This window comes from Halostella sp. PRR32 (assembly GCF_034808085.1).
Lineage (GTDB): Archaea > Halobacteriota > Halobacteria > Halobacteriales > Natronoarchaeaceae > Halostella > Halostella pelagica.
Window position 1 is genome coordinate 111894 of sequence record NZ_JAXHGL010000006.1, and the last position, 57671, is coordinate 169564.

Sequence of the window (57671 nt, forward strand, 5' to 3'; positions counted from 1 at the left end):
GTTCGTTCGCGAAGCACGTCGCGGTCGACCTCATCGCCGAGGTACAGCACGCGATCTGGCGTGCTCCCGACCACGACGCCGTACTCCTTGCCGCCGTCTTTACCGGACATAGCTTGCTTCGTCGCGGCGAGGAGTTCGTCGTTGAGGATCGGCTGTTCAACCTGTGTCAACTCGAGGAGGTGGACTTCGCTGTCATCGAGTTTCTTGCGGAGTTTGGCGAACCCACCCTTGATACCGTCTCGGAGGGCAACTGACGCGACTTGATCGCCAATCTGACAGTACCGATCGAGGCCGGCGAATTCTGTCTCCGTTCCGCGGGTTTCACGGCTGTCCTCGTTCACCTCCGTCCGCTGGACGAGGTAGTGGAGGTCGTCGCGGTAGCCCTCGCCGAGGAATTCCTCAATGCCGAAGTCGTCGCCGTTCTCGAAGTAGGCGTCGAACGCCTCTCTCGTGTTTCCGTCCGCCTCGACCCCGTACGCCTCGCGGACGTACTTGTTCGTGTCGTGGAGCGCGAGCGCCGCCGTGAGCACCGAGAGTTCCTCTTCGAGTTCCATGATGTCGCGACCGCCGTCGACGGCGTTGTACACGAAGGTGTTCACTCCGACCGTCATCGCGTTGATGATGTGGGCCGCGAGTGACGTCGTCTCCTCCGGATCCGTCTTCGCGTCGTACTCGCCCGCGTGCTTGAGGACGTTTCCGACGAGCGGCGTGTCTACGATATACTTGTGTGCGTACCGGGCTGCGGAAGCGGGTGTGTCGTAGGTTTCGGTACTCACGCTTCCACCTCCACAGACACTGTCCCACAGCCGCGCGAGACGAATGCGCCGACGCCGGCGTACTCGCTGAAGAGCGCGAGCGCCGTCACCGCGGTCCGGATGGCTTCGCTCGCGTCCTTGAACTTGTACGTGCAGTCGGCGGTGAAGCCCTGGCGGAGGATCGGACCGCCGTCCTCGCCGCGGTTGACGAGGATGCTGTCCGTCTCGTAGGTATCCGCGTCGGGTTTCTCGATGAGGTTCGTCCCGAAGTCTTCGCGGGTCATCGCGATCTCGAACTCGTCCGCCCGCTCGTCCGGGATCGTCGCGTTCCACTTGCGCAATATAGAGGCAAATACATGTTGCCTTGCTGGAAACATGTTTGTTATATCGCTATTCTCCTTGACGCACGTCAGCGTCTCGAAGCGAACTTCGATCTCGAAGGTGTCGTGGCTCCGGGCGACGATCTCTGAGGCTTCGGTGAGGAGGTCCTCGTGGGTCGTATTCGTACTCGCGAAGTCACGTACGCGGAAGTCGCCGTCCGCGAGTTCGATGGTGTCGCCCTCGAAGACAAAGGCGTTCGCGAGCGCTTGGAAGACCTCTTGGTCGCGAGGGTCGGCGACGCCCAACCTGAGGTCGTACGTCTCGTCGCGGATTACGCGTTTATGGTGGTCACGTTGGCTCCCGTCGAACGTCCCGAGGAGGCCGCTGTTCGTCAGGCTCCCGATCGAGGAGTTATGGACCCGCGTACTGACGTCCTCGTCGACGCCGTCGAGCGCCGAGAGGACTGCGCCGTAGATCTGGTAGCCGTTCGCAGTCGGCACCGGGAACGAGCCCTCCGGCTCGAGCGTTAAGTCGACCCGACGCATGGCACCTCATGACGGGAGGCGATTGTATGTCGATTCACGACAATATCTGGATCGGTCACCCCCTTGAATCTTTTTGCGATTCTGAAAACGTATTCAGTTATGCGGGATCGTAACCGTACGATTACACGATCACGAAGCCAAACCGTTTAGTCGCACTCGGCTGCAACCGGACGTATGCGCACGTACGTCTCTACGATCGGGCACTACAGCCCGCGGGTGATGCGCCCGATACTTGATAACGGCCTCGACGCCGACGACGTCATCGTTCTCCTCCGACCACACGGCGACACGAGCGATAGGGCAAAGAGCGCGATTCAGGACGTCGACCAGACTGTCAACGAACTCGGTCCAGGATCGGACATCGTCGTCGAGGAGGTCAGCTACGAGGCATTCGAAGCCGCTGTTCTAGAATGCGTCGACGTCCTCGAAGCTGCTAAGGGAACGGTGGTACTCAACTTCGACGGGGGTCCGCGAGAGATCTTCCTCCCGCTAACCGTCGCCGCGATCGCCCGGCCGGACGTCGTCGACCTCGCACTCCAGTTCAGGGACGTCGACGAGGAGATCGAAGAGATCGGCCTCCCGAATCTGATGAGTCGCCCGTCCGACGCGACCCTCGACACGCTCCGGTATCTCGTCTCTATCGACGAGAGTACGACACTTCCTAGGATTTCCGACGAGACAGGGAAATCGAGGAGTACTGTCGGTCGACACCTCGACGCGCTCGAAACCGATGGCGCCGTCGAGACGTGGATGGAGGGCAAAACCCGCCACGTCGCACCGACACTTGCTGGCCGACTCCGCGCATGAGTGCTAATCTTCGTCGACCCTTTTCAAAGCCGTGTATAGCTGGGGTCCACGAATGACACCCACGCTCTCGCGTCTCCAGAGAAAACTATAGGTGCTCTCCCCGAGAAAACACCCCCTGTCGCGATGCGGTAGAAACCCACACCGGGATTGAAACATTACGAACGAGCGCCGGGAGGTCGTCAACGCCCGTGTCGCGATGCGGTAGAAACCCACACCGGGATTGAAACCCGTCGAGCGCCTCGATGTCGAACTCCTCGGAGAGTGTCGCGATGCGGTAGAAACCCACACCGGGATTGAAACTGGCCCGGGACCGGGCAGGACCCAGCGGGATGTTCGTCGCGATGCGGTAGAAACCCACACCGGGATTGAAACACTGATATATCCGCCTCGGAGTAGTAGACCGCCTCCGTCGCGATGCGGTAGAAACCCACACCGGGATTGAAACACGGGGACCTGAAAGAAGTCGCCCGGCACCACGATGTCGCGATGCGGTAGAAACCCACACCGGGATTGAAACTCTCAGCGGCCTCTCGGTCAGGACGAGAGCGCCGGTCGCGATGCGGTAGAAACCCACACCGGGATTGAAACTGTTCGTCGTAGGCCAGTCCGGAAGTGCCGGGCGCGTCGCGATGCGGTAGAAACCCACACCGGGATTGAAACACCCCCGATGACCCGCCGCGTCCCAACGGCCGGCGGTCGCGATGCGGTAGAAACCCACACCGGGATTGAAACACTCCAATCGAGCAAATCGCGGCGATGACGCTTGAGTCGCGATGCGGTAGAAACCCACACCGGGATTGAAACCAGTATGCGGGCACGTACGGGACGGACGGCGATTTCGTCGCGATGCGGTAGAAACCCACACCGGGATTGAAACGGGGTGGTCTGAGATGCCGGCCAGTGCCGACAATCAGGTCGCGATGCGGTAGAAACCACACCAGGATTGAAACGATTCGTCCTGCTCGACAAGGATCGTCCCGCCGTCGGGTCGCCAGGCGATAGAAACCCAAACCGGGATTGAAACGCCGCGGCGACCGACTCGACGGCCTCGTCGCAAGGCGATATTTCGAGTAGTGTTACAGTGAGCAGGCACGAGAGTTGCCCATCGACTTAACCAACAAACCTATGGATTAGCGGGCAATGTTGGTTAACACAAGAGCAGCCGATGTCCTACAACCCACGACTCCACCGGCGAGCCTCCTGAAGAGATGGATTTCTAACGGCGATTAACCAACATATCCCCGATCCACTCAATCCATTGGGTAAGTCTGCTATTCTTCCAGCAGATGTCTAAGCAACCATTCATCCTCGTTAATGCTAGAACTATAGCCACGCCTGTCACTGGCATTGACATCGTCGATGAAATCACCTACCGATAACGGATTGCGGACACACCCGGGGGTTCTACCCCAACGTCTGCTGTTCGGTCAGCCAGTTCTTCACGATATCGTCGAAGTCAACCGAGTCAAAGCGCGAAACCGCTTCCAGCACGTCGATAGCCGTCGACGGCTCGACGCGGAGTTTGAACGTGTATGCCTCACCCCCCACTGATCCGGATGCAGATTTGCGCGCACGGATGATGCTCAGCATATCGAGTTCGATCAGGTGATCTCGCATCCGACGTTGCGCCAACTGATCGGCGTCGATGTGGTCGGAAAGGGCCTTGTAAATATCGTAGACGTCGCGGGTCCGAATTCCGGAGTGACCAGCGAGTTGAGGTCGAGAGCTTGGGCTTCAGCGAACGCCTCTAGCTCCGAGAGCTCTGCTTTCGCTGCTGCGGTCTTTCCCTGGCCGGCCTTACCGGAGAGAAACGTGTTCTCGGCGCCGGCACCACGAGCCGCAGGCTTCAGTGAACGCCGAAGCTTCAGGATCTCCTCCTGTCGCTCGGGGAGTGTCGTTGGGGTGTGGCCCTCCTTGAGGTAGTCCTCGCCGCCGACCGCGAAAATCTCGGAGGTGGTCGAGTACGGGGACGAGTCCATCGTGCATAGGCCGTGTTCTCCACCCACATAGACCCCCCTGTCCGGAATGTCCGGCTTGTCCGAATAACCCCCCACCCTGTCCGGAATAGGCGTTACCCGGCCGACAAACGTGAGACGTTGGTACGAACGAAAAGTGACTCGGGGGTCCCCACCCGGGCCCCCGGGGTTGTCCGCAATTCCTCGACAGTAAAGGATATGCTGATAACGCAGTTGGTAGAGTAGTTGAAGCAATAGAGGAGTCGGGAGTAGTCGAAACACGTGGTCTCAGCCGTTAGTAGCGGTAAGTACGCGCCATTCCAGTTCGAGAGTACTACCATGTGGGGTAGACAGATGGATTGATGGACGTATGACTCCCCCGGGTGCGTCCGCAATACCACGGCAGATGTGTACTCTCCTCCGACTGCCGTCAGCGAGTTTTTTACTTAAACCCGTTCGAGATGGTTTCTAAACGCCTTCATTAGTCCTATTACCTACTACTTACTACTACTAACAGAAAAATTTATTATATGCGTTACCGAGCGGGATCGACGATTACCACGTCGATTCCGTGTGCACCAACCGCGTTGACCTCGCTATCCCTACCCCCGCCGTTTTTTAGATAATTGCGGACAACCCCGGGGGCCCGGGTGTATGTGAGATCCTATCGAGTACGCTGAAAAGTGTATGAGGATACAAAACACGAAGTTCCGGACAACTCCGCTCGGGCGAGGCCGTTAACTCAGAGTTCGCCGTTGAAAACGTGGGGTAGTGGAATCGGAGATAGACAGACGGAAGCCGATTCTGCCGCGACGTCGTAGCCGGTCGCTTCGACCGCCGCAGTCAGGGCCCCGTCGGACACGTCATCGTCAACGACCACGTCGACCGTGTCGCCCTCGTGGTCGGTTTCAATGCGACTCACCCCGTCGAGGCGCATTCTCTGTGTAAACGCATTCTCTGTGAAAAGAGAAAGGCCGTACTCACGACGAGTACAAACAGGTCAATCAGAAACTTTATTATTTTAAATTGTCAACGTCGCAGTATGGCCCCCGACCATACGCCCCCCAGCGAAGCGTTGTCACGTCGAAAAATCCTCACATCCAGTGCAGTGATTGGAGCGGTTGGGCTTGCAGGGTGTTCAGGTGATGCCAGTTCTGATTCCCCCGACTGTACGACGACCGCTCTCGAACACGGTGACGGAGATGTCTTACAGCAAGCGAGTGCTATGATATCCGATGAATCAGTTGTGCTGCTGATTTCGTTGCAGGAATCTGGTGATACATCCCCTATCGAGTCAGTTCTACTCGAGAACTCTGAAGGCGATCTCCTAAACGAAATCCCCACAACCGATGCTCGTGAATACCGTCTCACTATTGGCTCACCACCACACCATGGCCGCCTCACACTACTCGCTGAAAACGACCAAAGCGACGCAATCGACTCGATGGAAATCGAATACCACTGCACTGATGAGTAACTGATTCAGCTGATCTCGACGTTCTCTGAACTCCTCGTCAGAATAACTGATAGGGGTTGTGACAATACACTCGAGAGCGAGTTCACGAAATCGTCGCTGCTGCCACTAGCTTTGTGAACGGACCGTATTTACGATCGAGTCGAGACACACGGTTTGATGCGTGGACGAATATCGTTCTCGCGGGGTGGTTGATTCGCAATGGTGCGATGTAGTTGGTCACGTATTGTCCGTTGCGGGTAGTGAGAACCAAAACGTCGTCCCAGCATCCGGCTCCGAGTCGACCCAAATATCGCCGTCATGCCGCTCTACGATTCGCTTGCACAGTGCGAGCCCAATGCCCATTCCGGCGTGCTCGTCACGAGTGTGAAGGGATTGGAAGATCTCGAAAATACGGTCTTGGTCATCGGGGTCGATTCCGATTCCCTCGTCGCTAACCGATACGATCCACTTTTCGCCCGATCGTTCGGCCGAGACGTGAATTCGAGGCGGCGCATCACCGCTATATTCGATCGCATTCTTCAGTAGGTTCTGGAACACTTGTCGGAGTTGGCTATCGTCGCCCTCGACCGTAGGCAACTCCTCAGTCGTGATTTCAGCATCAGATTCTTCGATCTGCAACTGGAGATCAGCTAAGACCTCTTCAAGGACGGTATCTAGAATAACTGGTTCGAAGGGGTCACCCTCAGTTTCAACCCGGGAGTATTCGAGCAAAGCATCGATCATCTCTCGCATTCTGTCGGCACCATCCACAGCGAATTCGATGAACTCTCGACCGTCGTCGTCGAGTTCGTCACCGTAGCGGTCTTCGAGCAACTGCAGATAGCTCGACACCATCCGGAGTGGCTCTTGGAGGTCATGAGAGGCCGCATACGCGAACTGTTCGAGGCGCTCGTTCGACTCCTGTAACTTGCGCTCGAATGTCTTCCGTTCAGTGATGTCCCGCGCCACGCCGACCATCCTCGTCGATCCGTCCTCGTCTTGGATTGGCCGACCCGGGGCTTCGATCCACCGCTTTTCCCCGTTCCGATCGATGCGGATCTCATCGGACTTCGGCTCGTCAGTTTCCAGTGATTCCTTGATCCCCTCTTCGACCTGCTCTCGATCGTCGGGATGGACGATTTCGATGAAATCATCCCAGTTCTCGACCGCGGTCCCATATAACGATTCAGCCGAGGGATAGAACGACGTCTGATCCTCGTCGACGTTCCAGTCCCAGACGATCGCATCCGTGGCGTTGAGGGCAAACTCCATCCGATTCCGGACACGTTGGAGTTCCTCTTCGCGCTCTTTCTGCTCGGTGATGTCTTGGACGGCTCCGCGGAGCGAAACGACCTCTCCGTCCTCGATGTCGGGCTCACCGATGATTCGGAGCCAGCGCACCTCACCGCTGGTCGTTTGGAACCGACTTTCAATGTCGAAAGACTCGCCGGATCGAAGCGCCGCTTCGACAGCACGTTCGACGATCGGTTGGTCCTCGTCGTGGTACACATCAAGGGCTTCAGTCAGAGGCGGTTCTTCGTCGGAGGTGACCTCCAAAATATCGAAGAGGTGGTCGGTCCAGAACACGTCGCGCGTGTCCGGATCAATCTCCCACCCGCCAATGCCCGCAATGCGTTCCGCCCGTTCCAGGAGATCGTACACCCGTTCGAGTTCCCGTTCGCGCTCTTTGCGCTGGGTGATATCCTCGAAGTACACTGAGAGACCGGACTCAGAGGGATAGATCCTGACCATCGCCCACATGCCGAGCGGCTCCGAGTAGCGTTCGAACCGAATCGGTCCCTGCGTTGCGAATGCCTCTTCGAACCGCTCGAAAATCGGGTCCGACTCGTCGACGTCAAGCACTTCCCACGGTTTCTGCCCGATGAGGTTCCCCGCCTGCTCGCCGAGGTGCTCTTCGGCGTGCTCGTTTACGTATTCGTAGCGGAATTCGTCGTCGAGGGCGTAGAAGGCATCGTCAATTCGCTCGAAGATATCGTCGAGTTCCTGTTCGAGTTCGTCCCGCTGGCGTTCGAGCCGCTCAGCCTGTTCTTCAAGTTGTTGCTCGTACTCACGTCGTTCGGTCATATCCCGCGTGACTTTGGTGAATCCCTGGAGCGTGCCGTCGGCGTCGCGGATGGCGGTGATGACGACGTTCGCCCAGAAGCGCGAACCGTCTTTCTTAATCCGCCAGCCTTCGTCTTCGATGCGTCCCTCCTCTGCGGCGGTTTCGAGGTTCGTCTCTGGGACATCGTTTTCGATATCGTCCTCAGTGTAGAACGTGGAGAAGTGCTCGCCGACGATCTCGTCCTCTGAATAGCCTTTGATTCGCTTTGCCCCCTGGTTCCAGCTGGCGACGCTGCCGTCGGGGTCGAGCATGAAGATAGCGTAATCCTTGACCGCTCTCACGAAGTCCCCGAACTGCTCGTTGTCTGCATCTTGCCGACCAATACTACTTTCCCCAGCAGCCCACCAAACTCGGGTTGACCCATCGATTTGTTTGGTTCGTAATTCATCCCGTTCCGTGAGTTCCTCTAGGTACTGCTGTGCCGTCTGCGGTGTACAATCAAGGAACTCGGTGACTTCCGTGATCGATACCGGGGATGTCGGCTGATTTAATTGGCTAAAAAATCCCCGAATATCATCCACAGTGATACCTGGGGACGGATCCGATGGTTCCATTGGTCTCTCTTTAAACCACGAACTATTAAGCACTTGGTGGAAGTAATGTAATACCAGTTATATTTCCCTGGCTTCCAAACAAGATACACACGGTGAATCCCGGTTGAATATTTTATCATAATAGTATACCAACGTAATTATTGGCTTTCCCTGTCCTGATCAAAGTGGCGGGGATCTACCAGCGCCAACAGGGTTCAAGAGGATTCACTGAAAGCGTCTAAGAATCGACTCGAGAAACGCGACGGTGTTTATAGTCCGGCGGCGCTTCGGGAGGTCGTGTCAGACAGTCTCCTGTTCTGGACCGCTCCGACCCCCATAGGTCGGCCGCGGCGAGGAGTTGAGTGGAGGCGGTCCAACCGGTGAGGGAGAGTCGGGTGTGAATGAAACGGAACTGAGAACGGGACGAGCATGCCAGGATTCAGTGCCCTCGTCTTCGGCACCAATATCGCTGATAGAATTGCCTTATGTGTGTTGCAGGGCGAACGGAAAATGTAATATGAGAAATGTATTTCCTTCCGCTTGCAGTCCAGATCCTTTGTTGGACAGCGAAGGGGGCGTGGCATCACGTTTCCCGTAACGGGTGTCTCAATCAGTTAATGTACAGTTAAAGCAGACAATGGAGGGAGAAACCGAGGAGGAAATCCGCTCTATCTTCTGTTCTAGCGATGGAAGATATACTATTTCCGCCGAAACGGACGATCCATTTTTCTGCGTATCTTTGCAACAAACGCCTGCGGAGGGGGGAATTCAGTATGACCAATGACAATCTGCTTGAGCGGATAGTAGATGACGAAACGCGGCGTTCGTTTATGAAAAAGAGCGCAGTGGCAACGGCCGGCGCAGGTCTGGCCGCGTCCGGCACCGTAAGCGCCCAAGAAGGTAGTGGTGGTCTCGACGATAATTGGAAAGCCCTGATACAGGCAAGTAACTTCCATCCTGAAGCGAAGTTCGCGATAGTGTCCGACGTTGTCAATTGGACGCCAAATTATGGCGACATCCAGGATAGTTTCTTCTCAGAGTATAACACCCGGATGATTCGGTGGCAGAACACGGGTGAAGTAGTGCCGCTTTGGGCCGCCAACGAGGCAAACCTCGGGAGCTTCGATGGTAACCGAGGATTCGTCACCGACGCCGATGACGATCAGAATCAGCCCCAACTCTTCGAGATGAACAAGGAGTGGACGCCGTTCGGCGATAATCCGGAACTGATCACCGTCCAAGTCAGCCCAGTGAACGAGGAGGAGGAAGACGGTATCCTCGACGTCGACGACTGGTGGAATAATGATGATGATATGACGATAGACTAGTCGGTATCCCTGAGGAGACCTATTTTCTCTTCTCTGGGAATTCGCCTCTGCAGTTCTTGTGTGATTTAGAAGGGGAAAGAGTTCCAGTACTCCCGATCGGCTGAGAGATATTTCAGAAGCTTTCCATGCTGCATGTAGCACTATTCCTATTGATTATTCCTAGACCGCGCGTAACTATAATGGAGTTTGTTAACCGGTTAGTATGTCTTCGTAGCTAACGCTCAGCGTGCGTGGTTCGATAATATTATTCCGGCGACTACATACTCAGTTAGCATGGCCTCCGATCGCCTACTAGCTTCTCTCCAAGACAAACGACCGTCTCGACGACGGTTTCTTGCTACTCTTGGGGCCGTGACTTCCGTTTCGACTGCTGGCTGTAGTGACGTTCTCCCGGGGAACGATTCCAATAAGGCCGAGGAATCCAGCGAGGTGATTGTCGAGAATAGGACCTCTTCGACGGCGGTGATCGCGGTCCGTGTGATAGATAGTGAGGACGAGACGCTTTTCAGTCGCGTGTTCACTCTCGGATCCAGAAAGATGATGTCACGCGGTACTATCGAAACGACCCCCTCGAGAGTGCATGCGTTCACCGCAGATGGCGTCTCCCAGACGTGGCAGTACGATCCTGATTTGCCGGCCGATTTCGAATGCGAACTGAAAGATATCGGACTCACGCTGCACCCAGATAACACGATTGAACCGTGGTATGATTGCTAATTCCCCTGTATGAACCGATCCACTCCATTTCTTCAGTCACTGCTGTCTCGAATAAGCCGATAGGTATAGCCGAGCTACACATCGTCACATGAAGACAATGCCATACCCGGCTATTCTAACAGAACAGGTAACCGACCGTCACCCGTTTACGAGTCAACGTCGACACGTACACTATGGACCCTAATCGCTCAGAGTCAGATATTTCTATAGAGGATATTAATCGTCTATTCTCGAACGGAGATACATCGGGTACGCCGTTCACTACGGCTGAGGTTGCCGAGAGGTGGGAGTGTCCAGAACAGATTGCAGAGCAGCAGTTGACAGCATTCGCAGACCGTGGGAAATTACAGACCAAGGAACCTGAGACCGGAACTCGCATTTGGTGGCAGCCATCTGACGGGACTCAGGAAGATGATCAACAGGCCAAATTGCAGGAGTTCGGTGCGTTCGTGAGTGCAGTCAAGGACTACGCGATTTTTATGCTCGATCCCGACGGTACCATCGGCAGTTGGAACCAGGGTGCCAAGCGAATCAAAGGATATTCCGAAGACGAGATCGTCGGCCAGCACTTCTCAACGTTCTACACCGAGGAAGACAGGGCAGAGGGAGTCCCGGAGACGAATCTCGAGAAGGCCACCGAGCGGGGCCGCGTCGAGGACGAGGGGTGGCGGGTCCGCGCGGACGGTTCGCGGTTCTGGGCGAACGTCGTAATCACTGCCATCCGGGACATCGATGGCACACTCCAGGGCTTCACGAAAGTGACCCGCGACATGACCGAACAGCGGGAGTACGAACTCCAACTCCAGCGAGAACGAGACCTCATCGAGCAGATCTTCGAAACGATCCCGGTCGGCATCTGCGTGCTCGACGCGAACGAAGTGTTCACGCGAGCCAACCAAGAGGCACTCGACCTCCTCAAGATCAATGAGACCGACCTTGGCGACCTATCGATAACATCCAGGGAACTGTACGACTCAGAGGACACTCCCATTCCCGGCGACGACAGACCATGGAAAGAGGTCTTCAAGAGCGGACAGTCGGTCTACGACTTCCAGTGTCGTATCGATCAGTCTGGGGTTGATCACGAATGGCTCTCGATAAACGCGGTCCCGCTTGAGGGCGGTCTCTCTGAGACTGACCGAATCGTTATCTCTATCGAGGATATCACCGACCAAAAACAGCGTCAACAACAACTCGAACAACGCAAGACGGAACTGGAGACTGAATTAGGGAATATCCTCGGGCGCATCTCTGATGCGTTCTTTGCGCTCGACGAAGACTGGAAGTTCACGCACTACAACGAGTTCGCAGCGGAACTATTTCAGAAGTCGGAGGACGAATTAGCGGAACGGTCTTTCTGGGAGGTCTTCCCCGATCGAGACGACGGGCAGCTCTCGAACGAGTTCCGTGAGGCGGTGGAGAGACAAGAACCAACCAGCTTCGAGTTGTACGATGAAGAAGTCGATGCGTGGCTCCATTACAACGTGTATCCCTCTGAGTCAGGGCTATCGATCTACGTACACGATATCACCGATCGCAAAGAGTATCAGCAGAAACTCGAGGAATCGAACGAGCGTCTGGAGCAGTTCGCCTATGCTGCGTCCCACGACCTGGAGGAACCCCTGCGGATGGTCACAAGTTACCTGCAACTGATCGAACAACGCTACGCCGATGAACTTGACGAGGACGCGGAGGAGTTCATCGAGTTCGCGGTCGACGGTGCCGATCGGATGCGAAACATGATCGAGGGGCTGCTCGCGTATTCACGGGTAGAGACGCAGGGGAAGCCGTTGGAACCGACCGATCTCGACGAAGTGCTCACCGAGGTCCGTGACAATTTGCAGGTGAAAATCGCGGAGACTGACACCGAGATCACGTCGGAATCTCTCCCCCAGGTTGAGGGAGACATCGCTCAGCTACGGCAAGTGTTTCAGAACCTCTTAGACAACGCTATCGAGTACTCGGGCGACGATCGTCCGCGCATCCGCGTCGAAGCCGAACGTGACGGCGAGGAGTGGATCGTCTCAGTCAGCGACGAGGGCATTGGTATCGACCCGGACGACACCGACCGCGTGTTCGAAGTGTTCCAGCGTCTCCATACCTACGACGAGTATGAGGGAACGGGTATCGGACTCGCACTTAGTCAACGGATCATAGAGCGCCACGGTGGCAAAATCTGGGTCGAGTCTGAGCCCGGCGATGGTTCGACGTTTTACTTCACGCTTCCCGCTGCAACCCAACCAAACACGTGAGGAGAACAACCCAATATTTTACTTATATTTATACAGGACGAAAGAAGCAAAGCTAACATGCTTACCACGTCCTCTATATTCAGCATCACATTCTTAACAGGGTTCAGATAGATCGACACTCCTGCCGATACGCTTATCTCCTGTGTGAACCGAGCTACTCCGCTTCTTCAATCACTGCTATCACAATAAGCCGGTGAGTATGCCTCGCCTCACGGTCGCGTTCTGTTTGCTTCTACTCCATTCGTTTGATGGTTTGGCACCTATGAAGACGCAGGGTTTCGACCGCAGATAACCGCCAGCTCCGATAGCAAGAACACCTCTGATGGCCGCGAGATGCCGAACGAAACCGGGCTCGGTTGTCAGCGTGGGGTATCGGTCAACGTCCGCATCAGGTCATACCATGCGATCTGCTGTCGTCACTCGTCGGTGGACGGTCCACTCTCTGTCTCGCGCTCTTTCTCCAGTTCTTGGACGTACTCGGCCGCCTTGATAGGTTCACTAGCCGGCGGCAGGCTAGTGTTTGCTAGTCGTTCGATACCAACCCCTGTGCGTGTGATCTCTCCTTGACGGTCCGAACTGTAGGGTTCAACTTCCCAGCACGGCTCGGGCAAAGGAAGCCGAATACCTCGCCGGACGTGACCGTGAGATCGAGGTCTTTGACGGCGGCGATGTCGTCGCCGAAGCGTTTGGTCAGGTCGTTCGTCTCAATAGAAAGCGTTGAAATTCAGCAAAGCGGTGAATGGATACTGAGAACCCTTTTCCGGAAACGAAAGTCAGTCAGTGGGGAGAATAGATCGTCCGACACTCCCCAGGAGGTAGAATGCTGCCCCACTGAAAAGGAACAGTGCGATATAGTGAATAGCCGGATTCGTAGGGATCCCCTGGATAGAGAGATAATGTTCAAAGAGGAGAAGAAATAGCGTACTGGAAATCACGAGTACTGCTGAGCACCGGCGTATCGTGCGTCGGAGCAGAGGGCTTGACATCTTCTACTGAGTACCACTCGCCCCAATTATATATGCTTTGCATGGATGTCGCTGCACGGGGACTTTCTCGTAATCCGTGACACCTGTTCGATCCCCGGACGGCAGTCAAATAGTATACACACCCCCAAAGCATATGACATCATAGCTACCTTTCATATATATGGTAACTTGCCAGAGTTGCACGATCAGTTTTCTTCAGTCCGGGTTCTGCTAATCCCACGCCACCTTATTCGCGACTACATGAGATACTATTATCATTGTTCGTGATGTATCTGTAGGTGGATTTCAGTCGTTCTGTGGTGCACACGGGGTATTGCGGACACGTTCAGGAAATCCGGGAGTCGACAATGGTATCAAACAAAACAAAAGGAGAGATAGAAGAGTACCTCGGACAAGTTCCAAACTGGCTCGAGGCGCTCTCGGAGCCCGCCGCTGACCACAGTTGGGGAATCGTACGTGACCTCGAGTTCGGAGAGACAGAACTACCAAACCGGGAGAAAGCGCTTGCTTCGGTTGCAGCCGCAACTGCAATGGGATGTCCCTACTGTATACACTTCCATAAGGAAGAGGCGAGACTAGAAGGGGTGACAGAGGACGGTATTACCGAAGCCATGAACGTCGCTGCTACCGTTCGGTACTTCTCGACGATTCTCCACGGTGCAGAAACCGACCTCGACGAGTTCAGGGAGGAAACGACCGAGATCGTTGACTACATCGAAGAACAGGAGGCGGCAGCAGCTGGCGCTGACTGATCGTACCGCTTCATATTTTTCTTGTATCGATCCCCGTTGAGGTTCTGACGCGGTCTGAATCGTGTAAGTACATCAGTGAATTCGCACTCGTGTTTATCCTCCTTGACCGGCTATCACTTGTGTGAACCCATATCCTTCATCACCAGAAGAGAATCGGCGGTACCAAGAAGTACTCCGACTTCAGGAGATGGCAGACCGTCTCGAGAGAAATGAATTACAGATAGACAGGTTAGAAAACACCGTAAACGCGCTCGCACGAGAGACTGGGATCTCGATTGGAGGCCCCTGTGGTGAATGTAATCTGGGTCACCTCCTGATCAAGCAGGAGATCATGTATTGTCCCAAATGCGGCTATGAGCAGTATTTATAATTACAGTCTATACCAGTCCTTCTACATACCGTCTCATCTATCATGGAGTCGGTTTACACACGCTTCACAGGGTTGCAGTACTCGCTGTTCGGCCTTTTTCCACGTGAATATTTTATTAACTAACAGATGGTAACATCCCGTTCCCCTTCTACGGCTTCCTGCGTAATCACTACATACATCGATCTCGCTGCTGGTCGGGTCAACTGCGACGTACCACTTGGTTACTTAGCAGGGTCCGGGTTTTTGACCTGAAGCCGTTCCTCGTACTCCTCCCACTGTACTCCTTCGTCTGAAAGCGTCACTATATCTGTTTCCTTGTCGTATTGAACGATGTTTGCGTCCCGCAATTTCGGGATGTGCGTGTGGTAGAGAGAAATCGAAATCCGCTTGACTTCCTCAACAGACACTTCCGAGTTGGCTCCGTCAGTTTCTCGGATACCGACTTCTTTAGCGAGATCAGCCAGCGCCAGAGGATTCTCATATTCCTTCAAGCTATGGAGGACGTAGCGACGACGCTGACTCGACAGTAAACGGAAAATGGCATCTAACTCCGGATCAAGACCGTATGCGACAGTATTGGATCGTCCTTTATCCTTACTGGAGAGTACTTTCGACATAATTCTCCAGAAGGGCGTTACGGGGATAACCTCATGGCCAAATTATCTTGAGTCGTTTTGTAAGTCAGCTTCACCGATTACTAGTGCCCATCTCGTTCCCCTAGAATTCGTACTGCACGCTCGAGTCATCGTTCGCAAGTACGCTGGTGCGTCAGGCGGGCACTTCACTGCGTTCGGCGGGTTGGACAGGATTAAACGCTGATCATTACCGGTATCGTGGCCAAACGAGACGGAAGTTCCGACTCAAACGAGATAGGAGTCGTTCGTCCACTCTCGCACTGGTGGAAGTAAGTAGAAAAATATAGAGCCCGACGTTGTTCACTGAGTACCAGTATCATAAGGAAATTTGTCTATTTATATAGCCTATACAGTTTCATATTTTGGTGATTGCCTTGTCCATCTCGCGACACTCACAATAGGAGAGATACCACTTTCTCCTCTGTCCACCGTTATGTGTGATTCTACAAGGGATAGCTACTACTGATCTCAACCCAACCAGTAGATCCGATTGGAGACGCACAAGTGTAGATATACACACCGTTTCGGTGCGTTCGAAGATATATGTCCAGTTCCCGATAATGATCGCAAAGGGAACGAGAAGTAGGCGAGAGCAAGTGGATACCCGGACGTTCCAACCAGATCGCTCGATTGGGAGGCCGGGTTTTACAGTCCGAAGGCCTCGGGGCTTGACCCCCGAGGCAGTTCACGGGAGTCCAATGCCCTCGGCTATCAGTTCGTGCGAACGGAGTGCGTCGTCGTGTTCCGGAACGATATGTTGAATCATCGCCTCGTCGACGCCGACCCGTTCCGTAAGTTGCTCCAGGAGACCGGCGAGCGTCGACGGGCTTCCGGAGATCGTACGCGGCCACTCGTCGGAATCGAGTGTGGCAGGCGTCGGTTCCGGCACTCCACCGAGTTCGTCGACTGCTTCCTCGACAGATGGTCTCGTTCCGACCTCGCCGCGTTGCATCCGCTTGTACGACGCTTCGGCCACTGCGCGAAATCGTGCCGCGTCCTCATCGGTCTCGGCAGAGACCGCATTCACTGCGATCATCCCCTGCGGCTCGTCGATACCGCCAGCCAACCGTGACGGCTGAAAGTGTTCGCGGTACTGCTCGAACGACTGGGTGGCGAACTGGGGCCGGATGAACGCGGCGAAGCAGTACGGGAGCCCGAGTTCGCCAGCGAGAGAGGCGCTCGATGGGCTCGATCCGAGGACCCACGGCGCGGGGGTCCCTTGACCGGAGCGCGGAATCGTCAGATCACTGTAGGAGTGTCCGTCGGGGTAGTCGTCGTAGAGGTGAGTGACGACGGCCTCGATCTTCTCCGCGTGGTCTTCGTCGGGATTCTGAACGCGCCGGTCCGTCCCGAGCGCTCGGTCGGCGGCAGGCGACCCGTTCGCCCGTCCGAGGCCCGCGTCGATACGTCCGGGCGCGAGCGCATCCAGCGCACCGAACTCCTCTGCGACCTTGAACGGACTGTAATGATTGAGCAGTACCGCCCCCGATCCCAGTCGAATCGAGTCAGTCTCCGCGGCGAGGTGGCCGAGCAACACCTCGGGAGTCGTGCCGGCGATGGAGTCCGCCATGCCGTGGTGTTCGGCCACCCAGAAGCGCGAAAAGCCGAGCTGTTCGGCCTGCTGTGCGGCTTCGACGGTGTTCGCATAGGCATCACTGGCGGTGCCGTCGTCGGGGACGGGAGAGAGGTCGACGATAGAGAGATCCATATCTCTCTTCGGGGTCTGAGAGAGATAACCGTTGGGTTACAGCGACGGCCTAACATTCTTGGCACCTGCTGACCTACCGGGGGTAATGAACGATTCAACGTCAGCGGGGTCGCAACCTCGGATCTATACAGCGGCGCGAACGGACGTTTCGCAGAACCAGGGTGGGTTCAGGATCCATCTCGACTTCCCCGGCCGCGCCGTACCAGGTCACGACGACCACGGATACGGCCCGCTGGCGACTGTCGTCGAGTCGTTCATGGATCCGGGGACGCTGATCCGGATGCACCAACACCGCAACGAGGAGATCATCTCGTGGGTGCCGGACGGCGTGATGCGCCACGACGACCGTCAGGGCAACGAACTCGTCACGGACTCGAACCACCTGATGGTGATGAACGCCGGTAGCGGGTTCTGGCATGCAGAGGAAACGTACGAGGACGACCCGCCGCTGCGGATGCTCCAGATCTTCGTCCGGCCGCATAGCCTCGATCTCGAACCGGGCATCCAGCACGAGCCGATACGGGACTCAGTGTCCAACGAGTGGCGGCACCTGTTCGGCCCTGAGGGCGGCGACGCACCGCTTTACGTCCGGAACGACGTCAACTTCTACGACTGTCGGCTCGACGCCGGCGCGACCGTCACGCTGCCGTCCCGCCCGGAGTGGGACACCTACCTCTACGTGTTCGACGGTGCAGTGACAGCCGGTGAGGAGCAAACCAGGATCGGTTACACCGAAAGCGGACTCGTGACCGACGAGGGTGACGTGTCCGTGACGGCCACCGAAGACGCGACCATCGTCGCCTTCTGTATCAACCCTGACGCCCCGATTACTCGACAAGGGACGATCGGGCGCTGAGCGAGACACTGGGAGTTGCATTTCTGTAGCTATTCCTTCGCGTCCGTAGAGAGGTAACAGGATAGGGGGAACCGCTGTGTTCGACGAAGGTTTCGGTGCCTTCGAGGCCGTATTTCGACATTACACAGCGACGGGGCCATCCGATCCGAACTGTCAACTTCTGGATGCGGGGCTCGAAGTCGGACATTATCTTAACCAACAGAACTACGTTTTCAGCGGATGTGTTGGTTAATACGACACACCGAGGACGTTCCCGAGGAAAACGACGAAAACGGGATCGAAAAGCGTTCTGACGGCCTCCCCCATGACGTTACCTCAAAGGCAACTGTCACGATCAAGGAGACCAATGGCAACCACTACGACTACTGGCAGTGGCGGGAGCGATTCAGTTCCTTCTCTGTACAACGGCCGGACAATTCTGACGAATAGAGAGGATGCGGTCGGAGGAGGTCCTATTCTATCGATTCGCACCCCGTGATCGAAGTGTAAATTGGCCTCGCCCACTATTCTTATCGGTGTCAGCCGAAGATTTTCACTTCGATCACGGGGGGTGTGCAGGAGAGCGATTACACTTCGATCACGGGGGCTCGTCTCGTATAGACTTCGTTGTCGGTCGTATCCCGGAGAGTAGGCAACTCGTGAATACGGGGGATAGCCTGGGCGTATTCCCCGGATAAACATCGACGGAGGTGAATCTTTTTAACACTCCAGCGTGCAGAAAGCGTATGACCGGTAGTGAGGAGGACGGGACGGGACAATCTACCTTTGACGAAGGAGTTCGTTCTAGAGTTGACGAAAAACAGAGTGAAGCCGCTCGCAATGCAGCTGCCGGAGAGACTGATACAGATGCGGACGGAGAGACTGCTGAGGGCGGCACTCAACGGTCGATTCGTGATATGCTCGACGACGAAGGGGAGGCGTCGGTGTTCGTCAATCGTGATCTCGTCGAACCCGACACGATCATCGACGAGGAACGAATCGTCGGTCGCGACGACCAACTCGAATCCGTCGTCTCGTTTCTGCGTCCGACGCTCCAAGGAAACCGTCCGCCGAATATGCTGCTGTACGGCCCCGCTGGGACGGGGAAATCCCTCATCATCGGAGCAGTCACGCAACAGATCATCGAACTCTGTCAATCGAAAGGCGAGCGCTTCGGCGTGGTCGACGTTAATTGTCAGCCTATCAATACACTCGACCAGGCGGTGTACGAACTCGTCCAGACCGTCGCGACGGACGTCGATGCGAGGGTCGGAGTCCCCGAGACGGGTGTGTCCACGAAGCGAAAGTACCGACGTCTTTACGAACTCATCAACGAGCACTACGACTCGGTGATTTTCATCCTCGACGAGATCGACCTCCTAGTCGGCCGGCGAGCGAACGACGAACCCGCCTACTCGAAACTGCTGTACCAGCTATCGCGAGCGAGTAACACAAACGATATCGAAGGCCGAGTGTCGGTTGCAGCCCTGACGAACGACCCGAAGTTCATGGAAGACATCGATGGCCGTGCCGAGAGTTCGTTCAACCCGCGGGACGTCTACTTCCCCGACTACGATGCCACGCAACTGCGGGAAATTCTCGAGAACCGCCGAGACGCATTCCGTCGAGATGCGCTCGAAGACGACGTGATCCCGCTCGTGGCGGCGTTTGCGGCACAGAGCCACGGCGACGCCCGGAAGGCGATCGACCTGTTCCGGGGCGCAGGCGATCTCGCCGACGATCGCCGTGATGGGAGAGTTACCGAAGATCACGTTCGGGAATCCCAGGAGGAAATCGACAAAGACCGGTCGCTGAAACTCGTGGAGGGATTGACGACGCAGAAAAAGATCTCGCTGTATGCGACAGCTGTCGTCGCCTGTCACTCGAACCGCTCGCGGAGTTCAGTTCCCAGTCCTGTCGGCTTCAAAGTCTATCAATGGGTGACCGATCAACTCGATGCTGACCAGATGACTCGCGAAACCTACGTCAAGTACGTCAAAGAGCTCTCCACGTACGGTCTCATCTCGACCTCCCGGAAGAGCCGAGGACGTGGCGGCGGGATGTACATGGAGTTTACGTTCACGGGCGATCCCGAAGCGATGATGGACCGGATAGTCGACGACACCAGGTTAGAAGCGATAGCCAGTCAAGATGAACTCCTTCGGACCGTCGTTAACTCCCAACTGAAGGAGTTCCACGACCAGTAAGGAAACGGTCGGGTTCGTGGACCGACGGTTTCGGAGTGAACATCTGGGGACCCCCCGTAGTCGATGTGCAAACTCAGTCTCTAATCAGGTGTAGTCCAAACTCTACCCGATACGAGCGTCTCTCGAAACCTGCGAAGCGCGACTAACACAAGAAAAAACCGAGAAGCGGGACGTATTTGGTCGGACTGCCTAGAAACGTGAGCGAAGACTGGGTCCTGACGTTTGTGGGACACCCTCCCCCCGTGATCGAAGTGTAAACCCATGAGGAGGGAGTGGGGGGGGTCAGAGTGCAAAGACAGTATACACACCCCAGAAGCCCGGTATACGCGGCGGACAAGCTATTAAACCATAGAATAGCGTCCATAACTTTACTTGCTTCTAACATGGCCTAGCTTTATGTAGCAGGCGTAATAATTCAATCCGTAGTAGACCTAGTTGCGAGGGTTGAAGGAGGGTAACTCCATCTACCCGAGTACTTGTCTACCCTTTCATAGAAATTATCTACCGTGCGTTCTCTCCAATTTCACATGTTTCGTGGCCTCTATCTCCAACCAAACCTCTCACTCCGCTTTCGGGTTCCCTCCTCACCTTGGCGTTTACACTTCGATCACGGGGGGAGGGGGTGAGGCAAGTCTCAAACGATAATTACTCATTCTCGGCAGACCGGTGCAACTCCGTCATGTCCGTCTTTATCGAGACGAGTTCTCCAAGAGTAGCTCCGGGCTGTAACCACTACCCGGGGATCACTTCTTCTATTACATCTCTTCGAGTAAGTACCGACCCTACCACGCGAATGCGACCACCGAGGTAAAGTCTCCGAAGCGTTCCTTACACCCGTTATTGACTACAGCGGTTTCTGATTACGGCGGTGGTATTGATCCCACTTCTTCGGAGTCAGTAGACTCTGTTTAAGGTCTCTCGACTATGTGGACACACCAGTTCTTTCTGATACCGCTTGGCAGTACTGATGACTTGCTGTAATGGACTGGCTAGTTGTCGGTGAGCAGACCAGAATACTGCAACGGCATCTCGTCGATCTCCGTCTCCCTTCAGAACTACAGGAGTCACGATCCCACGTCTGCCTCTAACGTAACTTTCATATGGGTTGCGGTACCATACCGCAGTGAACGGCGGACAGTAAACCGACTGCCAGTAAGGAGGCCGTCGTTCAAGTGCACCACAACGGCATTGGCGATCCCGTCTGCCATCACCCTGCGTGTCCTGTCCCGTGCCAAGGTAAGACACGGAGGGTCCCCGGTGCTGCTGACTGGGAGACCACTGATTCTGATTACAGCAATGTCCGAGTAAACTCTGGATACGCGTCGCGGCGACCATCTGTCCCCTACTCTGGGTACTCTATCGGCCGGAAATGTTCACCGGTAGTTGCACCGCCAATTATTCAACGAACCGGGGTCTGGGCTCGGCCGTCGACGTAATCGTATGTACTTGTGGCTTGCAGTAAATAGCGTAAGTCCCCTACGTCTCTACCGCAGTCACGGAGTACTGTACGTAGGGGAGGCGGTGCAACTGTCACGTCGTTGGGGTGCAAACGACGACGATCACTGTGGGTGTGAATAAGTCACTGACCGTCGCCAAACGAGTATGATACACTCAACCAAATATACGTTGTGATAGAGGAAATGTAGGAACGAGATTCCGTGTCCCATAGTCTCTAACGAGGGTCAACTACGGTGCAGAGTGGGGGAAAAGTCGAGAGTCTGTGATAGAGTCTGCCGGCGTAAGGGGACAGATTGCCCCTCTCGTACACCCCTACGAACTATCTTCGTAGAACAGCGGGATGTCCGTGGAAAGTAATAGTCCGATCCAGTTACTCGTCTCCTCGATCGATCACTACCCGTTCACGAGACCCGAACATTCTTAACGTGATGAATGTTAGTTAGTCCCATGGCTGACGAGGGAACACGGGAAATCGGAAGGGTCCTGGAGACAACAGAGCGATCGATTACCGTTCTTCAAGCCGTAAAAGAGATGGATGGGGCGACTATCTCCGACTTGGTTCAGGAACTGGACATCGCGAAGAGTACTGTCCATGCCCACCTGTCGACGCTCCAGAAGCACGGTTTACTGGCCAAAGAGAACAACAGGTATCATCTCGGCTTGCGGTTATTCCATCTTGGACAGCACGTTCGTGGGGATAACGTGAAGTTCGAGTTAGCGGGCGAGACCGTCGAAGACCTGGCCGAAATGGTCAACGAGAACGCGGATTTCACCGTCGTGGAGAACGGAAGACTGCTGACGATTCACAATTCCACGAATCCGAACGATCCGTTCAAATCCGGGGGCTACTTTCACATGCACAGCACAGCGGCAGGGAAAGCCATCCTCGCGGCTCTCCCGCGCGAGGACGTAGAACTCGTCATCGAGAGGCACGGGACCCCCGAATTCACGGAACACACGATCACGGAGACGGAGGAACTCTACGACACGCTAGAGGAGGTGCGAAAGCGGGGATACGCGTACAATGACCAGGAAGCGGCGGACTCACTGCGAGGTGTCGGCACTGTCGTCAATAACCCGGACGGGAGCGTCTTCGGGGCTCTGTCCGTCGGGGGGCCTGCGTACCGGATCCAGGGTGATCTGTTGCACGAAAAGATTCCGGCAGCGCTCAGGGACAAAGCCGCTGAACTCGAAGAAAAGATCGAGGAATACGAACGAACGAATATCTGAGACGATCCCCTGAATGGGATGACTGCTCTGAATTACAGACATAGAAGTGTAAATTAGCCTGCCGATCTGATCGAACTACACTGCGTGACGCAGATACGGAGTGTGCGACGTCGAGAAACACGCTCTGCGGTGAGTGTTAGTTGCACTTGACTCTCTTACCACTGCCAGGCGTGTTTTGTTCTCGTGAACGCTACCGGCTCGAACTGAAGAAAACGCTATATTAGAGCCCAAATCTATGACCTCGCGTTTACGGTGTTCTGGTGTTCCGAACGAACGTGTAGATCAGGACAAGAACGAACGTGTAGATCAGGGCAAGAGAGCCCGATACCGAGCAGATCGCAGGGAGAAGTAGCGGCAGTAGAGGGACGTAGCCTTGGTGCCACAATTTTTATTGCTACTTCCAAATTTACTTATGCAGAGATGAGCCGTCACCAAGATAAATTCGAAGTCATCGTTATCGGTATGGGTGGCATGGGAACCGCAACCACGTATCACCTGGCGCGGCGAGGGATCGACGTTCTCGGGCTCGAACAGTACGATATACCGCATTCAAAAGGGTCATCACACGGGAGTACGCGAGTGATCCGGAAAGCGTACCACGAGGATGCGTCCTACGTATCCCTTCTGCACCGTGCATACGAACTCTGGGAACAGCTAGAGACGGAACGCGACGAGCGCCTCTTGTACAAAACCGGCTCCGTCTCCGCGGGTCCACCGACGTCTGAACTGGTCACAGGAGCGACCGAGGCCTGTGAGGAACACTCCCTCACCTACGATAGGCTATCGGCCGGAGAACTGTCCGAACGGTTTCCGGGGTTCGAGCTTCCGGACGGATTCGAGGCGGTGTACCAGCCCGACGGTGGGTTCGTCGACGCCCAGAACAGCGTCGTTGCGCACGTCGAACGAGCGCACGCTCACGGCGCAGAAATCCACGGGAGAGAGGCAGTTGAAGGATGGCAGTCAACCACGGACGGAGTTCGCGTCACGACCGAGAAGGGGTCGTACTCCGCCGACCGTCTCGTCATCAGCGCTGGTGCATGGACCGGGGAACTGGTCGAGACTGACGACTTCAGCCTCTCTCCGGAGCGCCAGGCACTCGCCTGGATCCAACCCGAAAAGCCTGACCTGTTCTCGATGGACTCGTTTCCTGCGTTCGGTGTGTCCGACGGGGAGAACCTCCACTACGGGACCCCGGTGTACGGTGTCCCCGGCGTGAAGATCGGTCGCCATCACCACTTCGAACAGGACGTCGACCCTGATGAGATGGACCGCGAGCCGACTGACCGCGACGAACGAGTCCTTCGCGACTTCGCGGACAGCTATCTCCGAGACGGTGCAGGCCCGACGATGGGTCTAAAGACGTGTATTTACACGAATTCCCCGGATGAGAACTTCGTCATCGACCGACTCCCGAACCACTCCAATGTCGTCGTGGCTGGTGGTTTCTCCGGACACGGCTACAAGTTTGCGAGCGTCGTCGGTGAGATCGCAGCCGACCTCGCCGCTGACGGGACCACCTCTCACGATATCGATCTCTTTTCACTGGACCGCTTTTGAGCAGGCACTGCGCCGATAGCGACTATCAACTCCGAGTGAAGCCAATTTACAAATGTCGGGGGACCGAACGGAACGCGCTAGTTTTATTATCCATACGGGGAAAATAGCTTTCATTCATGAGCGAGCAGAGCGAGCTTCCCGACCGAGCAGAGACCCTCATCGTCGGCGCGGGTGTTGTCGGTTGTAGCACCGCGTATCACCTGGCGAAGAAAGGGAGTTCGGATGTCGTCGTCGTCGACAAGGGGCCGATCCCGAAAACAGGCGGTTCGACCGTCCACGCCCCCGCCGGGTTGACCCAGACGAGCCCCGACCGCACCCTGGCTACGATCGCCAAGGAGACCCGCGAGATATACGATGCCGCCGGAGGATGGGAGGAAAACGGGGCTATCGAAATCGCGACGACTGACGAGTGTTGGGAGTATCTCAACCGTCGGATGGACCAAGCACGTACCAATGATATCGACGGGGCGGAGCTGCTGACCCCGGACCAGGTGAAAGAACACGTGCCGATTATCGAGACGGAGGACCTCATCGGCGGGTTTCACGTTCCGACCGACGGTCGTATCGATACAGTCTCGCTGCTCGACGGGCTAAAAACGGACGCCGAGAACCGGGGAGTATCGTTCCACGAGCGAACGACAGTAACGGATATCGAAACGACGGACGGAGCCGTCGAGACAGTGGTCACCGACCGGGGACGGGTACGGGTAGACGATATCCTCGTCGCGGGGAACATCTGGGCACCGTTGATCGGCGAGATGGTCGACGTTCCGATCCCGCTCGTTCCCTGCGCCCACCAGTATGGAGTAACCGACTCCATCGAAGCGCTCGACGGCTGGGAACACGACGTCGAGCAACCCTGGGTTCGCCACTGGGACGGCGACCTGTACTTCCGACAGCACGGCGATGGCTACGGGATAGGCAACTACAACCACGACCCGATAATCGTCGGTTCGTCTGATATCCCCACCCTCGACGACGCGATCGAGACTGAACCGGTGTACGATTACGTTCCGAATCAGGGCTCTCGACACGACCCGTTCAAACAGCCGTCGTCGCGTTCCTTCACCGAGTCGGATTTCGAAGACGCCTGGCGGGAGGCGACGCGGCTCTTCCCCGACTTCGAGGGGAAGGAGATCGTCAAAGGGTTCAACGGTATGTTCTCGTTCACACCCGACCACATGCCTATCATGGGCGAATCCCCCGACGTCGATGGGTTCTGGGTTGCGGCCGCTATCTGGTTGACTCACGGCGGCGGTGCCGGTCGAGTGATGGCTGATCTACTGGAGGACGGCGAGACTGACCTCGATATCGACGATATGCATATCACGCGCTTCGGGTCCCACGCCGAAAGCCCCTCGTTCGTTCACGACCGCGCGTACGAAGTGTACGACACCGTCTACGATATCCACCATCCCCGCGGGTCTTTCCAGACCCACCGTAATCTCTGCCAGAGCCCGGTCTACCGGCACCAAAAGGAACTCGGCGCAGAGTTCTACGAGGATGCCGGCTGGGAACGGCCCCGCTGGTACGGTGCGAACGACTCTCTTCTGGATGACTACGCAGTGCCCTCGCGATCAGGGTGGGAGGCGCAAAACTGGTCGCGGATAGAAGGTGCCGAACACCAGGCCGTCAGAGACCGTGTCGGTATCGCCGACCGAACGAGCGAGACGACCGTCACTATCACTGGGGAAGACGCGCTTCCGTTCCTACAGTGGGTCTTCACGAACGATATGGATCTCGAGGTCGGAGGTGTCGCGGAGACCACGATGCTGAACGAACGTGGCGGTGTAGTCGGATACGGGACGGTTTCGCGAGTAGAACCGGACCGGTTCCGCGTCTCGTTCGACGGTGGCGCTGCAGGCATGTGCCAGGTCAATCGGCTCCGAAAGCGTGCACCGGACGACAGTTCGGTGACCGTTTCGGACGGCGTATCCGGAAGCTGTGTGATCGGAATCTACGGACCGAACGCCCGAGCGACGCTCGAATCCGTTATGCACGCCGACGTCAGTTCGTTCCCTCGCTCGACAGCGCGCGACACCCACGTGAAGAGCGTCCCCGTCACGGCGGTGCGGGACTCGGATACGGGTGAGGACGGGTGGGAACTCCACGCTCCGACAGAATACGGCGGGAACCTCTGGAATACTCTCTGGCAGGCCGGCCAAGACCACGGTATCGTCGCAGTCGGCGATGGCGCGTTGAACACCCTCCGACTCGAAGCGGGGCAACGAGCGTACGGAACTGACGTACACGCGGAGTTCACACCGTTCCAGGCCGGTCTCGACGACTTAGTGGACTTCGACACCGAGTTCGTCGGTCGTGCGGCGCTGCGTCCGACTGGAGAGACCGATTCGAGTGTCGAACTGACCTGTCTCACGCTCGATGACCGCGGTGCCGTCGTGATGGACGGAGTTCCGGTGTTTGATGGAACACGTCGGGTCGGTCACGTGACGAGCGCCGGATACGGGTACGATATCGACGCCTGTATCGCCTACGCGTACCTGCAACCGGAGTACACTGCGGCCGGAACTAGCGTTACGGTAGAGTACCAAAACGAACGCTTCGACGCGACCGTACGAAACGAACCGCTGGTGAATAGAACCTGACCGACGCCGGCACCGAAAACTCTCGTCAGAAACTCAGGCCGTTTCGGTCGTTCGGGCGGCGGAAGCGGCGAGCAGCGCTTTTCTTGCAACCGAAAGCGGGGCTCGTCGCCCATTAATTATATATCCCTTCACAGTATCTCATGGGTTATGGTAGCGAATCAGAAGCGCCGCGAGTTCATAGCCACTGTTGGGGCTGTGAGTGCTTTCGGGGTCGCAGGCTGTTTGAGCGGTGACGAAAACGCTAGCGGAAACACGATCAAAGTCGGAGTCATGCAACCGCTCACGGGACCACTCGGTTCCGTCGGTGAACCCGCTCGCGACGCAGCAGTGTTACCCGCTCAACAAGTCAACGACGCCGATATCGAGGCCGAGATCGATATCCAAACGGAAGACACTCAGACAGATCCGCAAGCGGCAGTCAGCGCCGCACAGTCGCTTGTGGACGCTGACTATCCGGCTATCAGCGGCCCGCTGTCCACGGCAACGACCCTCCAAGTTCTACAGAACGTCTGCAAGCCGAATCAGATCGCTGAATGTACGCTCGCTACAGCGCCCACGATAACCGACGTCGACGACAACGATCTCCTGTTCCGGACATCGGCGAGCGACGCGCTCATGTCCCAGGCCGTCGCCCAACTCGCGAACGAAGGGATGGACGTTTCGTCCATATCCACGTTTGCCATTAACGACTCGTACGGGCAGTCACTCGCTAACGCGTTTGCGGACGCGTTCGATGGGAACGTTCTCGAACAGGTCTCCTTCGAGAGCGGCCAGTCCTCGTACACTTCCAAGTTAACTCAAGCGCTGTCGGGCGACCCTGACGCGCTGTTTATCGTCGCGTTCACTGAAAACGGGATCAAAATACTCCGCGACTTCTACTCCGATTTCAGTTCCGACACGGAGATATTAGCGACGAGCGGGATCTACAATCCGGCGATTCCCGAGAACGTCAACGCGGATCTCACCAACATCACAGGAGTCACGTCTGTCGGGACCGGTCCCTCGTTAGACCACTTCAATCAGGCTTTCAACGACGAGTACGGGAGCGAACCGGGGCAGTTCACCTGGCAAGCGTACGATGCGACGGCGACGTTGATGCTCGCGAACGCCGCTGCTGACTCCAACGACGGGGCCGCTATCAAGGACAACATGAGACAGATAGCGAATCCCGAGGGGACGGAAGTCACAGCTGATAATCTGGCCGAAGGCGTCGAAATGGCCATGAACGGGGACGATATCAATTATCAGGGCGTGACCAGCGATATCACGTTCGACGACAACGGTGACGTGGAATCAGGGACGTATTCGGAGTACTGGTTCACTTCCGACGGTGCCCTCGAAACTGGGGACCAGATCAGTATCGACTGATTGGTCTGTGCCGGATACCGTATAGATGCTTTCCCCGTACCGACGTCGTTACCACTGGACTAAGTGCCGGGTGCTACGGGATTATTTCACCGCTCGCAACATGCCGTGGCCCCAAGTTTTATACAGATTAAATGAGTGCCTCAGTACAGAGCAAGTAGATGCAGATGAGTGATTTTTACTCCGGCTTACGGGACAGTGTCGGCGACCGCCCCCTTCTCGTTGTCCTCGGGGTGTGCGTACTCATTCTGCTACTAGATCTGGTCCGGCAACTGAGTAGCGGCGCGTTGCCCGCACGCAATCTGGCGATATTTCTCAAAAACGGGATCGTACTCGGGCTCATCGTCGGATTAGCCGGGGTCGGTCTTTCGATGATATACAGTATTCTCGGGTTTGCTAATTTCGCACACGGGGATTACCTCACGACAGGAGCGTTCGCAGGATGGATGACGTCGTACATGATCGCCGGATTCGGTGCGTTCGGACTCGGCGATCTCTTTTTGATCGGTATCGCCGGAGACGCAACTACTGTCGGTGTCGGTGCCGGCGTCGCTACGACGCCCGTCGCGATCCTCGCCGGTCTCCTCGTCGCGATCGTATTTACCGTGTTCCTTTCGGTGGCGATCGACCGACTGATCTACAGCCGTTTGCGCGACGAAGAGGGGATCACGCTGGTTTTCACGAGTCTCGGCGTGGCACTTGTGTTGCGATATCTGATCGCGTTCGTCTGGGGGCAGAATTCGACTGGACTCACTTCGACTGCAGAGCCGAAGTTCAGCGTCTCGAGTATCGGGCTACAGATCAACGCTCACGAGATCACGGTCGCCGTGTGCTCTCTGCTGTTGATGTTCGCCGTCCACTACCTGTTGCAGTACACGAAACTCGGGATCGCGATGCGGGCAATGGCGGACAACCGCGATCTCGCGTCCGTTACCGGGATACCGACAGACCGAATCGTTCGCTCGACGTGGGTCATCGGCGGTGGACTAACCGGCGCTGCCGGCTACCTCATGACGCTCGAATCCGGAACGCTCGCCTTCAACACGGGCTGGACGCTGCTGTTGTTGATCTTCGCAGCCGTGATACTCGGCGGGATCGGTTCGATTTACGGGGCTATTTTCGGCGGGCTACTGATCGGGGTAGCGAGCACCGTCTCGCTCGTTTGGTTGCCCTCCGGGTTCACTCAAGCGGCCGCGTTCGCTCTCATGATCGTCGTATTGATCGTTCGCCCGAACGGGCTGTTCGGGGGGGTGACCACGGCATGACGAAACTGCTCCCGGGGTCATCACCGATGGAAAACCAACGGAGAGTCAGGCTGAACCGAGCAGCGAGAACTCTCGGCGTCACGCCGGAGCAACCCACCGGAGTCATCCAACGGAGGGCGCTTTAATGTCGTACACTGACCGGCTTCGGGACTGGCTCCTCACCGACGATGCCGCATTGATGCTCGGTGTGATGATCGGGTTGTACGCGTTGTTCACCGTCTTCGGCACCGTCCTGGGTCTCAACTTCGCAGGCATTGTTAGTACCCTTCAGCAGATCACCTTTTTCGCGGCGGTGTACGCCCTGCTTGCGTTGGCTCTCAACTTACAGTGGGGGTACGCGGGACTACTCAACATCGGCGTAGCCGGCTTCATGGCGGTCGCAGTGTACACCATGGCGATGCTCACTGCGCCCGTCAATGCGCCTGCTGGCGGTGTCCCCGGCCTCGGGCTTCCGATATGGGTCGGTATCCTCGGCGGCATGCTCGTCGCAGCAGTTGCCGGTGGAGTCGTTGCACTGCCCGCGCTCCGTCTGAAGGCCGACTACTTCGCTATCGTTACTCTCGCCTTCGCCGAGATCATCCGAATCACGTACAACTCGCAGCTGTTCCAGACGTTTTCGGTAGCCGGATTCGAGATGGGTACCGGCGCTTCGCGGGGTATTCCCGCTCCGACCAACCCCGTCCTGTCTCTCTACTACACTGATCCCTCCAACTACTCAGCGGGAACGACGGCGTTCGGAAGCATGGTTTTCGGAGCGTTCGGTGCCATCGGATTAGACGAGGCCCTTGTGGTGGATATCACGTACACGCTGATCCTCATCGGCTTTCTGGTCCTGTACTACGTCCTCCTGTCACGGATCGCTAACTCCCCGTTCGGGCGAGTTCTCAAAGCGATCCGAAACGACGAACTCGTCGCGCGCTCGCTCGGGAAAAACACTCGCTGGTTCAAGATCAAGACGTTCATGCTCGGCTGCGCGTTAATGGGGTTCGCAGGTATTCTGTGGCAAGGTAGTCAGTCGCTGATAACCCCGACCCAGTTCACGCCGATGCTCACGTTCTATATCTTTATCGCGCTGATTATCGGCGGTGCCGGTTCGAACACCGGCAGTGTCATCGGCGGGGCACTGTTCGCCGGACTGCTGTTTCAGGGCCCGGTGTTCGTCAGCCGGATCGTCGAAACGGTTTTCTCACTCGGTACTGCGCCGAATACCTTCCCTGACGCTGTGGCCGGGCTCGCCGCTCTGAGAGTCGAACCGCTGCTCGCCTACACACTCAGCAACTTGGCCAGCCTTCGGTTCGTGATCGTCGGGCTGGTTCTGATCTATCTGATGTTGAAGCAACCGACCGGGATACTCGGTCATCGAAAAGAGATCGCGGCTAGCATCGATATCACGGAACGTGTCTCGAGAGAGGGTAGTGCCACACCCCCCCAAGGGGAGGTAAATTCGCCGGACTCCCAGCCGGGTGACTCTGGTGAAGATGACCGATAAGACCACTGTGAAAGACCGTTGCTACACTCTGATCGTCTCGCCGTAGGCATGGGGTCATCTTCGGGAAAACCCGAACTGTGCCGTGCGATGCGCTGGACTGAGTTAGATCTTCTGTCGATGTCCCATCCGTACGCGTCAGCCACCCGCTTTACGATCGCTAACCCGAAGCCTGTTCCCTCTTCACTGGTCGAGTACCCAGTAACAAACGTCATCACGTTCCGCCTCGGGAATGCCAGACCCAGTATCCTCGACGTAGGACCCACTGGCTAACTCCCCACCGTAACAATATCGAAAGCGGATACGCTGTCTCTCTTGAACGCCGAACGTCCGCGGATCGGTCGGCAGTCTACCGTCGATGAGCAGGCCAGCGTACGGTGGACGGTGGTCGGCCATCATGCCTCCGATAGTGGATCCCCCAATACCTGGAGGAACCGCATTCGTGTCGTCGGGAGCCCACTCACAGGGAATTGAGGACGCGCTCAAACCGATCCGAGACATCCTCGGAGATCGAGTCCAGGGCGGGGTTGTCGGTGATTCCGACGAGTTTTGATGGATCGACTGCGCTCACTACGACCGTTCCATCGTCATCCTCGTACACAATGACGTTACACGGAAGGAGGGCTCCGAGTCCGATTTCGTCTTTGAGCCCGTCATACGCCAGTTCCGGATTACATGCGCCGAGGATTCGGTATTGGCGGAACTCCTTGTCGAGTTTTTTCGAGAACGTCGCTTGAACGTCAATGTCACAAAGAACCCCGAATCCCTCATCTTCGAGGGCGCTTATCGTCTGCTCAACGACATCGTCGAATGCACCGTCGATCTGGTTCTGTGTCGTGTAACCCATACTGTACAATACTCGCTCGACGTTGATTACTGTTGCGTGTGTGGCGTTGGTAGCAACGGATTCACAGCAGCAAACCATATCTGCGGGCGCCACTGCGGCGGGGTTGTGATGGAGACCGTCCCCCTATTGCAATTAGTGACCCGGGTCTCATCGTTTTCGGAGGTCTTCAGTGCGGAGCTCGCCCCTCGCATGCCAAGTACGCGGCCGGAGAGCGACGACAAGTGCTGCCGCATAGAAGACGGCGACGAGTCCCACGACTATCGGACCCGGAATCGTCCCGATTGCCGCCGTTTCGGTCCACGGTTCGGGAGCGAACGCCGTAATACGGACGATCCATGCGGCAAGAACCACGATAAACAGGGGAAGGTAGATGCGCCGCAAACGGTGAGCGATAGCCTCCTCAGCGGCGATTTTGAGTGTCGGCGTCCTGTAGTCCTTGCCGAGCGTCTCCCGCCAGTTATCATCAGCAAGGCCGTAATCAGGATCGAGGCCGTACGCCCAGACGTTCTCTTGGAGTGTGCGGACACGCGACCGCCAGATATCGTAGCCGCGGTAGCGTCGTGCCTCGATAACAAGGAAGACCGTCAACGTTGCGACACCGACAAGGATGATGTAGTGGGGGTTGTTCGGACTCGAGAATGCCCATGTGAGAAGCGCTGCAATCACGATGACCGCCCAGTTAGTCGTCCTGTCGAGTCGTTCGCGCCAGAGTTTCATCCGATGGATCTCACCACGATAGAGGTGAGCCATCGCAGAACTCGGCCCCATGTCTTCGTCGAGCAGGCCCGCACCGATATACGGTGATGCCGTTGCTTCAGGACTCTGCCCAGTATCGTCGTCCGATGATGAAGTCATCTGCGAGTGATCTCCCCGATGTGGAGGAACGTATTCGTGATTCGGTCACTGACCGTCTCGTATTTGTTCATAGTGTCGTTGGATGTCATCTTGGGCATATTGTACGATCCCGTATAGTGTCTACAGAATCGGGCTCCAATAGGATCAGGTGAATCAGATGAGGAGTTGGATGTCGGCGTCAGCCATATCCTGGATCGCCGTGGCGGCACCGACACCGGTCGTCACACCGTCGTAGAAGTCGTCCTCGTCGTAATCCATCAGGTCGATGGTCATCTGACAGGCCTGGAACTCGACGCCCATCTCGAGCGACGTGTCGATTAGCTCCTCGATCGTCGCCGTGTCATTATTATCGATTTTCTTTTCCATCATCTTCGTCGTCATACGGTCCATGCCAGGAAGCGCAGCAATGGCGTTCGGCATGGGCATGTTGGGGTTGCCGACGGAGCTCAGCTTCAGATCCTTCGAGCGCTTCTCGTGGAGGATGTCTAGCCCCCAGAACGTATGGAAGACTGTCACCTCGTAGTCGAACGCGGCAGCGGTACTCGCCAAGATGAGTGGCGGGTACGCCATATCGAGGGTGCCTTTCGTCGCGATAATGGACATCTTCGGCTGGCTGTCCTCACCTGTGGCCTCGGCAATCTGTTCTTCCAGCTCTGTGACACGCGCGGCGAGTTCCGCACGCGAAGGTTCCTCATCGCCGGACGTTGCTGTCTGCGTGGTGTCGGTGCTCATTATGCCTCCGTCTTCCGGACGTAGTGTTTGTACACGTCGTCGCCTTCCTGCTGGTCGAGGAGTTCGACGCCGTCAGTTGTATCAGCCCAACCGCCCAGGTCACTCATGCTACCGGGGTCGGTAGCGAGGACTTCGAGGACGTCTCCTTCGGCGAGTTGGTCGACGTTCTGTTTGGTCTTGACGACCGGCATCGGACAGTTCTGGCCCTTCACGTCGAGCGTCTCGGTGGTTTCGTACTCGGTCATGGTATTGGCTTCACTACCCAATATTGGCTCCGTTATGAAAAGCGTGTCGGTAGTAGTTCTCGTTTAGAACACAACTGGACTCACTAGATAATGCCTGAATGCGTTCTTCAGGCTGTATAAACTTGGAATAGGGGATTTAATGTTGTGTGAAAGGTGAATTACTATACAAAGCCTTATTTGGCAGCAGCCGATAGAAGGAGGTGAGATGACCGAAGGGGACCACCCGAATACGAATACCGATGAGGCGGTCGAATCGACCAGACCCGAGGAATTGAAACAGCGCATCGACAACGGCGAAGACGTGTTCGTCCTCGACGTGCGCTCGAAGGGCGACTTCGAGGAGTGGCGTATCGACGGTGAGACCGTTGACGTCGTGAACTATCCGTACTTCGAGTTGCTCGACGGTATTCCCGAGGACCTACACGGGGACCTTCCGGACGACCGGCGTATCACCGTCCTCTGTGCGAAGGGCGGATCCAGTGAGATGGTCGCCGAACTCCTCGAAGCGGGAGGCTACGACGTCGACCACCTCGAACGCGGTATGAAGGGCTGGGCGCGCATTTACCAGTCCCAGGAATTAGACACGAACGTTGACGCAACGGTTACACAGTATCAACGACCGTCGAGTGGCTGTCTCGCCTATCTCATCGCCTCCGACGGCGAGGCCGCAGTCATCGACCCGCTACGGACGTTCACCGACGAATACGTTCAGGACGTTCGGACGCTCGGAGTCGAACTCGCATACGCAGTAGATACGCACATCCACGCAGACCACATCTCGGGCATTCGTGATCTCGACACGAAGACCGGCGCAACGCCGGTGCTTCCCGAACCAGCCGCCGAGCGTGGCATCGAGTACGACGGCGACTACGAGACCGTCGAAGGCGGTGAGACGCTCACCGTCGGCGACGTGGACATCGAGGTCGTCCACACACCCGGTCACACGACCGGGATGACCGCGTACAAGATCGGAGACGTCCTGTTAACCGGCGATGGAGTGTTCACCGAAAGCGTCGCTCGACCGGACCTCGAAGACCCTGAGGCGGCGAGGGACGCCGCACGAACGCTCTACGAGAGCCTCCACGAGAAGGTCCTATCGCTATCCGAAGAGACGATCATCGCCCCCGCTCACTTCAGCGACGCGGCGACATCTGAGGACGACGGTACGTATACGGCTGAACTCGGGGAGTTGATTGAGCGGATGGATGCACTCACGATGGACGAAGACGAGTTCATCGAGTTCATCGTCGCGGATATGCCGCCGCGACCAGCGAACTACGAGGAGATCATCGCCACGAACCTCGGTCGAGACTCCCCCGACGACGAGGAAGCCTTCGAATTGGAACTCGGGCCGAACAACTGCGCGGCGAGCGAGGAAGCACTAACAGACTAATGATAGAGACGCTCACACCGTTGCTCGCACTCGGAGAACTCTTTCCGCGCGGGGTAACGCAGTATCTCGTTGGCGGTATGCTCGTCGGACTGGGAGCCGCCACGATCTACCTCGCGACGGGAATTATCGCGGGCGCGAGCACGTTCCTCGAATCGACGCTATCATACGTCTCGGCGATTCCACGGTTCAATCGCTTCAAGTACGTCCAGTCTCGCGGATGGCGGCTCGTGTTCACTGCAGGCATTATCAGCGGTGCCGCAGTGTATGTGCTCGTTGCAGGTGACGGCATCTGGACGACGGACGTCCAGTGGTGGCGGCTGCTCGGCGGCGGCTTCCTCGTCGGTGTCGGCACACGCCTCGGCAAGGGCTGTACGTCCGGCCACGGCGTCTGTGGCGTCGGCTCGCTGTCGAACACGTCGCTGGTGAACGTCGCGACGTTCCTCGCCTTCGCCATCGGCACTGCGCAACTGGTGCAGGCGCTGGGGGTGTCGCCATGAGCGACCGCGAACGGAACCCGCTGTTCCTCCCGCTCATCTACGTCGGGGGCCTCATCTTCGGGTTCGGGCTCGCGTTCAGCGGGATGGCCAAGCCCGAGATCGTCCTGGACTTCCTCCAGTTCGATGACTTCGGCCTGCTGTTCGTGATGGGCGGTGCAGCCGTCGTCACCGGAATCACGTTCGCAGCCGCGACGCGATCCCTCGACCGCGCGCCCCTCACGGGTGACGCCTACACACGACGACTGAAATCGTTCGATCGGAACGTCATCCTCGGGGGTGCAATCTTCGGCGTCGGCTGGGGCCTTTCCGGAATCTGTCCGGGCGCAGCCTACGCGAGCGTCGGCATCGGAAACTACCCCATCCTCTGGGCCATCGCCGGAATGTTCCTCGGCGCCTACGCACAGGGGTACGCGCGCTCGTTCGGCACAGACAGCGCTGAATCCCCGAGCGACGCACCGGCAAACTAACCGATATTTCAACGCACCTCGTTGACGATTGTGCGCCAGGAGTATTGTGGAGTAGTGAACTTGCAACGCAAAACGACGCGGAACTCGTGAGATGTTCGGACTCGAAACCCTTACTGGTACTTCGCAAGCGGCCGTCACAGTCGGGCTCGTACTCGCAGAGGCAATCGTACTGTACGTCGGCTATCTTTCTTCAAGGAGAGAATCCCGCCGTTTACGGCGGGGAGGATGTCACTCGTACGCTTCAGCCAGTGGCGAGACGATATCTGGTTAACCAACAAATCTTTGTCGACAGGCGCTTTGTTGGTTAACACGAGGCGATTGCTGATGCCCTACGAGCCACCCACGCCGCCGGCGGAACTCCCGACAGACATCGTCAACACACTCAGCGGCTACTCTCCAGACCAACTCCAACACGTCGCACGCTACGCCGAGGAACTCGCAGAACACAAAGCTCGCGAGGCCCGTCTCGAGGAAACGTCAGAGGAGGACGAGATCGACGAGCGCCCCGATGACCTCCCAGATGATGTCCCGTCGAAAGCGACGATCACGATCAAGGAGATCAACGACAACCGCTACTACTACTGGCAGTGGCGGGATGGCGAAAAGGTCCGATCCCAATATAAAGGCCCTGTCAATCCGGACGCGTAGACGAGATTGGACCGCAATCGGATGTTTGTTTTAGTGCGATTAGTAGTATATCAGGTGATGTCCCCAGGAATTTGACGCTGGCCTGGTTCGCTGGTTCGCCACGGGCTACGTCATGGCTGTCGGCGTCACTCTCCTGACCACGACGACGTCTTTACATTGGGAAAGAAACACCCAAAGGAGACTGCCCGGGTTAGCGTTCAGAGCGACGAAACTGGGACCCAAACCCTGGGTACACTCACTGGTTGCTCGAATGGTCGTTTGAACTGGAAGTGGATACCGGTTAGAACGGCTGATGTTCGAGTGCTACGGTCGGCTGACCCGCCGGGTCCTCCCTATTTCACTCGCCCGCTCCCGGTACAGGAACCCGAAGCTGTCAGTCACACCAAGAGTGAAGTATGGCCGATATGTTGGTAGGGAGTATCGATGGATTCAACGCTTCTCACCGGTCCGAAACACGCCCGATTGGAACGACGGGCATTTCAGCGGGCTGGTGACATCGCAACCGATTCGCTGGGGTGTATACTCTACATAACGCGGAACGACGCTCGCCGGAGTATGGTCGAGGATAGCTGTGCCGCGTCCCACGATCCCCTTCGCCTTCGCGCCGAGACGCTTGATGCGGTCGTTCGCGAGTGGTACGAGAACCTCTACGGCCCTGTTCAACCACTCACCGGACAGCTGAACCGCCGGCTAACCGAGTTCGCACTAGACAGAACCACAGCCGAGACTGCTGGTGTTCTTGCCGGCGAACCTGCATCCGCCGCACTCGCTGATTCGTTCAATAGCCGGTTCTCACTCTTCGACGACGCCCGCGTCGGGACCGCCGACGCGCTGGCAGCGGAGTTCGAGGGGTCCCCTCTCGATGACCGTATAGCGACAGCCACCGTCGACGCCTACCGCCATTACCGGGATCTCCATGCCGACCACGTCGACGAGTGGGTCTGTACCCGTGGGGAGATGTTCAACGCCGTCGCGACGGCAGACCAGCCGCTTTCGAAACTTTTCCCGGAACTGGACGTCGTCGTCCTCTCCGGGTATCACGAGTTCCGCCCCGTCGAACGGCGCGTCGTCGAACGCATCGTCGACGACCTCCCGATAATCGCGCTACTGCCGCTCCATCAGGGGGGCCAGACCGGGGTCGACGCGGTCGCGGAAGACGCCCTAGACGTCTACGAATCGCTGAACTTCGAGACGGTAGAACTAGAACCCACTGATGGGGCCGGGCAGGCCTTCGGAACGATCACTGAGGCCCTCTATCGGCCAGATCCAGACGTCATCTCGGTTTCTGACTCTCTCCGATGGCGGAAACTCCCCACGCCCGAACGCGAAATCCGCTTCGTCGCCCGCGAACTCCGAACCGAGTTAGCCGATGGCCGCGACCCGGACGACCTCGCCGTCGTCGTCCCGGGGACCGAAGCCTATTCGGGGTATGTCGAGGACACGTTCGATACGTTCGACATCCCGTACGTCACGACCGCCGCTTCACAGCTGAACCGGACGTTCACCGGGAGTGTCGTACACGACCTCCTGAACCTCGCCGAACCCGACCCGCGCGCTGAGGACCTCACCTCGCTACTGGCGAATCCGCTGGTCGGTGTCGTCGATAGTGACCTGGCCAGCGCCGTTACGGCAGCTGCCCGCCGGCGCGACACGGTTTCGGTGTCACCCCTCCTCGACGATGTCGACGATGAGGCGGCGTCGCTGATCCAGGATCTGCTAGCTACGCTCGAGACGCTCCGAACGGGCGACATCGAGGGCGCAACCGAGACGCTCCGACGACTGCTGGACGACCGGTTCGACCTGGAGACAGCGACGGAAGACTACGCCAGCGGCGCCGAGCAAGCCGTCGAGGGGCGGGCCTACGACACCGTGGACGAGGTCCTCTCCTCGTTCGAGTCGCTGGCGGCTGTCAATAGTGATCTCTCCCCGTTGGCATTGTTCACCCGCGCCTTCGACGGCGTGCCGATTCGGGTTCCGCAAGGTGCTGCCGGCGGCCACGTCGAAGTGATGGGGATGCTCGACGCCCGGATGAGGTCCTTCGAGAACGTGTTCCTCGTGGGACTGACCAGCGAACATTTCCCGGTGACGCCGGAACGTCCGGCTTTCTTCGAGGAGATGACGGACGCCCACCCCAGGTTCGACACGGGGGACGAGCGACTCCGAGGCCGGTATCTCTTCGCGACTCTGCTCGCGAACGTCGACGCGCTCACGATCACTACGCCCGAGACCGGCGACGACGAATCAACCGTGATCCGGTCGCCGGTCCTCGATGAACTCCAACGCGTGACCGGCATCGAGCCCGAGGACGGTGTCGACGACCGTGTGGGCTCTCGTGAAGACCTCTTCCGCCACGTCGCCGAAACGACCGACCGGCGTGGAGCGGTTAGTCGTGCCGGCGACCGAGGGGATCTCTCGCCTGAGCAGACCAAGCGCACGGACCGCGGACTCCTATGTGCGGCCAACAGGGGGGTTGCGGGCCTCACCGACCACGACGGGGTTTTGGCTCCCGAAACCGTCGCGGAGGTCTATCCACCGTCAGAGCGAGAGCCCTACAGCGCGAGTCGGATCGAGCGATACGTCGAGTGTGGCTTCAAGTTCTACGCCGACAACGTGCTGGGGATCGAGGACCCCGACGACGTCGAGGTCGTCCCCACGCCGCTCGAAACCGGGTCGTACGTCCATGACGTCCTCGAACGGTTCTACGCCGACCTGCAGGACGAGGTCGAAGATGGTGTCGACCTTGACGCGTTTGACCGGGCCACACTGACCGCGCATCTTCAGGAGATCGCCGTCGAGGAACTTCGAAACGCTGACTTCGACTACGACGGCCTATTCTACGAGCGGTGGAAGGCGGAACTGTTCGCGGGACTGGACGACGGCGGGCATACCCTCTACGAATCGGGTGTCAAGCCCCACGAAGCCCCCGAAGAGGGATTGTTCGCCACGTTTCTCGACAACGAACGTTCTCGGGATGGTGCGGCCAGTCCGCATCTGTTCGAAGTTCCGTTCGGCGAGGGCCTCCCCGATTCGGATGCTGGTCCGTTCACCGTCGAACGTCCGAACGGGTCGACTGTCTCGGTTCGCGGGTACATCGACCGCGTCGACGTAAGCCGGGACGGCGAGCAACCGACGCTCACGCTCTACGACTACAAGACCGGGCGGGCACCGTATATGACGAAGACGACCGGCGGCACGAAGTTTCAACTCCCAATCTATTTGCTCGCCGCCGACGATGTCGTCGACGGGGATCTGTTCGACCAGGGTTCACTCTCGGCGACGTACTATCAGGTGCGACCCCCCAACGACCTCAAGGTTCCACGCGGTGTCGAGTCGAAGTTCGATTCAGAGGCCGAACTCCGCCGTTTCTTGGACGGTATCGTCCCTGAGTGGCTCGGACGGATCGACGAGTCGATCGCCAACGGACAGTTCCATACGTCGCTCCTGTCCGCTCGCGGTGCGAACTGCCGGTACTGTGACTACCGTCGCGCGTGCGACGTTCGCCATCATCGCAAGCGAGAGTTCGTCGACGAGGTCCGCGATGACGGCGCTGCCTACGTCCCGCTCCGTGTTCGCGACGACGAGGATATCGAGGCGGTGATGAGCGATGACTGAGGAGCGCGAGGACATCCAGCTCACCGAGGAACAGGAGGACGCCCTCGCTCAGGGGCGAAACGTCGCGATCACCGCCGGCGCCGGGACCGGGAAAACGACGACGTTGACCGAGCGGTACGTGACGATTCTGACCGAAAACCCGTCGCTCACGCCGGAGAACATCGTCACGATCACCTTCACTCGGAAGGCGGCCGCGGAACTGACTGAGCGCGTCCGGGAGGAGGTCTACGATCGACTCGAGGCCGCCGACTCACCGGCGACGTATCAGCGCTGGCGGAACGTCCTCGATGACTTGGAGGACGGCTACGTCCACACCATTCACGCCTTCTGTACTCGACTGTTACGGGAACGGGCGGTCGAGGCCCCCGTTCCGCTCGGGTTCGACGTGCTCGATGAGGACAGCGCCGCGACACTCCAGCGCGAGGTGGTGACCGAGTTCTTAGAGCGCAAACAGGATGCCGACGACGTTTCCCTTCTCGCCCAGCTCTGGGGCCGTGACCAACTTGTCGACGTTCTCGTGGGGCTGCTCGATGAACGCCCGCAGAGCGAGGCAGTTCTCGAGGAGTGGCGTGGCGCCGAGGTCGACGACTACGTCGACGTCCTCTGGAAGGAGGTCTGTGATTTGGACGTGGTCGACGCCCGCCAAACCCTGTATGCGGACGGACTCCTAGAGCAGATAGACACGGTGGCGGGATGTGTGGATCGCGAGGCCGCGGTCTCTGATGATGATGGGCTTCGGGCCTACCGAACGCTCACGGAGACCGCGACGACGCTCTCTGAGGACCCCGAAGAAAGCAATCCCCGCAAGTGCCAGCGAGCAATCCTCGACCTCTACGAGGCGTGTGAGAAGAAAAACGGAGGTCTGTACAGCAGTTCCGGGTACGTCGTCGGTGATCGAGACGACTGGGGCGAGTACGGGGACGTCTACGACGACCTGAAAGACGCCATCGACGTGATAATCGCGGCCGTCGAGCAGCACGAGGATGCGGTCGAGACGACGCCTGGGGAACTGGAAGCGAACAGCGCTCACTACGCGCTCGCACTGATGCGCGTCTTCGACGACGTACTCTCGGCCTATACGGCCGAGAAGGATCGTCGCGATACGCTCGATTTCCCCGGCGTGATCGAGACGACGCTCGAGTATCTGCGAGGCAACGACGCGGTCACAGCGCGGCTTCGAGAGCAGTTCGCGTCCGTGATGGTCGACGAGTTCCAGGACACGGACCCGCGCCAGTGGGAGTTGGTCAAGCTCCTCACGGGCGTCGGCGAGCGGACAGCGTCGAACGCCTTTCTCGTCGGCGACGAGAAACAAAGTATCTACGGGTTCCGTGGTGCCGACGTGACGACGTTCGGGGACGCGCGGGCGGAACTACAGGCCGTCAACGCAACCCGTGGCGTCGACAACGTTCAGGATCGCGATGCCAAGAGCCCGACTGCGCTCGAACTCTCCGGGAACTTTCGGACGTTAAACGAGCCACTGTCCTTCCTGAACGAACTCTTCGACCACCTGTTCCAGCCGGAAGGTAACGTCCACGAACCCTACGAGGCGCCACCACAGGAGCTGAGCACGCAGCGCGACCGAATCGAAGACATCGAGGAACTAACCGGCAGCGTCGAGTATCTCGTGGTGCCCGACGACGCCGACACGGCGGCGGCGCTTTTCGGCGACGACCATCCGGTCGCCGAGGGAGCTCTGGATCACACTATCGAGGCGGAAGCGCAAGCGCTCGCCGCTCGACTGACCCGTCTGTTCGACGACCCGCCGACGGTGCAAGACCCAGACTCGGGAGGGCATCGCGATGCGACGCCTGACGACGTTGCGATCCTCCTCCGCCGGCGAACCCACCTGGATCGGTATCAACGGGCGCTTGAGGAGTACGACATACCCTACACGGTCGTGGGTGGCGTCGGGTTCTACGATACGCCTGAGATCCAGGCGCTCACGAACCTGCTTCGGGTGCTCGGTGACCCGCAGGACGACGTCTCCCTCTACGGTGTTCTTCGGTCGCCGCTGTTCGGGTTCGCAGATGATCGCCTTGCACCAGCGGTCGCGGAGGCCGATTCAGTGTGGGACGCGCTCGCCGAGACGGACGACCCACAGCTGTCGGACGCCTTCGACCTCTTGACGACGTGGCGGACTCTCAGTGGTTGCGCGACGCCGTCTGAGGATGGTGTACTCCCGTGGAACCGACTGCTGTCTCGTGTGATCGACGATACCGGGTATCTGGCGAGCGTGAGTGCTGACGAACGCGGTCGGCAGGCCGTCGCGAACGTCGAGAAGTTCCGCGATCAGGTACGCACGTGGAGCGAGAACGGTGTTTACACCGCTGCCGGATTGCTTCATCGCATCGACCGACAGGCCGAGATCGACCCTCGGGAGGGGGAGGCAGATATTCCGGGTGACGCCGAGGGCGTCCGGATTATGACGATCCATTCCGCGAAGGGACTCGAGTTCCCGATCGTCACCGTTCCCGACCTCGGGAGTAGTCTCAACTTCGGCCGGTCCGTCGACGACTATGGATACGTTCGGCTCGTTGAGGGCACCGATGATGCGCCTCCAGTCCCGGCGGTTGGCGGTCCGAATCCGAGTGATGCGTTCTCGATCGAGAAGACGGCTGTCCACGAGTACGCCGACCGACGGTCGCGTCCCCAGGAGCGAGCGGAGTCGAAGCGACTTCTCTACGTTGCGTGTACACGAACGCGGGATCACCTCCTTCTCTGCGGCACGCACGACATCGATGTCGACGAGCCCGGTACAATCGAACTCGGAGAGCCAGCAGCCTTCGACGACGCGGATCGGTGGCGGGACTGGCTTCAGCCAGTCCTCCTCGACGGAGCCCTCGTCGCCGAGGCGATTCGGGACGGACAGGCCCGTGGTGAAATGGATGGAGCCAGCTATACCGTTCGCACGCCGCCGCGACCAGTAGACTGGCACACCGACGGTGACGCTGTCGATTCAGCACCGAAGATATCGATTCCTTCGCCGCCGTCGCTAACGCCGGCGAAACGGATCGCGGCCACGACTCTCGTGAATGCGGTAGCGGAGACGTCTACAGACGGTCACAGTTACACCCAGAGTGGGGAGTCAGCCGGGCTGAGTCCCACTACGTTTGGGACGGTCGTCCACCGGCTCAACGAACTCCGCCCACCGAGAGACGAGTGGCCCACTCTGATTCGACGTCTAAGTCGGATGGCTGGCGAAGAGCCGACAGAAGCGGACCTCCGCGATGCTGTTGATCACGCTGCTGATGCAGTCGAATTTGTAGACCAGGTTGAGGCCGATGCCCGAGTCCAAGAGACCTACGACGAGTACTCTGTCGTCGCCCGAATTGGTGCGTCACGAATTGTCGGTGATATCGACCGGCTGCTCGTTACTCCAGACGCCTACCACATTATTGACTACAAGACGAACGACCTCTCATCGACTACCCCGGATGAGCTAGCAGCGCACTATCGACCTCAAATGCTCGCGTACGCTCTCGCACTCTGGCAACACGACCGGAGTCGTGATGTCCGGGCGTCACTCAGGTTCACTGACACTGGCGTGGAGGAGCGATTTAATTGGGAGTTGGATCAGAGGGCGGATATTGAATCTGAACTTCGCCGGATGATGGATCTGGTGTAGTAGTCCCCTCCTGTTCGGCGATCTGCTTTACGGAAGATAGTTTTGGAGCCCCAGTGACAGAATGGGGGAACGAATAAAACGAATAGAACGAGCAAAACGAACTGAATGAGCTAAATGAATGTGTTGAACGCATTCTGAGGAACGAACTGGTGATGGATGAGCTGGCTACCCTGACTTGATGAACAGAACGAGAGGAACGAACAAAACGAATAGAACGAACGAGTTGATGGAAACGAGTGTGTTTGCTTCAACGAGTACAACGAACAGTTGGTTTTAACATCGTCGTAATCCTCTCACCGAGTGAAACACCCTCGCCGAACGCACCGAACCCAACGAGCAAAACGAACGAAACGAGCAAAACGAACTAACTGAGAGAAACGAAGAATATGACCGACATTAACACCGCACGAATTACCGTGGCGAATCAGAAGGGAGGCGCAGGAAAGACGACCGACGTCATTCATACTGGCGGCGCGCTTTCCGCCCGGGGACACGATGTCCTCTTAGTCGATATCGATTATCACGGAGGACTCACCTGCTCGCTTGGCTACAACGATCTGTACTACGACACCGACCGCACAACGCTTTTCGACGTGCTCGATTTCGATCAGATGGAGTCAGTGAACGACATCATCGTCGAGCACGGGGAGTTCGACATCCTCCCCGCGAGTGAGAAACTCGCGAACAACAAGAACATCCAGACGCTGCTGGAAGCGCCAAAGAGCAGAGAGCGACTAGAGATGACTCTCGATGAACTCGACAGGGACTACGACTACATTATCGTGGACACGCCGCCTTCCCTGAACGTCCTCACCGATAACGCTCTCGTCGCGACCGGTAACGTCGTTATCCCGGTCATCCCCGAGAAACTCAACGCCAATAGTCTCCAAATTTTCGCGAAGCAACTGAGTTCGCTCGAACAGGCGTACGGTGACATCGACAGACTCGCCATCGTGTGCAATCGGGTCGAACAGAACGCCGAGCACCGAGATACGATCGAGGAGATCAAATCAGCGTACTCGCTCCCCGTCTTCGAGATCCCGAAGCGCACGGACCTCTCTCAGTCGATCCGTGATGGGGTGTCCGTCTTCGGCTTCGGTAAGGAAAACAAGCGCGTCGAGGATGCTCGCGAGTTGTTCACCGAAATCGCCGACCGGTTCGACGAGACGTTTGAGAAGACTGTTCTTGAGGAGGTTGAAGCATGACCGACGGCTGGGGCGATGCTTCCGGCATCGAGGGCAACTATGAAGAGGAAGATGATGAGGTCGACTCCAGCGAAACGAGTGAAGTGAGTGAAACGAGGGAAACCAGTTCGTCAACCGAAACGACTGAACCGACTTCAACGAGTGAAACGAGAAAAACGAAGGCGAATATCAAGGACGAGTGGAACGGGCGGACGATCTATATCCCAGACAATGTGCTTGACGAAATGGAGGATACCTACCTCGAGTCCCAACTGAAACTACGAAAGGCGGGTCAGAATGAGTTCAAGAAAAACCGCCACTTCTACCCTCTTCTCGTCCAGTTCGGTGTTGAGGCGCTCTCTGAGGCAGATGCTGAGGAAATCCAGGCTCGGCTTTCGGAACTCGGCGACGAATGACCTCGTGCAGAACAAGGCCCGATGAAAGTTGAGACCGGCCGTCTCAATGCATCTGGTTCTCTCTACGAGTGCCCGCCTAGGCGCGAATCAGCGTGTATTCGGCTCGAAACTAGTCACGTCCGGGGATCAGATGTATCGAATCTTGTGGAATCAGTACTTGGACCTCTGAGCCATTCTCAAGCGCCAGTCGTTCGAACGTCGGCGGACGAACGTTCGCCGTGAGTGTGAACGATCCCGCTTCAATCTCGATATCGATCCGGTATTCGCTCCCCTCATTCAACCAGCGAGCAACTGTTCCAGTGACCGTATTTACCGTTCGGTCACCGTCGGCAATGTAGGGGGCTTCGATTTCTACCCGCGATGGATGAATACAGACCGTCACCGACGACGTATGGATATCTGACGCGGTCGTTCGGCACTGGATATCACTGAGCTGAACCGTTGTTCCGTCTGCTGTTCGGTCGATCACTGTCCCATCAAAGAGGTTCTCGTTCCCGGTAAAGCGGGCGACGAATCGGTTCGTCGGTCGAGTAAGCACAGTCGACGGCGAGCCCACCTGTTCGAGGTCACCGTCTCGAACGATAGCGATTTGATCACCGAGTGCCGTTGCGGTCCGCTGGTCATGCGTGACGTAGAGAATCGGGATTTCAAGCGATTCGAACAGGCTGTGCAGTTCGTCTCGAAGCCGTTTCCGAATCGGCGCGTCGAGACTCGACAACGGCTCATCGAGGAGGAGAACGTCAGGGTCAGTTGCCAGCGTTCGTGCGAGGGCCACTCGTTGTCGTTCTCCACCGGAGAGGGTTGGAGGCTTTCTATCGAGCACGTCCTCTAATTCGAAAAGCGTCGCGAGTTCGTCGACGCGATCGCTGGCTGTGGCCGCGTACGCGATGTTTTCGCGGGCAGTCATGTGTGGGAAGAGCGCTCCCTCCTGGAAAACCATCCCCACGTGTCGATCTTGGAGCGGTAAGCCGACCAGTTCTCGCCCATCGAGCTGAATCGATCCTGAATCGAGGCCGGTGATCCCGGCGATTAGCGAGAGGAGCGTCGTCTTTCCGCTGCCAGACGGTCCCAAGACGGCGAGTACTTCTTCCTCGACCGTCAGGTCCACCGGACCGAAGTCGAACTGGCCGTAGGCTTTTCGAAGTCGAGAGAGTTCGAGTGTCATTCCCATGGGTTCGAGGCAACGGTATTGAGAATCAACAGGGCCGCGGCAGCGATCAGTACTAACAGTATCGCCACCGGATAAGCGTTATCCAGGCCGAGCTCGATAAACGCCACCCAGATCTGAACCGGCATCGTCCGTGGATAGTACGCCAGCATCATCGTCGCGCCGAACTCACCGATCGCTCGTGCGAAGGCAAGCGTTATGCCGGCGAGAATCCCCGGGCCAGCAAGGGGCAGCGTCACATTACGGGCGGTCGTCAATCGACTCTTTCCGAGCGAGCGAGAGGCGTATTCGAGCGTCTGGTCGACGCCCTCGAACGCCGCTTTCGCGGTGACGACCACGAACGGCGACGCGACGAATGTCTGGGCCAGTACCACCCCAGCGAGCGACCGTGTGAGTGGGAACCCGGCAGCAATCGCGGCTTCACCGAGCGGCGAGCTGGGACCGAAGACAGTGAGCAATACGATTCCGCCGACTGTCGGGGGGAGCACCAACGGGAGGACCACGACTGCGAGAACTATCTTCGTTACAGCCCCGTTGGTGCGTGCGAGCCAGTACGCGAGCGGCAAGCCGAACAGGGTGGCGATGACTGTGCTAATCGACGCCGACAGAAGTGATGTCGTCGCCGAATCCACGACGGTCGGATTGTTCATCTGAGCAAGGATCTCTCCGGCCGGTACCGAGAGAAACAGCGACACCATCGGCACAACGTAATACAGGAGTAGCACGCCCCCGAGGACGAGCGCAACGCTGAGCCAGTCGAACCCGAATGTGTCCGTTCCCGATCGGTTCGAGTGTGAACCTGTCGCCATTCAAACCAGGACAGTAATGTCCGAGACCGTCGACGATAGCTCTTTATCTGGTCCGCCGAGTCGGGATTGAGTCTCGCTGGATTGGTCGGTTACCTGTCTGACACTCTGGGGCACGTCGCCCGTATAGGAAAGGAATTGATCGCGTAGGAGGAATCCGTGCTCTTCGAGATAACTCCCGGTCGTATGGACGTCGAACACGGAAACTGCAGCGTCGCTCATGTGCCGAATGGTCGAGCCGTAACTGATGAGCCCACCCTGGATTTCCTGGCCGTTTGGCAGGGTGTACGAGGTTGTCGAGTACCAATTCTCGGTATACTGTGGATTACTCAGATTGATCTGGTCCGGTAACTCGATGTACTCGTAATCGCGTTCGACGGCCATATTGCGGTAGGCAATAGCAGCGTCGATGGAACCGGTTTCGAACTGGCTGATCAACGATGTTTCGGGATAGATCTGATCCTGCTGAAGGATCTGTTCTCTGAGATTCGATGCATCAACGTAGTAGCGTGAGGCGAGTTCGAGCATGAATAGGGCACGATATCCAAGTGGGTCTTGATCAGGGTCGGTTCGACCGATGTTCACATCCCCGTCGACCATTGGTTCGTACCAACGCTTGGTTCCGGCGTCGGCCAGACGTTCCCCGCCAGCCGTGTCCGGATTGTACGCGATGACGACGGAGTTGCTGGTGAAAACGGAGTACCACGGAGCTGACAGCGGCTCCTCGAACAGCGCCACGTCGGCGACCGAGACGATGTCGGGGTCACGTTGTCCCTCGTCGATCATTCGAGCGACCGTCGCCGAGCCGTGCGACTCGATGTTAACTGGGACATCTACAGCAGGCTTGAGCCCGTTAGCTAGTGCATTCTGGAGGCTGCCAGCCGCGAGGATGGTGATCGTCGATCGACTCCCATCTTGATTGGTCCAACTTGTACAGCCCGCAATACCAGCGACGGCCGCCGTGCCAGCAGTCAGGAGAAATCGTCGTCGCGCAGTAGGAGATCCATCAGTCATTCATATGAGATCGAGATCCGTTTGAGAGAAAAACTTATCTCAAACACATCTGTTTGACTCTGTATGACCTCTGCAGAATCGACGACATTGACTGAGCGGCAGGTGGAGATACTCGAACTTCGAGAGCAAGGGCAGACACAGCAGGAAGTTGCGGACCGACTGGGAACAACCGACTCGAATATCAGTGCTATCGAACGAGCGGCAGAACAGAACATCGAAAAGGCTCGTCGAACATTGGAACTCGTCCGGACGGTTCGGTCGCCGATCCAGTTTTCCGTCTCTTCGGGGACAAGTTTCGATAAGTTGGTCGCCGGCGTCTATTCCCATGCAGACGAAGCTGGCATCAAAATCGCCTACTGTCGTCCAGAGCTCTATACACATCTCTATGGGGTTCTCGAAGAGTGTACGAACCAGAACGAACTGAAGACGACTATTGATGTCGGAATTACCAACGACGGCGAGGTGAGAGTCTTCACCGAGGATTTCTGAGCGTGGCGTTGGCTCGTGATTTCCAGCGAACTGTTTTCGACGTATCGCTCGGCGTTCGTACGCTGAGTGGCCCGTGTACGACTCGACGCCGCTGTACGACCGACCCTCGCTCACTGGGCTGGAATCGGACGTACGCGTCGTGTCGGAATCTGGTTTGACCACGACGAATACGACTCGATAGGCCAGTTCATCTGCACGATCCCGTTGCCTAGTTCGTCTTCGATGCACATGATTGCTACACAGTGACCACAAAATACCGGATGGAGATGGTCAAGCGCTTTATAGCCGCCACGACCTCGAAGGACTTTGGCCTGCAGTCCTTCTACTTCGCGTTCGCGTGTCTGCTATACTCGATTTGGCGAGCGGTCGATTTGCTCGTGCAGGTGCAACTGACTGGTGAATACGAACACTCGCCGATCGTGACTTGGGTAGAGTATTGTTGGTCAGTTTTCAGGAGTAGTTGGAAATCACAGCACGTAAAACGGCGGCCTTCAGGCCCTTGACGCCACGACCGGAGAACCGGTCTGGCAGTCCGACCTTCCCGGCGGACTGTTGGCTCCGCCGACGCTTCACGACGGCATGCTATACCTGTCGACTGAAGGGCACGTCGTCGCTGTCAAGACCGCGACAGGAACCCTCGCGTGGAACACCCCAATCGACTAAACCATGACCGATGGGACGAGTCGGCCAATCGTCGAAGACGGCCACCTGTACGTCATTCCAATGAGGAGTTCGACACCGCTCCCGGTCTTCGACGTGGAGACGGGGGACTTCGTCACGGCGTACACCGGCGGTACCCGAGGAGTGCTCGACTCCGGACGCCGTCGGCTCCACACGGTCGGCGACGCGCTCCGTGCGTTCGACACCGAATCGACGGTCGCCCTCTGGAAGCGCGAGCAGCCACCGCTCGGGATGACTATCGACGAGACAGAGAACCTGTATCTCGCTGGGTCGTCGTACTCGCTCGACGACGATCGGTTGGTCGTTGGCGCGATGACGCCCACGGCTGCGTTCTACACCGCCGTGGACGTCGCCATCACCGACGTGGCGGATGTCCCCGGGGCGCTCGCGCGTCTCGACCCTGCCAGCGAGGAACCGGCTCCGCGACAGCAACTGTCACTCACCGTCCCACGGCGCGTGTTCGCCTACTACGGCGACTTCGAATCGGCACGCTACCGACTGTTCCTTGCGCTCGCGACCGACGAGACCGCATTCGACGACGCTTATCATCAACGGTCGGACCGGATCACGACGTTCCCCGTCACGCTCGCCGAGAGGGACGACGAACGAGCAGTGTTCGACATCGCTCTCGCAGACGAGCCCCGGGACGGAACGTTCCAGATAGCGAGTTCGGTGCTGCCAGCGACCCTTCAGGAGACCGGTACCAGAGCGTTCCTCTCGATATACCTCCAATACGACGACGAGGCAACGCCAGAAGCTGCCAAACCCGACGCCTGTAGACTCTGGCAGAAACGCCACGAGTAGCTCTACATACAGGGCGATATCTGTCTGGACCGAGGGAACACTGGTCCGTCGATGGGAGGTGGTTCTCCCGAAGACGATGTTGTAGACAATCGGGAAGAGACAACGGCGTCCAGTATCCGAATGGAGGGGGTTTGATGTGACCGGAGTTGGAACGTTCGGCCGTGCTGGACACGCAGTCTTCGCTTGATTCCAACAAATGACTCAGTCGACTAGATTCGAGACGGTCGTCTCGCTCGCCGAGCGATCACCGGACCTGCATTTCGACGACGAACAGGGGTTCCTGACCCTGCCGACGGACGACTTGCCGAGGTGGGCGAGGCACGGTGGCGCGCGCTGCGACGTCGAGATGACGTTCAGCAAGGAGCCAAACGGCGTCGAAGGCACCGTCACCGACTTCGGGTCGCGTCTGGAGACCGAAATCCGGTGTTGTGGCGACTGGTTCGAACTCGGCGACTCTCGCTTCGTCGAGGGGTCGCTCGAGGAGGCACCGGACTGGTTGACCACCGACGGTGATTCCGGGTACGTCATCATCGAGTTGGACTACGATCTGGCCGCGACTCTTCGGCGTTCGACCGACACGCCAAAGAGGCTTCACGTGAACGCGGGCGTGCTCGATTGGACGACGCCGGGGGCCCGCGAGCGCTGGGCGACACCACTCGAGACGGACCGCTGCAGGTTCGCGGCATCGGCCGTCGCCGATACCGTCGTCGTTCCCACCGTTCGCGAGACCGTGGGACTGAACGTCGAATCCGGAGCCCAAATCTGGTCTAGAGCGCTGTCAGAGAGCGAATCGGCGTCGGGTGGTGAGGCCGATCCACAGCGAACGGTGTATCCGTCCTTCGAGCGCGTCCATGCGCTCGATGTGGACTCCGGCAGAACGCACTGGACGTATGAGGTCAGTGACGCCCTGGAGACGTTCCCGCCCCGGGAAAACGGGACGCTGTACGTCGCGACGTCGACGGGCGAGGTGCACGCCGTGGACACAGAGACCGGTCGCCGGGAGTGGATGAAGCCGTTCGACGGTTCGATTTCGGCGCTCGCGCTCGATGTCGAAAGTGACACGCTCGCGACCGCCGGTCCCGATGGCGGGACGGTCACGCTACTCGACGCCCGGACCGGCGACCGAATCACGTCGGTTTCGACGACCGGGGTGGAGACGCCACCGGTCGCGACCACCGGCAGCGTCGTGTTCCCAGCCGGGAAACGCATCCGAGCGGTCGATACCGTCTCGGGCAAGTACTCCTGGACTGCGAGCGTGGACGACGTCGTTGAGACTCGACCGGCCGCGGGCGCGGGGACCGTCGTCGTCATCACGCTACACGGTACCATCGTCGCCTTCGACGCTCGCGACGGGACGAAGGAGTGGACGCGGACGCTCCCGAACGGGAGTGCTCGGGACGTACCGCCAGTCATCGAGGACGACACAGTGTACATCGTCACGAAGGAGGAGACCCATGGTGCGGACACCTTCCGTGCGTTGGACCTCGAGACTGGCACACCGTCGTGGCGACACGAAGTGCCGAGCATCGTCCGGTCCCCGTTCGACGTCCATGACGGGACGGTATTTTCACCGAACGAACACATCACGGAGGACTACGGTAGTGTGCACGCGCTCGAACCGACGGGCGCAGTTCGACGAACGTACAGGGGCTCCGTCGACTCGATCGACAACGCTGGTTCGCTCAGGCTTTCGTCCTCCTCCAGCGAGGATGTCGGATGGGTCGATCTTCCCGCGGATGCGCTGCCTTACTACGGTCGGTTCGAAGGAGCCGCATACGACGTCTTCCTCGCACTCGACGAATCCCGGTCGGCGGTCACGGCCGGACGACCGAGCCAATCGCCGACGACCTCCGAGTACCGCGCACGAGAGTCGGACGATGGAGTTATCACGCTCTCCGGCATCGGCGATGAAGAACGCCAGGGTAGATTGAGTTTAAATGACGAACCACTTGCTCCGCTCGATTCGTCTGGTGACTGGTCGGGGTACGTCGCGCTGTTCCTCGATTATCTCGAAGACGAGACACATGCGGGTGCGAAACCGAACCCAGTCGGACTCTGGAAACGCCTTTCCACCTGATTGCGTGGCATCCGCTTCCTTTCGCTCGAAGACACCGGTATCGCGGCCAGCGACCGTTCGTTCGTCGAGTCCGCCACTGCGTCGCTCTCGGAGTGGCGCGGCACCGTCGAGCGGGTCGACGACGAGACGGCGACGGTATCCCTGGACACTCCCACCGGCGGAGCGGACGGAGAGACGACGTTGACCCTGCCGGTGGATCGACTTCCGGACGCCAGCGCGACGCCGACCGAGACCGTGACGGTGGTCGTCCACTGGACGTACGACGGAACCCGAACCGACGAACGGTCGGTCGCCCCGACTGTTCGTCGCCTTCCGGACACGTCCCTCGAATTCGCCTACGACGGCCGAGTCGCTCACGACTCCGGCCGGGAGATAGCGTTCTCGAACGCGATACGATACGGGTACGGACACGATTCCGGTGCCATCCTCGTGTTCGACCCATCTGAGGCAGGCGTCGACGACCCGGACTTCGTCGTTCCCGACGCCAGATCGGTCGCGAGGATCGACGAGCACGGCGACCTCGACTGGATCGTCGACGCCGAAGGCGACGACTCGACTGTCAGCATTCGCGACGCCTTCATCTGCGACGACGACCTGTACACGCTGAAGTGGAGCAGCCCGAATGCGAGGTTCGACGCTACGACGGGCCACCTCGTTCGACGGTTCGACTGAACTCGGAACGGCGACGACGGGACCACGACCGAAACGCTCGGAACACTGGAACACGGGTCTCGCCGAGCCGTCCCGTCGATTGCATCCGAACCGGCTACGCCAGCCAGCTTCTATGTAGCCTGTTATTCCAGATCGCCGATGTCTTCACCGCCCGAACTTTCAATTGATACGCTTCGTACGAACCAGGTGATGCTGTTCGAGAATGTCGTCGTACGAGCGTGGGACGACCTGATCAAGTAGATCCAGGAAAGTCGAATTGTGGAGTTTAAACGTATCCCTCGTATCGATATCCTCAACCAGAAACGGTTCTGATCCGTCGAGATAGTTCGGTAGGATCCTGAGATATGGGTTTCTACATAGCCGACTGGTCATCGTCAATTCTTTGTTCGCCTCCACGACAACTTAATATTATTACACTTAACTTGGACGGGCGACGCCGTCAAACCCGCAGAATCCGCGCCAGGAACTCGTACCTTACTAAGGATGGCGCGGTAATTTTGCCGCCAAAAGATATATTATGAATTATGAATAAAATTGGATGAAAAGTGACTTTGGAATCTGACTTCGATCTCGAGCAGGGGGCAGCCGTCCACGACGTCCGTGGGATCGCTGTTCTCGACGACGGCGACCCGGTGTACGCCGCTCCGGTCGACGGCACGTACCAACTGTTCCGCAACGGGACGCAGGTGACGGCGTCGGATCGTAGTCTTTGCTATCCGGTGAGCATCCCCGGAAGCGACGCCGTCGTGGCGATGCACATGCCCGATGATGGACTCACTGACAATGACATCGCGCGTGTGTCGCTCGCAGATGGCCTCATAGAGACGATCTTCGACGGCCCTCTTCAATGTCGCTTCTTGCGACCGAATCCAGCGAATCCCGACCGCGTCGCGTTCATCCATTCGACGGCAGAAGGAATGTCAATCAGAGCGATCGATGCTCAATCCGGTGCGGTAACCACCCTCGCCGAGCCAGCGAACGACGAGGACTGGCTGTCGGCGTTCACGTGGTCTCCCGCCGGCGACCAACTCGTGTTCCAAGACGGGCCCCCATACGGCCGGAACACGCTCCGTCTTCTGAACGAGGACGGGACCATCGAGGAGTTACTGTCGTTTGCAGAGGGCAGCGCAACGCTCGGCGGGATGGAAGCCGGTATCTTCGGACTGGCACCCGGGAAACGGCTGTGGAGCACGGAGGGAATCCTCTTCGCTGGCGGAGAGACGGACACTGCCAACCTCGGTGTCGTTCGGTCCGATGGCAATTATGAGTGGCTTGTTGAATCGGAGGACGAACTCGTACCAGTCGAATGGATACACACCGGAAGCAACACCCAGGCTGCATACCTCGAGAAACAACCCGGAAGATCGACCCTCAAAACGACCGGCGAGACCACGTTCGAACTGAACGACGCCGGGGGTGTGATCGAAATGCTCAGGTGGCCCGAAGACGCTGACGCACCCATCTACATCCGGAAAGATTACAAGTCGGCTGGAGACGTCTGGATCGGAGAGACGAAGCGGACGGACGTTGGGACGTGTGAGACGGCGAAGTGCAAACCGACGATCATCAGGTACGAGTCCTTCGACGGCACCGCCATACCCGCCCTTTGTTACTCACCGAGCGACACTCCGGGTGATGGGCCCGTGCCTTCCGGGAAACGACGGTCGGCTATCGTCTACGCCCACGGTGGCGTTGGAACGCGGAACGAGGAACACCTGTCGCTCGGCGAACAGGCGCTCGTCGACGCCGGCTTCACCGTCCTCGCCCCTGATTATCGGGGCAGTTCGGGATACGGACGGTCGTTCTTGCACGCCAATGACGGGAAGATGGGCGAGGTCGATCTCGACGATCTCGTCGCTGGTGCACGGTACCTCCGACACCAGGGTTTCGAGCAGGTGGGTATTTTCGGGGAATCTTGGGGAGGATACTTCGCACTCTCCGGAGTCGCGAGGCGCTCGGCGTTCGACGCTGCCGCCAGCATCTGTGGTGTGACCGACCTCTCTCGGGCGGCGGAGAACGGGCGACTATCGGTCGCCCGACAGAAGTTCGGCGTCACGGTCGACGGGGACGAGGGAAGTGGCATCCTCGACAAACGGTCCCCCATCGAGCACGTCGACTCCCTGTCGGCCCCGGTCTGCCTGTTCCACGGCGCGGCTGACGGGTCAGTTCCGGTCGAGCACACGACACGATTCGCCGAAGCACTCTCGGAGACGGATCTCTTTCACGAGACACGCATCTACGAGGGAGAAGGGCACCTCATCCAAAACGCGCAAAACCGGGTTGACCTGTACACGAGGCTCAGATCGTTCTTCGTTGAACGTCTCGGTTCGTAGCGTCCGAAAACCCGGTGTCTGTCCCAGGACTCGGTATCCTCCCCCAACTCTGACGTCGCCACAGTCACCGGTGCACCCACACTCCTTGCCACCGCAGCTACAACCCGCCTACCGATAGATCGCCAGCGCGGAAACGAGTCCGATGGGACCGACCAGCGGTCCCGGGGTTGCCCTGAGAACGGAACCGAAGACGGTGTATCCGATAATACCGGTAACAGCGGCTAGAACACCGATGTACTGTAACGGCGTTGACCGTGACAGCTGATCCAGCATATTCCATCCAACCCTCCGAGTTGGTAAATAGGTGTTCTGCTGGCAGGCACCTGCCGTACTTGCTGCCGAAAGACCGTCCCAAGAGAAAGGCAGATGAACCCATCTACGAGCGACCACGGCCGCACTCTCTGATATGTCAGATCGATCTTGTAAGTTCAGCTGGTGTCCATGACCCGATGAAACCCTTAATTTCGTCGTGCAGGGTAGGGTCTTGATCGGCTGGCTCCGACAGAATGATGGGCTCCTATTCGGTCCGTCTTTGTGATTCTATTCGGTCTGGGAGTTCGCTGCTGCCAGCACGCGACCGATATAGATCTGCCTCCAGATGAGCCAGGCGCCGAGACCGATCCCGAGCAGCCCGAGACTGGTGATTCCGACCGCGTCCCAATGTGTCTTGGCGAGGGCGCAGTCCAGTGTTTCCGTTGCACAGGCACCGAACAGATGCTGGGTGATGGCGCCCGTGTAGACGAGCCAGCCGCCGATGGCGACGGAGCCGACACCGGCCACGGTCTTCGACACTGCTTCCTGGACCGTGGGCGGGTCCGCAATAATCGCTGCCTGCACGTCCTCACGCGGCCCGGCTAGCTGTGAAAGAACGGCCGCCCCGAGGAGGAGCAGTGCAGCCGGGGCGATGACGAATCCAATCGACCACATACCGATGATGGCGAGCCCCGTCATCAAGAGGGCGGTCACCCAGACCAGCGGCGTCCGATTCGTCCACGCACCGAGTGAACCGGTGAGGGCGAGCAGAATGCTGAAGAGCACCCAGCCGGCGAAGAACGCGTCAGCAAGCGGGTTTGGCGATAGGAGCAGTCCGGCTGCGACGATGGTGCTGAGGACAGCGAGACCGCTCAACATACGGGCACCGGTCGTCGCTGTGGAGGGCTGGACCGCTGGGGCCATACGAAAGACTAGTGGGGTAAACTCCTAATAGGGTATCGGTGGCCCACTCATACTCACGAGGATTCATGTTCTACTGCAGGAGACGGTGGTTCCACGGCGTGATTCATGAAACAGCGATTCCAGAGATGGTTTAGTTCTCCACGGCGAGACGATCGGTATGGTCCACTGTCCTGACTGTGGAACGACGCTCGAGGAGACAGCTGATATCGAGTTCGTGGAGATGGATGCCACGACGGGATTCCTGAAAGCCTCGAAACGGTTCTATACGGCCAATTGTGCGGCGTGTGGCACGGTTCTGGGGAGCGGCGTTGCCGGGGCGAAAGCGGGCGGTGGAGGCGGTGGTGCTGTCTGAGAGAATAAGAACTATACCTGTGTCTGCAGAACCTGAGAGCGATGGTTCATTGCCCTGAATGTGAGACGACGCTCTCCGAGAAAGCCGATGTCGAGTTTGTCGAGATGGACGCGACGACGGGCTTCTTCAAAGCCTCAAAACGGTTTTATCTGGTGGCCTGCACCGACTGCGGCGTCGCGATCGGCAGCGGCGTCGCGGGCGCGAAGGCCTGAACACGACTACACGCGGACATAACCCTCGCCGGTGCGAAATCACCGATGGTGGACTTCCGCGGTGATCTCGGTGGCCGGTCGAAGTTGAATTGACGGAATGAACGTCAGCGGC

General features: G+C 58.0%; 46 protein-coding genes, 4 pseudogenes and 1 CRISPR repeat array (2 of these 51 cut by a window edge). Of the genes and pseudogenes, 31 read left to right on the forward strand and 19 right to left on the reverse strand.

The features are described from left to right. Together SM753_RS17420 and cas6 are read right to left on the reverse strand one after the other, a co-directional pair. On the reverse strand, window positions 1-776 hold the 5' portion of the coding sequence (locus SM753_RS17420) for a hypothetical protein (RefSeq protein ID WP_323192601.1). Its footprint begins 1705 nt before the window's first position; only the first 776 of its 2481 coding nucleotides appear in the window; it begins with the start codon at window positions 774-776; its stop codon lies off the left edge, out of view. Next, window positions 773-1621: a CRISPR system precrRNA processing endoribonuclease RAMP protein Cas6 gene (cas6, locus tag SM753_RS17425; RefSeq protein ID WP_369335374.1), complete on the reverse strand. Its 849-nt coding sequence runs from the start codon at window positions 1619-1621 to the stop codon at window positions 773-775. Before cas6 ends, SM753_RS17420 begins: the two co-directional genes overlap by 4 nt. A 174-nt stretch (window positions 1622-1795) precedes the next feature. Between cas6 and csa3 the strand changes: the two genes are divergently transcribed. Then, entirely contained in the window at window positions 1796-2428 is a 633-nt protein-coding gene (csa3, locus tag SM753_RS17430) for a CRISPR-associated CARF protein Csa3 (RefSeq protein WP_323192603.1), read from the forward strand. Window positions 2429-2545: 117 nt separating this feature from the next. After that, window positions 2546-3452: a CRISPR direct-repeat array (repeat unit 37 nt; unit sequence GTCGCGATGCGGTAGAAACCCACACCGGGATTGAAAC). A gap of 380 nt (window positions 3453-3832) precedes the next feature. On the opposite strand, the gene SM753_RS17435 is transcribed toward csa3, so the two are convergent. From SM753_RS17435 to SM753_RS17445, 3 genes are all read right to left on the reverse strand, one after another. Then, on the reverse strand, window positions 3833-4123 hold the full coding sequence (locus tag SM753_RS17435) for a hypothetical protein (protein WP_323192648.1): 291 nt from the start codon (window positions 4121-4123) through the stop codon (window positions 3833-3835). Further along, window positions 4030-4407 carry a hypothetical protein gene (locus SM753_RS17440; protein ID WP_323192604.1) on the reverse strand — a complete coding sequence of 126 codons (378 nt, stop codon included), beginning with the start codon at window positions 4405-4407 and terminating at the stop codon, window positions 4030-4032. Before SM753_RS17440 ends, SM753_RS17435 begins: the two co-directional genes overlap by 94 nt. Window positions 4408-5125: 718 nt before the next feature. Next, complete coding sequence (locus SM753_RS17445) at window positions 5126-5320, reverse strand: hypothetical protein (protein ID WP_323192605.1); 195 nt, start codon at window positions 5318-5320, stop codon at window positions 5126-5128. A gap of 105 nt (window positions 5321-5425) precedes the next feature. Here SM753_RS17445 and SM753_RS17450 point away from each other — a divergent pair, with 105 nt between their 5' ends. Further along, window positions 5426-5860 carry a hypothetical protein gene (locus SM753_RS17450; protein WP_323192606.1) on the forward strand — a complete coding sequence of 145 codons (435 nt, stop codon included), beginning with the start codon at window positions 5426-5428 and terminating at the stop codon, window positions 5858-5860. Between the two features lie 216 nt (window positions 5861-6076). On the opposite strand, the gene SM753_RS17455 is transcribed toward SM753_RS17450, so the two are convergent. Continuing rightward, complete coding sequence (locus SM753_RS17455; RefSeq protein ID WP_323192607.1) at window positions 6077-8245, reverse strand: PAS domain S-box protein; 2169 nt, start codon at window positions 8243-8245, stop codon at window positions 6077-6079. A 1025-nt stretch (window positions 8246-9270) separates the two neighbouring features. On the opposite strand from SM753_RS17455, the gene SM753_RS17460 reads away from it, so the two are divergent. Together SM753_RS17460 and SM753_RS17465 are read left to right on the forward strand one after the other, a co-directional pair. After that, window positions 9271-9825 (forward strand): twin-arginine translocation signal domain-containing protein, encoded by a 555-nt coding sequence (locus SM753_RS17460; RefSeq protein ID WP_323192608.1) that lies wholly within the window; start codon window positions 9271-9273, stop codon window positions 9823-9825. Window positions 9826-10991: 1166 nt separating this feature from the next. Then, entirely contained in the window at window positions 10992-12794 is a 1803-nt protein-coding gene (locus SM753_RS17465; protein WP_323192609.1) for a PAS domain S-box protein, read from the forward strand. 589 nt (window positions 12795-13383) lie between these two features. Here SM753_RS17465 and SM753_RS21450 read toward each other — a convergent pair. Further along, window positions 13384-13518 (reverse strand): annotated as a pseudogene (locus SM753_RS21450) (ABC transporter ATP-binding protein); the annotation flags it as partial. Between the two features lie 609 nt (window positions 13519-14127). Here SM753_RS21450 and SM753_RS17470 point away from each other — a divergent pair. Continuing rightward, on the forward strand, window positions 14128-14532 hold the full coding sequence (locus SM753_RS17470; protein WP_323192610.1) for a carboxymuconolactone decarboxylase family protein: 405 nt from the start codon (window positions 14128-14130) through the stop codon (window positions 14530-14532). Window positions 14533-15123: 591 nt separating this feature from the next. Here SM753_RS17470 and SM753_RS17475 read toward each other — a convergent pair. Continuing rightward, window positions 15124-15519, reverse strand: a complete 396-nt coding sequence (locus SM753_RS17475) for a hypothetical protein (protein WP_323192611.1) — start codon at window positions 15517-15519, stop codon at window positions 15124-15126. A gap of 703 nt (window positions 15520-16222) precedes the next feature. Beyond that, window positions 16223-17245: an LLM class flavin-dependent oxidoreductase gene (locus SM753_RS17480; protein WP_323192612.1), complete on the reverse strand. Its 1023-nt coding sequence runs from the start codon at window positions 17243-17245 to the stop codon at window positions 16223-16225. Window positions 17246-17330: 85 nt separating this feature from the next. Here SM753_RS17480 and SM753_RS17485 point away from each other — a divergent pair, with 85 nt between their 5' ends. The 9 genes from SM753_RS17485 (at window position 17331) to SM753_RS17525 (ending at window position 31257) form a co-directional block, all read left to right on the forward strand. Continuing rightward, window positions 17331-18101: a pirin family protein gene (locus SM753_RS17485; protein ID WP_323192613.1), complete on the forward strand. Its 771-nt coding sequence runs from the start codon at window positions 17331-17333 to the stop codon at window positions 18099-18101. 219 nt (window positions 18102-18320) lie between these two features. Beyond that, the gene (locus SM753_RS17490) at window positions 18321-18530 is read left to right on the forward strand and encodes a hypothetical protein (RefSeq protein WP_323192614.1); all 210 of its coding nucleotides are present in this window, start codon (window positions 18321-18323) and stop codon (window positions 18528-18530) included. Window positions 18531-18997: 467 nt separating this feature from the next. Next, entirely contained in the window at window positions 18998-20287 is a 1290-nt protein-coding gene (locus SM753_RS17495; protein WP_323192649.1) for an orc1/cdc6 family replication initiation protein, read from the forward strand. Window positions 20288-22192: 1905 nt separating this feature from the next. After that, window positions 22193-22975, forward strand: a complete 783-nt coding sequence (locus tag SM753_RS17500) for an IclR family transcriptional regulator (protein WP_323192615.1) — start codon at window positions 22193-22195, stop codon at window positions 22973-22975. Between the two features lie 420 nt (window positions 22976-23395). Beyond that, window positions 23396-24532: an N-methyl-L-tryptophan oxidase gene (gene solA, locus SM753_RS17505; protein ID WP_323192616.1), complete on the forward strand. Its 1137-nt coding sequence runs from the start codon at window positions 23396-23398 to the stop codon at window positions 24530-24532. 116 nt (window positions 24533-24648) lie between these two features. Further along, window positions 24649-27138 (forward strand): FAD-dependent oxidoreductase, encoded by a 2490-nt coding sequence (locus SM753_RS17510; RefSeq protein ID WP_323192617.1) that lies wholly within the window; start codon window positions 24649-24651, stop codon window positions 27136-27138. Window positions 27139-27360: 222 nt separating this feature from the next. After that, window positions 27361-28506 carry an ABC transporter substrate-binding protein gene (locus SM753_RS17515; protein WP_323192618.1) on the forward strand — a complete coding sequence of 382 codons (1146 nt, stop codon included), beginning with the start codon at window positions 27361-27363 and terminating at the stop codon, window positions 28504-28506. Window positions 28507-28664: 158 nt separating this feature from the next. Then, a complete protein-coding gene (locus SM753_RS17520) occupies window positions 28665-29768 on the forward strand; it encodes a branched-chain amino acid ABC transporter permease (RefSeq protein WP_323192619.1) in 1104 nt (367 codons plus the stop codon). A gap of 124 nt (window positions 29769-29892) precedes the next feature. Beyond that, window positions 29893-31257 carry a branched-chain amino acid ABC transporter permease gene (locus SM753_RS17525; RefSeq protein ID WP_323192620.1) on the forward strand — a complete coding sequence of 455 codons (1365 nt, stop codon included), beginning with the start codon at window positions 29893-29895 and terminating at the stop codon, window positions 31255-31257. 116 nt (window positions 31258-31373) lie between these two features. Here SM753_RS17525 and SM753_RS17530 read toward each other — a convergent pair. The 5 genes and pseudogenes from SM753_RS17530 to SM753_RS17550 form a co-directional block, all read right to left on the reverse strand. Next, a pseudogene (locus SM753_RS17530) lies at window positions 31374-31533 on the reverse strand (ATP-binding protein); the annotation flags it as partial. Window positions 31534-31714: 181 nt separating this feature from the next. Continuing rightward, a complete protein-coding gene (locus SM753_RS17535; RefSeq protein WP_323192621.1) occupies window positions 31715-32101 on the reverse strand; it encodes a DUF302 domain-containing protein in 387 nt (128 codons plus the stop codon). 147 nt (window positions 32102-32248) lie between these two features. Then, window positions 32249-32956: a DUF2270 domain-containing protein gene (locus SM753_RS17540; protein WP_323192622.1), complete on the reverse strand. Its 708-nt coding sequence runs from the start codon at window positions 32954-32956 to the stop codon at window positions 32249-32251. Window positions 32957-33109: 153 nt separating this feature from the next. Further along, window positions 33110-33688: a DsrE/DsrF/DrsH-like family protein gene (locus SM753_RS17545; protein ID WP_135536863.1), complete on the reverse strand. Its 579-nt coding sequence runs from the start codon at window positions 33686-33688 to the stop codon at window positions 33110-33112. Then, a complete protein-coding gene (locus SM753_RS17550; protein ID WP_323192623.1) occupies window positions 33688-33933 on the reverse strand; it encodes a sulfurtransferase TusA family protein in 246 nt (81 codons plus the stop codon). The genes SM753_RS17545 and SM753_RS17550 overlap by 1 nt, the downstream gene beginning before the upstream one ends. Window positions 33934-34138: 205 nt before the next feature. Between SM753_RS17550 and SM753_RS17555 the strand changes: the two genes are divergently transcribed. The 8 genes from SM753_RS17555 (at window position 34139) to SM753_RS17590 (ending at window position 45775) form a co-directional block, all read left to right on the forward strand. Further along, window positions 34139-35326: an MBL fold metallo-hydrolase gene (locus SM753_RS17555; protein WP_323192624.1), complete on the forward strand. Its 1188-nt coding sequence runs from the start codon at window positions 34139-34141 to the stop codon at window positions 35324-35326. Then, the gene (locus SM753_RS17560) at window positions 35326-35823 is read left to right on the forward strand and encodes a YeeE/YedE thiosulfate transporter family protein (RefSeq protein ID WP_323192625.1); all 498 of its coding nucleotides are present in this window, start codon (window positions 35326-35328) and stop codon (window positions 35821-35823) included. Before SM753_RS17555 ends, SM753_RS17560 begins: the two co-directional genes overlap by 1 nt. Then, entirely contained in the window at window positions 35820-36290 is a 471-nt protein-coding gene (locus SM753_RS17565) for a YeeE/YedE family protein (protein ID WP_323192626.1), read from the forward strand. Before SM753_RS17560 ends, SM753_RS17565 begins: the two co-directional genes overlap by 4 nt. A gap of 324 nt (window positions 36291-36614) precedes the next feature. Further along, the gene (locus tag SM753_RS17570) at window positions 36615-36938 is read left to right on the forward strand and encodes a hypothetical protein (RefSeq protein ID WP_323192627.1); all 324 of its coding nucleotides are present in this window, start codon (window positions 36615-36617) and stop codon (window positions 36936-36938) included. A 555-nt stretch (window positions 36939-37493) separates the two neighbouring features. Then, window positions 37494-40550 (forward strand): PD-(D/E)XK nuclease family protein, encoded by a 3057-nt coding sequence (locus tag SM753_RS17575; RefSeq protein WP_323192628.1) that lies wholly within the window; start codon window positions 37494-37496, stop codon window positions 40548-40550. After that, the gene (locus tag SM753_RS17580) at window positions 40543-44175 is read left to right on the forward strand and encodes a UvrD-helicase domain-containing protein (RefSeq protein WP_323192629.1); all 3633 of its coding nucleotides are present in this window, start codon (window positions 40543-40545) and stop codon (window positions 44173-44175) included. Before SM753_RS17575 ends, SM753_RS17580 begins: the two co-directional genes overlap by 8 nt. A 386-nt stretch (window positions 44176-44561) precedes the next feature. Beyond that, complete coding sequence (locus tag SM753_RS17585; RefSeq protein WP_323192630.1) at window positions 44562-45380, forward strand: ParA family protein; 819 nt, start codon at window positions 44562-44564, stop codon at window positions 45378-45380. Continuing rightward, window positions 45377-45775, forward strand: coding sequence for a hypothetical protein (locus SM753_RS17590; protein WP_323192631.1), 399 nt, complete (start codon window positions 45377-45379; stop codon window positions 45773-45775). Before SM753_RS17585 ends, SM753_RS17590 begins: the two co-directional genes overlap by 4 nt. Before the next feature lie 109 nt (window positions 45776-45884). Here the strand turns inward: SM753_RS17590 and SM753_RS17595 are convergent, their stop codons facing one another. Genes SM753_RS17595 through SM753_RS17605 form a run of 3 tightly spaced genes read right to left on the reverse strand, consistent with a single transcriptional unit; the run spans window position 45885 to window position 48763 of the window. Further along, entirely contained in the window at window positions 45885-46940 is a 1056-nt protein-coding gene (locus SM753_RS17595; protein WP_369335381.1) for an ABC transporter ATP-binding protein, read from the reverse strand. After that, complete coding sequence (locus SM753_RS17600) at window positions 46937-47752, reverse strand: ABC transporter permease subunit (protein ID WP_323192633.1); 816 nt, start codon at window positions 47750-47752, stop codon at window positions 46937-46939. The genes SM753_RS17595 and SM753_RS17600 overlap by 4 nt, the downstream gene beginning before the upstream one ends. Next, a complete protein-coding gene (locus SM753_RS17605; RefSeq protein ID WP_323192634.1) occupies window positions 47753-48763 on the reverse strand; it encodes an extracellular solute-binding protein in 1011 nt (336 codons plus the stop codon). A 63-nt stretch (window positions 48764-48826) separates the two neighbouring features. Here SM753_RS17605 and SM753_RS17610 point away from each other — a divergent pair, with 63 nt between their 5' ends. From SM753_RS17610 to SM753_RS17635, 7 genes and pseudogenes are all read left to right on the forward strand, one after another. Then, on the forward strand, window positions 48827-49252 hold the full coding sequence (locus tag SM753_RS17610) for a Tfx family DNA-binding protein (protein ID WP_323192635.1): 426 nt from the start codon (window positions 48827-48829) through the stop codon (window positions 49250-49252). 269 nt (window positions 49253-49521) lie between these two features. Next, window positions 49522-49755, forward strand: a pseudogene (locus SM753_RS17615) (hypothetical protein); the annotation flags it as partial. After that, window positions 49745-49915, forward strand: a pseudogene (locus tag SM753_RS21455) (PQQ-binding-like beta-propeller repeat protein); the annotation flags it as partial. The pseudogenes SM753_RS17615 and SM753_RS21455, both read left to right, overlap by 11 nt. A gap of 3 nt (window positions 49916-49918) precedes the next feature. Further along, window positions 49919-50737, forward strand: coding sequence for a hypothetical protein (locus SM753_RS17620; protein WP_323192636.1), 819 nt, complete (start codon window positions 49919-49921; stop codon window positions 50735-50737). A gap of 196 nt (window positions 50738-50933) precedes the next feature. After that, entirely contained in the window at window positions 50934-52814 is a 1881-nt protein-coding gene (locus tag SM753_RS17625; RefSeq protein ID WP_323192637.1) for a PQQ-binding-like beta-propeller repeat protein, read from the forward strand. Beyond that, window positions 52815-53486 (forward strand): hypothetical protein, encoded by a 672-nt coding sequence (locus SM753_RS17630; protein ID WP_323192638.1) that lies wholly within the window; start codon window positions 52815-52817, stop codon window positions 53484-53486. It begins immediately after the preceding gene. 551 nt (window positions 53487-54037) lie between these two features. Next, a complete protein-coding gene (locus SM753_RS17635) occupies window positions 54038-55819 on the forward strand; it encodes an alpha/beta fold hydrolase (protein WP_323192639.1) in 1782 nt (593 codons plus the stop codon). A 540-nt stretch (window positions 55820-56359) separates the two neighbouring features. On the opposite strand, the gene SM753_RS17640 is transcribed toward SM753_RS17635, so the two are convergent. Further along, entirely contained in the window at window positions 56360-56995 is a 636-nt protein-coding gene (locus tag SM753_RS17640) for a hypothetical protein (protein ID WP_135536896.1), read from the reverse strand. A gap of 157 nt (window positions 56996-57152) precedes the next feature. Between SM753_RS17640 and SM753_RS17645 the strand changes: the two genes are divergently transcribed. Continuing rightward, on the forward strand, window positions 57153-57347 hold the full coding sequence (locus SM753_RS17645; RefSeq protein WP_135536897.1) for a hypothetical protein: 195 nt from the start codon (window positions 57153-57155) through the stop codon (window positions 57345-57347). A gap of 41 nt (window positions 57348-57388) precedes the next feature. Continuing rightward, entirely contained in the window at window positions 57389-57559 is a 171-nt protein-coding gene (locus SM753_RS17650) for a hypothetical protein (protein ID WP_168193031.1), read from the forward strand. A gap of 39 nt (window positions 57560-57598) precedes the next feature. On the opposite strand, the gene SM753_RS17655 is transcribed toward SM753_RS17650, so the two are convergent. Further along, a protein-coding gene (locus SM753_RS17655; RefSeq protein WP_323192640.1) for a cytochrome P450 crosses the window boundary here: on the reverse strand, window positions 57599-57671 show its final stretch. 1310 nt of this gene lie beyond the right edge of the window; 73 of the gene's 1383 nt are visible here — the last part of the coding sequence; its start codon lies off the right edge, out of view; the stop codon is at window positions 57599-57601.

Bases quoted from the DNA above. Each gene is read 5' to 3' on its own strand.
- SM753_RS17490 (WP_323192614.1), top strand. From the start codon at position 18,321: ATGTGTTGGTTAATACGACACACCGAGGACGTTCCCGAGGAAAACGAC.
- SM753_RS17520 (WP_323192619.1), top strand. From the start codon at position 28,665: ATGCAGATGAGTGATTTTTACTCCGGCTTACGGGACAGTGTCGGCGAC.
- SM753_RS17600 (WP_323192633.1), bottom strand. From the start codon at position 47,752: ATGGCGACAGGTTCACACTCGAACCGATCGGGAACGGACACATTCGGG.
- SM753_RS17545 (WP_135536863.1), bottom strand. From the start codon at position 33,688: ATGAGCACCGACACCACGCAGACAGCAACGTCCGGCGATGAGGAACCT.
- SM753_RS17535 (WP_323192621.1), bottom strand. From the start codon at position 32,101: ATGGGTTACACGACACAGAACCAGATCGACGGTGCATTCGACGATGTC.
- SM753_RS17475 (WP_323192611.1), bottom strand. From the start codon at position 15,519: ATGTCGAAAGTACTCTCCAGTAAGGATAAAGGACGATCCAATACTGTC.
- SM753_RS17495 (WP_323192649.1), top strand. From the start codon at position 18,998: ATGCTCGACGACGAAGGGGAGGCGTCGGTGTTCGTCAATCGTGATCTC.
- SM753_RS17645 (WP_135536897.1), top strand. From the start codon at position 57,153: ATGGTCCACTGTCCTGACTGTGGAACGACGCTCGAGGAGACAGCTGAT.
- SM753_RS17595 (WP_369335381.1), bottom strand. From the start codon at position 46,940: ATGACACTCGAACTCTCTCGACTTCGAAAAGCCTACGGCCAGTTCGAC.
- SM753_RS17500 (WP_323192615.1), top strand. From the start codon at position 22,193: ATGGCTGACGAGGGAACACGGGAAATCGGAAGGGTCCTGGAGACAACA.
- SM753_RS17450 (WP_323192606.1), top strand. From the start codon at position 5,426: ATGGCCCCCGACCATACGCCCCCCAGCGAAGCGTTGTCACGTCGAAAA.
- SM753_RS17440 (WP_323192604.1), bottom strand. From the start codon at position 4,407: ATGGACTCGTCCCCGTACTCGACCACCTCCGAGATTTTCGCGGTCGGC.
- SM753_RS17575 (WP_323192628.1), top strand. From the start codon at position 37,494: ATGGTCGAGGATAGCTGTGCCGCGTCCCACGATCCCCTTCGCCTTCGC.
- csa3 (WP_323192603.1), top strand. From the start codon at position 1,796: ATGCGCACGTACGTCTCTACGATCGGGCACTACAGCCCGCGGGTGATG.
- SM753_RS17625 (WP_323192637.1), top strand. From the start codon at position 50,934: ATGACTCAGTCGACTAGATTCGAGACGGTCGTCTCGCTCGCCGAGCGA.
- SM753_RS17485 (WP_323192613.1), top strand. From the start codon at position 17,331: ATGAACGATTCAACGTCAGCGGGGTCGCAACCTCGGATCTATACAGCG.
- SM753_RS17550 (WP_323192623.1), bottom strand. From the start codon at position 33,933: ATGACCGAGTACGAAACCACCGAGACGCTCGACGTGAAGGGCCAGAAC.
- SM753_RS17480 (WP_323192612.1), bottom strand. From the start codon at position 17,245: ATGGATCTCTCTATCGTCGACCTCTCTCCCGTCCCCGACGACGGCACC.
- SM753_RS17510 (WP_323192617.1), top strand. From the start codon at position 24,649: ATGAGCGAGCAGAGCGAGCTTCCCGACCGAGCAGAGACCCTCATCGTC.
- SM753_RS17610 (WP_323192635.1), top strand. From the start codon at position 48,827: ATGACCTCTGCAGAATCGACGACATTGACTGAGCGGCAGGTGGAGATA.
- SM753_RS17605 (WP_323192634.1), bottom strand. From the start codon at position 48,763: ATGACTGATGGATCTCCTACTGCGCGACGACGATTTCTCCTGACTGCT.
- SM753_RS17470 (WP_323192610.1), top strand. From the start codon at position 14,128: ATGGTATCAAACAAAACAAAAGGAGAGATAGAAGAGTACCTCGGACAA.
- SM753_RS17540 (WP_323192622.1), bottom strand. From the start codon at position 32,956: ATGACTTCATCATCGGACGACGATACTGGGCAGAGTCCTGAAGCAACG.
- SM753_RS17560 (WP_323192625.1), top strand. From the start codon at position 35,326: ATGATAGAGACGCTCACACCGTTGCTCGCACTCGGAGAACTCTTTCCG.
- SM753_RS17580 (WP_323192629.1), top strand. From the start codon at position 40,543: ATGACTGAGGAGCGCGAGGACATCCAGCTCACCGAGGAACAGGAGGAC.
- SM753_RS17620 (WP_323192636.1), top strand. From the start codon at position 49,919: ATGACCGATGGGACGAGTCGGCCAATCGTCGAAGACGGCCACCTGTAC.
- SM753_RS17650 (WP_168193031.1), top strand. From the start codon at position 57,389: ATGGTTCATTGCCCTGAATGTGAGACGACGCTCTCCGAGAAAGCCGAT.
- SM753_RS17445 (WP_323192605.1), bottom strand. From the start codon at position 5,320: ATGCGCCTCGACGGGGTGAGTCGCATTGAAACCGACCACGAGGGCGAC.
- SM753_RS17565 (WP_323192626.1), top strand. From the start codon at position 35,820: ATGAGCGACCGCGAACGGAACCCGCTGTTCCTCCCGCTCATCTACGTC.
- SM753_RS17460 (WP_323192608.1), top strand. From the start codon at position 9,271: ATGACCAATGACAATCTGCTTGAGCGGATAGTAGATGACGAAACGCGG.
- SM753_RS17585 (WP_323192630.1), top strand. From the start codon at position 44,562: ATGACCGACATTAACACCGCACGAATTACCGTGGCGAATCAGAAGGGA.
- SM753_RS17555 (WP_323192624.1), top strand. From the start codon at position 34,139: ATGACCGAAGGGGACCACCCGAATACGAATACCGATGAGGCGGTCGAA.
- SM753_RS17525 (WP_323192620.1), top strand. From the start codon at position 29,893: ATGTCGTACACTGACCGGCTTCGGGACTGGCTCCTCACCGACGATGCC.
- cas6 (WP_369335374.1), bottom strand. From the start codon at position 1,621: ATGCGTCGGGTCGACTTAACGCTCGAGCCGGAGGGCTCGTTCCCGGTG.
- SM753_RS17640 (WP_135536896.1), bottom strand. From the start codon at position 56,995: ATGGCCCCAGCGGTCCAGCCCTCCACAGCGACGACCGGTGCCCGTATG.
- SM753_RS17590 (WP_323192631.1), top strand. From the start codon at position 45,377: ATGACCGACGGCTGGGGCGATGCTTCCGGCATCGAGGGCAACTATGAA.
- SM753_RS17570 (WP_323192627.1), top strand. From the start codon at position 36,615: ATGCCCTACGAGCCACCCACGCCGCCGGCGGAACTCCCGACAGACATC.
- solA (WP_323192616.1), top strand. From the start codon at position 23,396: ATGAGCCGTCACCAAGATAAATTCGAAGTCATCGTTATCGGTATGGGT.